This is a genomic window from Streptomyces sp. WMMB 714 (genome assembly GCF_900090125.1).
GTDB classification, from domain to species: domain Bacteria; phylum Actinomycetota; class Actinomycetes; order Streptomycetales; family Streptomycetaceae; genus Streptomyces; species Streptomyces daqingensis.
In genome coordinates, this window is sequence record NZ_FMHJ01000013.1 from 182665 (window position 1) to 225056 (window position 42392).

The window sequence follows — 42392 nt, forward strand, 5'->3', positions numbered from 1 at the left end:
CATGGCTGTTCCCCCCGAGTCCCGCACGGCGTCCCCCGCCGCCTCGGCCTCCCCCACCGCCTGGGAACGCTGGCGCCTGCGGTGGCACTTCGAGCAGCACCGGCGCCGCCCCGACGGGTTCCTGCTGCACGGTCACCACCACCACAACTACGTCGTGGAGCTGCGCGAACCGCTCGCCTCGATAGTGCAGGAGGCACCCGGCCGGCTCGGGAAGTTCCGCACCCGCCTGGAGACCGTGCAGGTCCTGCCCCGGGTGTGGCACGAGGGCGACGTGCTCCGCGCCCTGCGCCCCGTGCTGCCGGGGGTGCCCCGCGTACTGCTCACGATCGGCCGGCGCGCGCTCCACTCGTACGTCGAAGGCTGCGCCCTCTCCGAGACGGCACCGCCCGGAACGCCGCTCGGGGACGAGACGCTGCGCCGCATCGCCTCGCTCTTCGGCGCCCTCGCGGAGGTCCCGGCGCGGAGCCTGCCGCCGCTGCCCGCGGAATGGAGCGGCGACGGGGACAGCACGCGTTTCCTGCAGAACCTCGCGGACTTCGCCCAGCACGAGGTCCACCTGCGCAACCGCCCCCGCTTCGGCACCCTCTTCCGCGCACTCGGCATCCCGGACGACGCGATGGAACGGTTCCACCGCGACGCGAAACGGCTGCACGAGCGTCCGTACTCGCTGCTGCACGCCGACGTCCACCGCGCCAACCTGCTGCGCCGCAAGGACGGCGGTCTGACCCTCGTGGACTGGGAGTGCGCGCTGTTCGGCGACCCCCTGCACGACCTGGCGACGCATCTCGTGCGGATGGAGTACACCCCTGAGGAGCGGCGCCGCATGACGGGACTGTGGCGGCGGGAGATGCGCAGGCGGGGGCTGGCGGACCGGCTCGCGGGCATGGAGTCCGACCTGCGTCTCTACCTCGACTTCGAGTACGCGCAGTCCGTCTTCCCCGACACGATCCGCGCGGCCGGGGCGCTGCCGCCCGACGCGGCCGAGAGCGACTTCGACGTGGCCGCCGCGTCCGTGCGCAGGGCGCTGCTGCGGGCGGAGGCGGCCCTGGAGCTGAGGGACGTCCCCGACCACGCGCACGTGAAGGCCGCGCTGCGCTCCTGGCACCGCGGCAGGCGGCCGCTGCCCCGCGGCCTACCCGCTGTACGCCGTGGGCCGCGCGGGAGATAGTTGAACGACCACCCGCGACGGACCTGGTAAGAGGAGCGGAATGCGCGATCTCATCGGTGCCGCGAAGAGCGTGCTCTTCGACTTCGACGGACCCGTCTGCCATCTCTTCCGGGACCGTCCCACGCCCGCCATCGCCGCACGGCTGCGTGAGGCCGTGCTGACCGACGAGTTCGCCGGGGACACCGGGAGCCGGCTCCCGGAGACCGACGACCCGCTGGAGATACTGCGCGCCTCCTTCGAGCAGCCCGAGCTCGTGGACCGCGGGCTCGCCCGCGACATCGAGCGGGCGCTGACGAAGGAGGAGGTGCAGGCGGCGCCGGGGGCCTTCCCCACGGCGTACGCCGACACCCTCGTGCGCACGCTCTCCGCGACGGGGCGCCATTTGGCGATCACCACCAACAACTCCCAGCAGGCGGTGGAGCGTTACCTCCAGACGCGGAAGACGGGCGAGCTGTTCGCGGACCGCATCCACGGGCGCAGCGCCGAGGGGCCGCCGCGGCTGAAGCCCGATCCGCACTGCCTGCTGCAGGCTCTGGAGTCGACGGGTACGTCCCCGCAGGACGCGCTGATGATCGGGGACGCCGTCCGCGATCTGGAGGCGGCGCGCGCGGCGGGGGTAGCCTTCCTCGGGTACGCACCCGGCGAACGCAAGGCGGAGCAGCTGCGGGCAGCCGGCGCCGAGCACATCGTCGACTCGCTGCGCGAGGTGGTGCTGGCGGTCGATCCGGGCGCACACGTCTGAACCGCCCCCGGGCGAGGGGGCGTTGACGATGTGACGCCCCCTCGCGGGGTGCGGGGTGCGCGGTGCGGGCAGGGCGGCACACGCCCCATCCGCCTCGCGGAGGCCGCACACACCGCGCACCCCCGTAGCACGCGGGCCCGCCCGTCAGCCGTGCTCGATACGCACTCTCGGCAGCGCCTTCCTCAGCCACCCGGGCAGCCACCAGGCCGCCCTGCCCAGCAGCCGCATGACCGCGGGCACGACCAGGCAGCGGATGACGACCGCGTCGAGCATGATCGCCACCGCCAGTCCCAGGCCGAACTGCTGCAGCATGCGGTCCGGGCTGAGCATGAAGGCGGCGAAGACCACGATCATGATGGCGCCCGCGGCCGTGATCACCTTGCCGGTGTGGGCCAGTCCCTCGCGCACCGCCAGGGACGGGTCCCGGGTGCGCTCCCATTCCTCGTGGATGCGGGAGAGCAGGAAGACCTCGTAGTCCATCGAGAGTCCGAAGACGATCGCGAAGATCATCACGGGGATGAACGCCTCCACGGGCCCCGGCTGCACCCCGAACCAGCCGTGCTGGAAGACGAGGGTGACCACGCCGAGCGACGCCCCGATGCTCAGCAGGTTCAGCAGCGCCGCCTTCAGCGGGATCAGCACGGAGCGGAAGACCACGGTGAGCAGCAGGGCCGAGAGCCCGACGACGACGCCGACGAAGAGCGGCATGCGGTCGGCGACCGTGGCGGCGAAGTCCTCGGAGGCCGCGGTCGCGCCGCCGACGAGGAACCGGGCCCCGGTGCGCTGCTCCAACGGCGGCAGCACGTCCGCACGCAGCTTCGCCACGAGACGGGACGTCGCCTCGTCCTGGGGTGCGGAGCCGGGGTGGGCGAAGACGGTGGCGGCCGAGGGGTCGGAGGTGGGGACGGGGGGCGAGGTCCCGGCGATCCCCGGGACTCCCGAAAGCTCGCGGCGCAGCTCGCCCGCGGCCTCGGCCACGCTCTCCCCGCCCCGGCTCTCGGCCACGACGATCAGCGGGCCGTTGAAGCCCGGCCCGAAGCCGTCCGCGAGCAGGTCGTACGCCGCGCGGCTGGACTTGGTGCGCGGGTCGTTCCCCGCGTCGGCGAAGCCCAGCCGCAGGCCGGCCGCCGGGGCCGCGAGCGCGCCGAGCGCGATCACCGACACCAGCAGCGCGGCCCACGGCCTGCGCTGGACGGCCGCGCCCCAGCGTCGCCACCCCGCTCCCTCGGGACGGCTCCCGCCGGGGCCGCCGTCGCTGCCGGCGCCGCCCTGCCCGCCGTCGCGCCGCTTCGCGGCCCGGCGCGCCACGTTGCGTTCGATGCGGCCGCCGGCGACGGCGAGGAGCGCGGGCAGCAGCGTCAGCGAGGCGAGCATGGTGACCAGCACGGTCAGCGCGACGGCCAGCGCCACTCCCTGGAGCGATCCGAGGCCGAGGACGACCAGCCCGAGCAGCGCGATGATCACGGTGCAGCCGGCGAAGAAGACGGTGCGGCCCGCGGCGTCCATGGCGCGGCGGGCGGCGCTCTCCCGGTCCTGGCCTTGCAGCAGTTCGCCCCGGTACCGGGTGAAGATCAGCAGCGCGTAGTCGATCCCCACGCCCAGGCCGACGAGCATCATCACGTAGGGCGTGAAGTCGGCGACGGTGAAGACGTGGGAGGCGAGCACGATCAGCCCGAGGGCCGTCCCCACCGCGAAGACGGCCGTCACCACGGGGACGCCGGCAGCGATCAGCGACCCGAAGAGGAAGACGAGGACGACCAGCGCGCCCAGGATGCCCGCGCCTTCGGCCCCGCCTCCCCCGGACTCCTCCGCGGCACGGGCTGCTTCCCCGCCCAACTCCACGCGCAGGCCGTCCCCTTGGATGCCGCGGGCGGTGGTGAGGACGCGTTCCGCGCGCTCCGGGGGGACCTGCTCGGCCCTGCCGTCGAGGGTGACGGCTGCGTAGGCGGTCGTCCCGTCCCGGGAGACCGCGGAGCCGTCCTTGTACGGGCTGCGCACCTGGGCGACGCCGGGCAGTCCGCCGACCTCCTCCAGCATGGGTTCGACGCGCTTCCGCACGGCCGTGGCGCGCACCCCGCCCTCGCCCTCGTCGTGCAGCACGATCTGGACGCTGTCCCCGGCCTGCACGGAACCGTGCTCCCGCATCACGTCCAGGGCCCGCTGCGAGTCGGTGCCGGGGAGGGAGAAGTCGTTGCGGTAGGCGTCACCGGCACCGGAGGCGAGCACGTGGGTGCCCGCCAGCAGTACCACCCACAGCAGCAGCGCCCACCAGCGGTGCCTCGCGGAGAGCGCGGCGACGCGTTCGAAGACGCTTCCCCTCGGCGGGCCGGTGTCCGTCGCGTTCCCCGGGGCCCTTCCCCGTCCCGTCCGGGCCCCGGGGTCCTGCTGGGCTTCGATGCCTGAGCGGCCCATCACGAGTCACCTTCCTTGCGGTTCTGCCGGAGTACGAGAGTCGAGTCGTCGGAGGGCGTCGGGCCGGCGGCGGACGAAGGGGGCGCGGGCCGCCAGGGGCGGCGGGTGAAGCTCCGCCACATCCACAGCTGGGCGGCGAGCAGCAGCGGCAGCACGGCCAGGAGCGCCGGTACGAGCAGGCCCAGCACCGGTTCCGTCACGGCCGACTCCGCCAGCGGCAGCCGGGCCCCGGCGGCCGTCGGGAGCACCGCCATCGCCAGGCCGGTGACGGCCAGAGCACGGCGGGGCCGCCGCCCCCGTACGGTCAGCCGGCGTGCCCGCTCGCGGGGGCCGCCCGTCAGGCGGAGCGCACCGAACGCGAGGCCGTGCGCGGCGAAGAGGGCGGCGACGGCGAGCGCCGTCAGGGCCGCGGGGAACCCGCCCGCGACGTGGCCGGGCGTGCCCGCGAACAGTCCGGCGAGCAGCAGGCCCCATGACAGGGCCACGGCCCAACTGCCGCATGTGACAAGCCAGTCGGCCAGCGTCCGTCCCCCGCGACGGCCGCCGCGGGGCTGCCCGTTCACGTGCCACCACAGGCCGGTGTCGCGGAGCATCCAGCCCGCCAGGAGCGGGATCAGCACCACGGCCTGGCCCTGGAACAGCTCTCCTTCCAGGACCGTGAAGCAGCCCGTGAAGACACCGGCCGCGGCGACGAGCCACACCTCGCTGCCGAGGAAGAACGGCACGACGGCCGCGACGGCCAGGCGCCTCTCGTGCGGCTCGCGGGCCAGGTACGGCAGCACCATGCCCAGCCCGAGATCGGCGCCCGCCAGCACGGACCAGCCGGCGGTGAAGAACCCGAGCAGCCCGGCGGCGAGCGTCTCCAGCACGGTCTGCGGCATCACAGGCTCCACACCGGGAGCTGCCCGCCGGTCCCGGTGCCGCTCGCGGCTCCCCCTCCGTGAAGGTCTCCAGGGCCGTGCGCGTGGCCGTGGCCGCCTCCGGGCCCGCCGTCCGGCTCACGTTCGTCGCGGCCCAGCAGCGGGTCGCCGGGGCCCCGTGCCGCCGTCCTCAGCAGCAGCCACCAGTTGACGACGAGGAGCAGGGCGAAGAGCGTCCCGAACACGGCCAGCGAGGTCCGCATCTGCCCGGCGGAGAGCTGCGAGACGGCGTCCTCCGTCTTCAACAGCCCCTGGATCACCCAGGGTTGGCGTCCCGCTTCGCGGAAGACCCAGCCGGCCGTCATCGCGACGTACGGCAGCGGCACCAGCGCCATCAGCACCACGTGCCACGCGCGGAACCGGTGGACCGCCTTGCTGAAGGCGGCCAGTACCGCTCCGGGCAGGCAGACGTGGAGCAGCAGGGCGAAGGCGAGGAGCATCACGACGGCTCCGCCGCGCGTCAGCGCCGTGGACGGCACGTAGTCGCCCGCTCCGAACTGAGCCGCCAACTCCTCCTGCAAGCGCGCGAATTCACCCTCCTGCCCCTGGAAGACGGCGAGTTTCACGGGCTGGACGCCTGCCAGGGAGGACAGCTGGACGCCGCCCATCGCCGCCGTGAGGAAGAGCGCCGGCACCGCGAGGAAGACGCCGACGCGCAGCGACTTGCGGAACAGCTCGTGCGCCGGGCTGCGTTTGAAGAGGTGGTACGCGCTCACACCCGCCATGAAGACGGCGGCGGTGAGCAGCGCCCCGCCGAAGATGTGGAAGAAGGCGAGCAGCGTGCTGGGGTTGGTGAGCACCGCCCATGTGCTGTCCAGCTCGATCCCGCCGCCGCGCCCGCCGCCCTCGGGTGAACTCCGGTAGCCCACGGGGTTGTTGAGGAACCCGTTGGTGACCAGGATCCAGTACGCCGACACGTAGGCGGTGAAGGTGACCACCCACAGCAGCCCCAGGTGGACCCACTTGCCGAACCGGTTCCAGCCGAAGATCCACAAGCCGAGGAAGGTCGACTCGACGAAGAAGGCCACCACCGTCTCCATCGCGAGGGAGGCGCCGAACAGCCCTCCCGCGTAGTGCCCCAGCCCGCTCCAGGCCATGCCGAACTGGAACTCCATCACGATGCCGGTGACGATCCCCACGGCGTAGTTGACGACGTAGAGCTGCCCCCAGAAGCGCACCATCCGGCCGTGCACCTCGGCTCCGGAGAACACCGCCCACGTCTGGACACAGGTGAGGACCGGAGCCAGGCCGAGGGTGAGGGAGACGAAGAGGAAGTGGCCGGCTGCCGTCAGGGCGAACTGCCATCGCGCGAGGTCGAGAGTCTGGGGGTCCACGTCCGCCAGCGTGCGCGTACGGCTGCCGTCGGGGCGTCACCCCTCAGCTGTGATGCGCGGCCCCGGCCGTACCCCCTCGGTTGCGGCCGCCCCCTACGAGCCCCTGACGGCGAACCCCGAGGCCGACCCGGGCCGGGCCTTCGGGGCGCGGGACGCGGGTCGGAGCGGCGGGCGGCGGTGTGCGCTACGCCAGCCAGCCCGGGGTGACCATGCCCGTCTCGTAGGCGAGGACGACCAGCTGCGCCCTGTCCCGCACAGCGAGCTTGGTCATCAGCCTGCTCACGTGGGTCTTCGCCGTCGCAGGGCTGAGGACGAGCCGCTGCGCGATCTCGTCGTTGGACAGTCCGGCCCCCACCAGCGTCATGACCTCGCGCTCGCGCTCCGTCAGCGCGTTCAGCCGGGGACTGGGACCGGGCCGCTGCGCGCGTCCCGCGAACTCCGAGATCAGCCGCCGTGTGACGGCGGGAGCGATGAGCGCGTCGCCACGGGCCACGACCCGCACGGCGTGCAGCAGTTCGGCCGGTTCGGTGTCCTTCACGAGGAACCCGGAGGCGCCGGCGCGCAGCGCTCCGTAGACATAGTCGTCGACGTCGAACGTGGTCAGGATGACGACCCTGACCCCGTCGAGACGGCTGTCTCCGGCGATGTCCCGGGTCGCCTCCAGCCCGTCGCGCTCCGGCATGCGGATGTCCATCAGCACGACGTCCGGCTTCGACTCCCTCGCCAGCCGCACCGCCTCACGGCCGTCCGACGCCTCGCCCACGACCTCGATGTCGTCCTCGTCCACGAGGATCGACTTGAAGCCCGCGCGGACGAGCGTCTGGTCGTCGGCCAGCAGCACCCGGATCACCGCGTCCCCTCCCCGCGCAGCGGCAGCCGCGCCTCCACCACGTAACCCGTGCCCTCACCCGGGACCTCGCCGGTGCCTTCGCCCGCAGGCCCGCCACCGTCCGTACGGCCGCCCGCCCCGGCCCGGGCCGCGTTGCCCGCCGTCAGCAGACCGCCGAGCGCCCGCGCCCGCTCCTCCATACCGCTGATTCCGCTGCCCCTGGCTCCGCGCGGGGCGCCCCGCCCGTCGTCCTCGACCCGCACCCGCAGCACCGCCGCTCCTCCTCCGCCCTCGCCGGCGCCCTCGTCGGCGCCACCCCCGTGAGCGGCACCCCCGTGAGCGGCACCCTCGCCGGCACCGTCATCAGCCTCGTCCCGCACCTGCACCTGCACCAGCGCCGTCCGCGCGTGCGCGTGCCGTACGACGTTCGTCAGGGACTCCTGCACGATGCGGTACGCGGCGAGGTCCACCTGCGGAGGCAGCTCGGCCCGCACGTCCACCTCGACGCGCACGTCGACGCCCGCGCGCCGGGCGCGCTCCCCGAGCGCCTCGATCCCGACGATGCCGACGATGCCGACGGCCGCGGGCGTGGTCGGCGCCGGCTCGTCCACGTGCCGCAACACCCCCAGTGTGGCGCGCAGTTCACGCAACGCCTCCCGGCTCTCGTCCCGCACCGACTCCATGGCCCGCAGCAGCTCCCCCGTACGGGAGGAGTCCTTCGCGTGCCGGTGCAGTGCCGCCCCGGCCTGCACGTTGATCAGGGAGATGCTGTGGCCCAGCACGTCGTGCAGCTCGCGGGCGATGCGCAGCCGCTCCTCCGCCGCGGACCGCAGGGCCCGCACGTCCTTCTCCCGCTCCGCGGCCAGCGCCCGCTGCTCGGCCTCCCGCAGATACGCCTGGCGGGTGCGCTGCGCGTACCCGGCGGCGACCAGGCCGACGAACCACCCGGCGAGCAGGAACAGCGCCGCGTCGTCGACGTGCCGCTCGCCCTCCGACAGGACGAGCTCCCCGTACGCCACGGCCGCCAGCGTCACCAGGGCGATCGTCGCCGCCGCGGCCAGACGCCCGTCCGCGGCGACCGTGTACAGGGCCACGGCGAAGGCCAGCATGAGCAGCGGCACGTCCCTGCCGCTGACCGGGAAGTAGACGCCGCTGCACAGCAGCACGAACACGGCGACGGCGACCGGCATGCGGTGCCGCCAGTACAGCGCGCCGCAGCCCGCCGCCGTCAGGAGCCACCCGGACGCCTCTCGCAGCGGCGAGGAGGCCCCGCCGCCCTGTTTCACGAACAGGACCCACAGCACCGTCAGAACCGCCGCGGCCAGGACCGCCACGACGGTGAGGGTGCGGGGCTTGTAGGCGGGCATGCGACGAAGCGTACGTAAGGTGGGCAGGCGAAGCACCGTGCCGTCCCTCCCCGGGCTCCGGCCCGGGGAGTGCCCGACGGAGGTGCGACGGGCCCGCCCCGGCGCAGCAGGACGAGGAGAACGCGATGACCGACGCCCCCACACCCGAGAGCAACGAACCCGCGCACGACCCCGAGGTCCTCGAACTCGCCCAGAAGATCTTCCAGCTGGCCCGGCAGGGCGACACCGACACGATCGCCGCATACGTCGACGCCGGCGTCCCGGCCGACCTCACCAACGACAAGGGCGACTCCCTCGTCATGCTGGCGGCCTACCACGGCCACGCCCAGGCCGTGCGGGTCCTCCTCGACCGCGGTGCGGATCCCGGCAAGCCCAACGACAAGGGCCAGACGCCCATCGCGGGCGCCGTCTTCAAGGGCGAGGACGACGTGGTGCGCATGCTCCTCGACCACGGCGCCGACCCCCGGGCGGGAGAGCCCTCGGCGGTGGAGACGGCCCGGATGTTCGAGAAGACGGAGCTGCTGCGCCTCTTCGGCGAGAGCGCCTGACCGGCCCCGCCGTCGGGGCCGGTCACGCCGCCCCGCCGTCGGGCCGCCCGGAGGGGAGGGACGCGCCGCGCCCCTCCCCGGACGGGGTCACGCCGCCCGCACGTCCGCCACGACGCAGCTGACGTTGTCGGGTCCGCCCGACTGCCGTGCCATGCGGACCAGTTCGCGCACGGTCTCCTCCGGCGCGGCCCCTCCCGCGACCGTCTCGCGGACCCTCTCCGAGGGCACGACGGAGGTCAGCCCGTCGGAGCACTGCAGGTAGCGGTCGCCCGGCCGGGCGTCCTGCAGCCGCACGTCGGGCCGGGTCTTCCCGGCCGCGCCGAGTGCCCGTATCAGCAGCGCGCGCTGCGGATGGGAGGCCGCCTCCTCGGCGGTGATGCGTCCTTCGTCGACCATCTGCTGCACGAGCGTGTGGTCGTGGGTGATCTGGAAGAACCCGCCGTCGCGCAGCAGATACGCGCGGGAGTCGCCGATGTGGACGAGGGCGAGCCGGGAGCCCGCCCACAGCATCGCGGTGAGCGTCGTACCGGCCTCGTCGCCGGGTCCGTCGCCGGGTCCGTCACCGGGTCCGCCGTCCTGTCCCTCGCCCGGTCGGTCCGGCGCCTCGCCCGGTCCGGCGCGGGTCCCGGCGCCGTTCTCCGTGGCCGGTTCCCCGGCTCCCCCCGTCCCCGCCTCCGGCGCCGTCGCGGCGCTCACCGCGCGCCCGGCCTGGGTGACGCGCTCCTCCAGCACGTTGAGCAGGTCCGCGGCGGAGAGCGTGTCCGTGAGCGCGCCGTCCGTCTCGAGCCTCCGCAGCGTCTCGACCGCCGCCGCGCTGGCGGGGGCGCCGCCGCGGCCGAAGCCGTCGGCGACGGCGAGCAGCCGCGAACCGGCGTACGCGGCGTCCCGGTTGGTCTTCCGTACGAGGCCCGTGTCGGACAGTGCGGCGTAGCTGATGGCCAGTGGCCGGTCGTGGTTCGGCATGTGCGCTTCCCTCCGTGACAGGTGGTCGACGAGGAAGGCGGCCATGCCGCGCCGTGCGGCGACGTCGCTCTCGACCTCCGCCCAGAACGCCTCCACCTCGCGCGCGGCGGCCGGCCCGTCCATGGCCGTCACGTCGCGGATGCGGGCGAGAGGCATGCCGAGCCGCCTCAGCCACGCCACGAGCCGGGCCTGTTCGAGCTGCCCGGGGGCGTAGAGGCGGTAGCCGGTCACCGGATCGACGCGGGCGGGCGGGAGCAGTCCGAGCTCGCCGTAGAGGCGCAGCGCCTTCGGCGAGAGCCGGGACGCCTTCGCGAACGCCCCGATCGTCAGCAGCCCCATGTCCGCTCCTCCTCACGCCGGGCTGCCCGCCCGGCCCCGCCGATGCTGCGGCCTGCCCCAAGGGCAAGGTCAAGGACGGACCGGAGCAGGCCGCCGACTGGGACGTACGCAGGTCCGTTGCCGTTTCCCCGGGCCGTGCCGCTCCCGGGAACCGCCACGGACGGGGACGTACGCCCGGGCTCACCCTCGGGGACGTACTTCCGGGCCCGTGCCGTTCCCGGGAACCCGTGCCGTCAGGACGGAGACGTCCACATGCTCCGTGAAGCTCTCCGAGGCCCCCAGCGCCTCGCCGGCGCGGGCGGTGAAGCCGGCGCGGGCGCCGGGGGCCGGCAGCAGGTCCTCGGGGAGGGCGGAGAAGACGCCGCCCACGACCTCGTCCAGCGAAAGCTCCACGTCGTAGGAGACGTGCCTGGTGGTGACGTCCTCGAACCCGGCCGCCTCCAGGGCCCGCGCGTACCGCAGCCGGTCCCGCTCCGCCGTGCCGCACGTGTCCCGCAGCTGCGTGTCGAAGTGCTCCTCGAGGAAGTTCCGCAGGGCCCGCGACCAGGCGCTGTCCTGGAGCCACGCGGGCGCGCCGTTGGCCACGACGGCGACCCCTCCGCCGGGACGGAGCAGCGGCAGCAGCTCGCCGAAGAGCGTGGCGTGCCGCATCCAGTGGAGCGCCTGCCCGATCACCGCCGCCGCGAGGGCCCGTCCGCCCAGCAGCCTCCCGAGGGCGGACACGTCGGTGTCCGCGCCGAGGACCCACGTGACGTTGCCGGCGTCCTGCCCTGCGGCTGCCTCACGCGCATGCAGGAGCATGTCGGGTTCGGGGTCCATGCCGATCACCGAACCGACCCGCCCGGCGAGGGGGAGCGTGAGCTGCCCGGTGCCGCAGCCCAGATCGAGCACGGTGTCCGAGGGGCCCAACTCGAAGGAACGGGTGAGGACTTCGAGGACCTCCAGCGGGTAGCCCCGCCGGAACCTGGCGTAGTAGCGGGCGACGTCGCCGCTGAATCCGAGTGCCATGCCCGTCATGCTGCCCCGGCGCGGACGTGCGGCGGCCGGATGTCGCCGAGAGCAGAGCCGCGGTTCGCGCGGCGGACGGGGCCGTGCCGCTCCGGCGGCTCCCCGGGGCAGCGGATCAGCGCGTGACCACGGAGATGTTGAAGGCGTGGGTGCCGAGCGCTCCGGCGATGCCGAGGAAGAGCAGCGCGTAGTGCTCCTGGCCCCTCGCTGTGGCGATGCCGCCGAGGTCCAGCTGCGCCTCGTCGGGCCAGCCCAGGTCGTTGAGCAGGCGGCCGGCGGTGGTCTTGGCCCCCGCGTCGTCGCCGGAGAGGAAGACGCTGCCGGGGCTGCGCAGCCCACCCGGGTCCGCCATGACCGAGGCCGTCATGGTGGCCAGCGTCTTGACGACGTACGTCGCCGGGAACGCCTCCTGGATCTCCTCGCCGAGGGAGGCGGCGGGATGGGTGAGCGCCATGTCCGCGGTGAAGCCGATCCCGACGTCGATCAGCACCTTCCCCTCCAGGGTGGGCGCCCCGACCCGGCGCAGCAGGTCCAGCGAGGCGTCACCGGGCGTGGCGTTGACGAGCACCTCTCCGTGCCGGGCCGCCTCCGCGAGCCCGGTGACGGTACGGCCCGGCTTCGCCCGCTCCTCAGGGTGGCGCGACCCGAGCACGACGTCGTGCCCCGCGGCGGCCCAGCGCCCCGCCAGTGCCTCGGCGACGTTTCCCGTTCCGAAGAATCCGATACGCATGACGGCACGTTAGGCGCGGGTCCCGCGTGCGGGGATCGGTCCCGGGACGGCACGCGCCTCGGTCCGGCGGACCGGGACGCAGGTCTCGTACCCGACGTCCGCAGAGCCCGGACCGATCGGCCGCGGGTCCCGGCCCGGCGGGCCGCCCGACGCCCTTGCGCCCTGGCGCCGCCCTGCCTCTGACGTGCGGCCTGTCCGCTTCTGACGGGCCGTCCGCGTCCGCGGGGCCAGGGGCGGGGCCGCCGTACGGCATGTGCCGTCCCCCCGCCCGTCCTGCTGGCAACCCCTGGCCGGAACCGGGGGTTTGCCTCATGGCAGCGCCGTGACCGGTGCCATAACCTCATCGGGCACAGACCACCGAAGACGCCCCGTTCCGGGTGTCTTCCGACTGAACGGGGAGAAATCATGCGCAGGCAGCTCCGCCTTCTGGGGGCGTTCGTCGCGGCCGGAGCCTGCGCGTCCGCGCTGTCCGCGTGCGGGCTCGTACCCGATGAGACCTTCGAGGACGACGTCACCCTTTCGGAGAAGGTCACGTCCGTGCGCCTGGACATCCGCACGGGCGGGGTGAAGCTCCGGAGCAAGCAGACCGTCACCGACGTCGCCGTGCACCGCCGGATCGAGTTCAGCGGCGACAAGCCGGCGGCCACCCACCGCGTGGAGGACGGCGTGCTGGTGCTCCGCGGGTGCGGCGAGGACTGCGAGGTGAGTTACACCGTCGACCTGCCGCCCAGGGTTCCCGTCAGCGGCCGCACCACCACCGGCGGCGTCAGTCTCTCCGGCGTGGGCAAGGTGGACGTGCGCACGGACACCGGCGCCGTCGACCTGGACGACGTGGACGGCACCGTCGACGTGCACACCACCAACGGCCGTATCAACGGCCGCGGCCTCAAGGGCGACCGCCTGCGGGCCGAGACCTCCAACGGCGCGATCGACGTCAAGCTGGCCACACCGCAGGACGTGCGGGCCAGGACGTCCAACGGCGCGATCTCCGTCACCGCGCCGGACGGCCGCTACAAGGTCTCGGCGGAGACGAAGAACGGCAGGAAGAACATCGGTGTGCGCGACGACCCGTCCGGCGACCACCGCCTCGACCTCTCGACGAGCAACGGTGGCATCACCGTCAAGAAGCCCTGACGGTCCGACGTCTGACGTCCTGACCGTCTGACGTCCTGCCGGGGGCGGTGGCCGGGGAGCGGCCGGGCGGCCGGACGCACGGCGGTCCAGGGCCGCCGGCGCCGCCACCGCCGCGGCATCAGGCGGACGGCCCCTTCGCGGGGCGCGCGGTTCAGCTCCGCGCGCCGTCCTCCGCCGCCTCGTCGAGGTGCCCGTCCAGCACCTCCGCCGCCCGGTCGGCGTCGGCCTCCGTGTTGTAGAGGTGGAACGCGAGACGCAGCCTGCCCGCCCGCACGCTGCCGACGACGCCGGCCCTCTTCAGCAGCCCGTGCGTGCTGTCGTCCACCGCCACGCTGACGATCGCCGAGTCCCCCGCAGGCAGCCCCACCGACGTGCGGAACCGGTTCGCCAGCCCGAGGTTGTGCTCGTGGAGTGCCTGTGTACCGATCCCCTCGATCAGTTCGAGCGCGGGCTCCTGGCCGACCCAGGCGTGCCACACGGGTGAGAGGTCGAAGCGGCGGGCGTCGGAGGCGAGCCGCAGCGGGCCGCCGTAGAGGCTGTCCCAGCGCTCGCCGCCCGCGTACCAGCACGCGCCGTGCGGGATGATCCCGTCCGCGAGAGCGGGCTGGACGGTGGAGTAGGCGGTGCCGCGCGCTCCCAGCAGCCACTTGTATCCGCCGCACGTGGTGTACGCGAAGCGGGAGGCGTCGACGGGCAGCCAGCCGACCGCCTGCGTCACGTCCAGCAGGACGCGCGTCCCCGTCGCCTCGCACGCGGAGGTGAGGGCGTCGAGGTCGGCCACGCGTCCGTCAGCGGACTGCACCGCCGCCACGGCCACGAGCGCGGTACGGGACGTCACCTCCTCGGCGAGCCGCTCCAGCGGGACCTCACGCACCTCGACACCGCGCCGCGCCTGCGCGTGGAACGGAAAGACCACGCTGGTGAACTCGCCCTCCGCGGTGAGCACTTGGCTCCCGTCGGGCAGATTCGCGGCGATGAGCCCGGTGAACGCGCTGACCTGGCTGCCGACCGTCACCCAGGAGGGGTCGACGCCGACCAGTCGCGCGTACGAGGCCCGTGACGCCGCGAGCGGCGCATCGTAGGCGGGCGGTGCGGCCCTGCCGGTGCGCCAATCCTCCAGCGCGGCGTTCAGCGCTTCGAGCGAGCGGCGGGGCGGCAGGCCCAGCGAGGCGGTGTCGAGGTAGACGACCTCGGGGTCGAACTCGGCCTGCGCGAGGGCGAGCGGGGAGAGGCCGCCGGGGTGCTCCGCCTCACCGGCGGTGGCTGTGTCGTTCTGCATGGCATCAGCCTGCGGCCACATCGCCGCGGGCGGAAGTCCGGCTCCCGGCCGAGCGTCCCGATGGCCGCCCAGGCCGGTCCCCGCCACCCGCGGAGGAGGCACCCGCAGGGCCGCGCCCCGGTCAGGGCGCCGGTGCGGATACGTTGGCACGAGGGCGCCCCGCGCCGGCGCCCGCCAGGGGGCCCGGAGACCGGAAGGACACGGCCATGGCCAGCACGCAGTCCCGCGTACGCGACATCGACGTAGCCGTCTACGGAGCCACCGGCTTCGTGGGCGGCCTGGTGGCCCGCCACCTGGCCCGGGCGGCACCCGAGGGAGCCCGGATCGCGCTCGCCGGGCGCAGCGAGGACAAGCTCCGCGCCGTGCGGGACGAACTCGGCCCGCGTGCACGCGAGTGGCCCCTGGTCGTCGCCGACGCCGGGGACCGTGCGGCGCTGGAGGAGCTGGCCGGTTCGGCGCACGCGGTCGCCACCACCGTCGGCCCGTACACGCGGTACGGACGCGAACTCGTCGGCGCCTGCGCGCGAGCGGGCACCGACTACGCCGACCTGTGCGGAGAGGCGCTCTTCATCCGGGAGAGCATCGACACCCACCACGCGACGGCCGCGTCCACCGGCGCCCGCATCGTGCACGCCTGCGGCTTCGACTCCGTACCCTCCGACCTCAACGTGCATCTGCTCCACGAGGCGGTCCGCGCGGACGGCGCCGGCGAACTGACGGACACCACCGCCGTCCTGACCGCGCTGAGCGGCGGCGTCAGCGGCGGCACCATCGACTCGGTACGGCAGCAGATCGACACGATGCGGCACGACCGCGAGGCCCGCCGCCTCGCCGCGGACCCCTACACCCTCAGCCCCGACCGGGCGCGCGAACCCGAACTCGGCCGTCAGGAAGACCTGCTGACGGGCCGTGCGTCCAAGGCGGGCGTCCCGCTGCGCGGCGTTCTCGCCCCCTTCCCGATGGCGCCCTTCAACACGCGGATCGTCCGGCGCAGCGCCGCCCTGCGCGACCACGCCTACGGGGCGCGCTTCCGCTACCGCGAAGCCATGCGGCTGGGGCCGCCCGTGCTCACGCCGCTGGTGGCGGCCGGGACGGCGGGGCTCGTCGGCGCCCTCTTCGCCGGCCTGGCGCTGCGCCCCACCCGGCCGCTGCTGGACCGTGCCCTGCCCTCTCCGGGCGAGGGTCCGGGCCCGCGTACGCGCGAGAAGGGCCACTTCACGCTGGACACGTTCGCCGGGACCACGAGCGGGGCCCGCTACACGGCCCGGTTCAAGGCCCACGGAGACCCCGGCTACAAGGCGACCGCCGTCATGCTGGGCGAAGCGGCCCTCGCCCTCGTCCTGGACCGTGCCGCTCTGCCGGACGGCGGCGGCGGAGTGCTCACACCGGCCACCGGTCTCGGGGACGCCCTCGTCGGCCGGCTGCGCTCGGCGGGCATGTTCATCGCGACCCGCGCCTACTGAGCGGGACGGCCGGGGAGGGGGCGCGGGGCTCGGGAGGCGGCGCGGGCGCAGGGTTCGACACGCCCGCGCCGGACGCGGGCGCGCCCCCACGAGCTCAGCCCAGGATGAACGGCACCCTCGCCGCGAGACCGCCCAGCGCCGCCTCCTCCGCGGCGTCCGGTGCGCGGCGGCCGGTGCCGATCAGCAGCGCGTCCCCGTCGGAGAGGGAAGCGGGGAACGGGGACCCGGCGATCCTCTCCAGCGACGTGCGGGCCACCGCGAGAGTCGCCGAGGGCGGTCCGGCGGCCGAGGGCAGGTGCGCGACCAGGTCGAGATGGTGCAGCGTCGCTTCGAGCACGTACGCCGCCAGGTAGTCGCCGGCGGTCAGCACCTCGCCGCGCGTACCGACGCGTCCGGTCCGGGCGGCGAGCCGGGCGGCGCGGCCCGCGGCGGAACCGACGTCGTCGAGGTGGAACTTCAGCAGTCCTGGTTCGCCGTAGGCGGCGGCCAGCCGCGGGATGAGCGCGTCGAGGGGGTCCTCACCGGTCGGGGGTCCGACGAGCCGCCAGTAGGTGACGTCGTCCGCTGTCGGTTCGGCGTCCGCGGGCGTGGCCAGGGTGATGAGGACGTCCTGGGCGTCGATGACGAGGTGGCAGACCAGGTCCCGGACGAGCCAGCCCCTGCATCCCGACGGCCGCTGGAAGTCCTCGTCCGGAACCTCGGCGACCGCGCTGAGCAGCGCCGTCCAGGCGCTCGAGAAGTGATCCACCGCGGCACGGTAATCGCGCGCCGCAGCGGCGGACAACCGGATTCCGGCGGCCGCGCCCGTACGGGCCCCGCGCACGCGCCCCGGGGACAGGGCCGACGCGGCGCGACCAGGCGGCAGGGCCCGGGGACGCCAGACGGTCGATCTCCGTATGCGGCGACGACGCACCTCGGATAGTTCTCGAACTGCCGGCCCCTCAGAAACCCAGGACCTCTCAGAAGCGAGGAACGCCCCGGTACTTCCGCGCGCCCGCGCACGCCCGGCGCCACCTATCGCGTCCCTCCCACAGCGAAGGAAGCCACATGACCGACACGTTCAGACGCGCGGCCCTGACCGCCGCCACCGGCCTCGGCCTGTGCCTCACCCTCCTGCCCGCCGGGCAGGCCCAGGCCCAGGCACCCACCCGCGTACCGTGCAACGACATCGCAGCGCTGAAGACGGCCATCGACAACGCGAACGCCCGAGGGGGCAGCATCGTTCTGGCCCCCCACTGCATCTACTCCCTCCCGCAGGCCGACAACGAGGACGACGGCCTGCCGGAGATCACCGGCAAGGTGCGGATCTCCGGGAACCGCACGACGATCCAGCGGCCCGTGGGCGCCTCCGGCGCCTTCCGCATCTTCCACGTGCGGCAGACCGGCCACCTCACCCTGAACTCGCTCACCGTCCGCGGCGGCGAGGCCCCTGCGACCCCGTACTACGCGAGCAACGGAGGAGCCCTCTACAACGAGCGCGGAACGGTCGCCCTGAACGACGTGACCGTCAGGAACAACGTCTCCCACTGGCTGGGCGGAGGCGTCTGGAGCAGCCTGGGCACGCTCACCATGAAGAACTCGACGGTCCGTGACAACTCCAGCTTCGTCGGCGGCGGAGTGGCCACCAACGGGACGATGAGGACGGACGGCGGTGCCATCCGCGACAACTCCGCCGACTCCTGGGGAGGCGGCCTCGCGAACGGAGGCGAAACCAGGCTGAACCGCACGCCGGTCGACGGCAATCAGGTCGGAACCTCGGGCGGCGGCCTCGGCGGCGGCATCATGACCCTGCTCATCGACAACGAGATCGGGCCGCTGCGTCTGAACTCCACCAAGGTCAGGGACAACATCTCGCAGACACTCGGCGGCGGACTCTTCATCGGGGAGAGCGAGCCGACGACCCTGTACCGGAGCACCGTCACCCGCAACGCCGCGAACGGAGGCCCCGGCAGCGGCGGCGGCATCCACAACGACGGGCGCCGCTTCGGTATCTACACGAGGCCCGTCCCCGGCCCGGAGCGGACCATCGCCAAGGCGCCCGCCAAGCAGGCCCTGCCCAAGGTGAACCTCAACCAGAGCCGCGTCTTCAAGAACACGCCCGACGACTGCGCGCCGCCCAACAGCGTTCCCCGCTGCGACGCGGTGGGTTCGGCCCCCGCGAAGAACACGGCGAAGCCGGGCAGGAGTTGACGTCCACGGCGCTGCGGGGCAGCGGCCTCTGACGCGACGGCATCACGACCGCAGCGCGACGGCAGCCGGCGGGAGATCCTTGGGCGCGGTAGCCAGACCGTCTCCGGAGACCTCCCGCCGCCCGTGCGCACTCCCCTGAGCCGCGCCGGCCTCGGGGATGCCGCACCGGATTCCCACCGGATGTCACACCGGGGGCCGCTGCCCCGTCATGAGAAGCGGAAGGGTCCCCCTGGTAACCCCGGTCATAGGAGCGGAAGATGAATGTCGCGCTGTGGGTCGCCGCATGGCTGCTGGCCGCGGTAGCGCTGCTCGGCGGCGTCACCAAGGCCTTCGTGCCCAAGGAGAGGCTGGCCGCGGCGGAGGGCGGAGGATGGACCGCGGACGCCGGCACCGGCTTCGTGAAGACCCTCGGCGTCCTCGAACTGCTCGCGGCGGCCGGTCTGTTGCTGCCGGCCGCACTGGGCATCGCGCCTGTGCTGGTGCCCGTGACCGCCGTCTGCTGGGTGCTGCTGATGATCGGCGCGATGATCACGCACGGACGGCGCGGCGAACACCGGTTCATGGCGCTGAACCTGGTCTACCTCGCGCTCGCGGCCTTCATCGCATGGGGCCGCTTCGGTCCGGAGCCCTTCACCGGCTGACGTCCCGCCGTCCGGCCTCCCGCCCACGTACGCACCCGGCCCGCACCGCGCGCCTTGGGTCACCCTCACGTACCCGGCGTCGGTGAGGACGGGCTTCAGTGGCTTGCTCTTGATTTCCTCCCCGCTCCTGGAGGCGGGGGCTTGGAACGGGAGTCACGGCCCGGAACGAGAGCCACGGCCCGGGAACGAAAGTCGCCGCCCGGAAACGAGAGCCGCGGCTAGAAGCGGTCGAGGCGGCACCCCGCCAGCACCGGCTCGGCGACGCCGTCGGCCAGCTCCCGCGCGACCAGGCGCCCCACGGCCGGGCCGAGCGTGACCGCGGCGTGCAGCACGGCCACGTACAGGCCGGGAACCGCGGCGGCCGGGCCGACGATCGGTTCGCCGTCCGCCGGCATGGGACGTGCGCCGGTCCGGGCGCTGAGCAGCTCGACGTCGGCGGCACCCCGGAAGGTGGACCGGACGGCGGCGAGGGTGTGTTCGGGCGAGTCCGCGGCGGCGATCAGCCGGTCCGCGGACACCTGCCGGAGATCGAAGTCCCGGTTGCTGACCACGGTGCGGACCAGACCGGCCGGAGCGCGGAACCGGAAAAGCGTCGCAGGCGACGGACCGACCGGCACACGCACCCCGAGCGGCGCGCCCAGCGCGGCCGTCGCCGCCCCTGCCGCGAGCACCACGTGCGCGGCGGGAAGAGGCCCCTCGGCCGTCTCCACCCCGACGGCCCGGCCCGCGGCGTCCCGGCGGACCGCGGTCACCGGAGTGTCCGGGAGGAACCGGGCCCCGTGGGCGCGGGCCCCCTCGACCAGCCGCTCGGTCACGCCCACCGGGTCGACGGCTCCGTCACCCGGCGCCCAGACGGCCCACTCCGGGGGCCGCCGCAGCGCGGGCTCCAGCGCCGCGACGGTGGCACCGTCGACGATCTCCTGCCCGGGCCCCGCCTCCGGCGGTCCGTCCGCCGCGCCCCAGGAAAGGGAGCCCGACCAGGTCACCGGCAGCCCCGGCAGTTCGGCCTCGAGCCGCCGGTACTCCGCCGTCGCGGTCGCCCGCAGCGCGGCTGCCGGACCGGTGCGTACGCCGGACGCTCCGATCCAGGCGAACGAGTGCGCCGTCACTCCGGCACCCGGACGCCCGGCGTCGACGAGGGTCACGGCCGCACCCGCCCGGGCGGCGTGGTAGGCCACCGAGGCACCGACGATGCCGGCGCCGGCGACCACCAGGTCGCTGCTCATCGCCGGCTCGTCCCGCAGGAGTTCAGTTCGCCGTACGCGTGGGCGCGGGGTCCGAGGAGCGCGGGATCGCTGAGTCCGGTCACGGCGGAGGAGTCAACCATGCCGGACGGCCGGCCGCCTCACGAAAACCGGCCGTACCGCAACTCCGCCGACGCACGGCTCAGTTGACCTCTCGCTCAAGCGCCACGGAACGCCCTACCGCGGCCCCCGTGCCTCTCCGGCGGCCGCCGCCGCCCAACTGGACGCGCCCGCGGTAGCGTTGGTGGCTTCTGGTCGATGAAGCGTCCCCGAGCCCCGCCCCGCCCGCCTCCCCGGCAGGCCGGGAGGTTGTGAGCGCAGGCTGACGCCCTCCGCATCGACACCCAGCCCGGAACCCGTCGCAACACACGTGCCCTGCTGCGCAGTTGCACGCCGACGGTTCCACTCGGGCCCACCGCTTCCTCGATCGACGACAGCTGACCGAAGGGGACAGGAATGCAGCCTGGACACGCGAGCCGCTCGGCGATGGGCAGTGCCCTGCTCAGGGCGGAACACGCCCGCGAGGACCCCGTGCGCGTTCTGGACGACACGCTGGCCGGACAGCTCGTCCCGGCCGCGGAACGGCCGCGCCTGGAGGAGACGATCGCCGGCTGGCCTCCTCTAGTGCGCCAGTCCCTGCGCCTGCGTCACGCCCTCCGTGCTCGCGTCGCGGAGGACGAGGCAGCGGCGGGCCTGTCCGTGGGCCGGTCCGACTACGTGCTGCTCGGGGCCGGTCTGGACACGTTCGCCTGGCGGCATCCGCAGGCCGGTCTCTTCCGCGTCTGGGAGGTGGATCATCCGGACACCCAGGAGTGGAAGCGGGCGGCGCTCGCGCAAGCGGGGGTGGCGGAAGCGGCGAACGTCCGGTTCGTATCCGCCGACCTGGTCACGACGGAGCTTCAGGAGACCGGTCTGCCGGGGCTGGCGACATGGAACTGGCTGGGAGTGACGATGTACCTTCCGCGAGCAGCGACCCGGACCACCCTGCGCGCCATCGCCTCCCGGCAGGAAGGAACGACGCTGATCGCCGACTTCGTCCGCGCGGACGAGGAGCTCGACGACCTCGGACAGGCCGTCAGATCGTCGGCCGACGCGGCAGTCGCCGCCGACGGCGAGCCCGTCCTCGCCGACTACACCGTCGCCGAAGTGGAATCCCTCCTCGTCGAGGCGGGATTCCGCACCGTCACCCTGCTGGACGCGGACACCCTCCGCGCGCGCTACCTGCCCACGCGGCCTGACCTGTGCCTTTCGAGCTCCACCGTGCTCGCCGTGGCAGCCGTGTGACCGCAGCGGACCTGACCAGTCTCGCTGAAGATGAGGCATGCTCAGGCCCTGACCTGGGGTGCCTCTGGTTGAGCGAGATGGCTCAGGTCGTCTGTCTCAGTCGAGGTGAGCATTTCGGCGACGCGCGCACCAAGCCGCCAAGCCCTGGCGTAGCCAGGGCTTCGTGAGGACGCGCGGGGTCGCGGTCCGGTGTGCTGGATGCGACTGCGCCGGCCACACGTTCGTCGGCGTGGAACCGTCCCACCACTCCGTGACATCGCCACCCGTGTGCCCAGGCAGTACACCGGCATCGCGGTCGAGGTCACCAACTGCCGGGTCGGGGTGTCGCTGCACCTGGCGTCCGCTAACGCGTCGGCCGCGGTGAACCGGCGTCCGTTCCTGCCCAAAGCGGGGATCCCACCTCGTCGAAGGCCGACGCCCGCCCGCGCTCACAGCAGTCCGGGCCGCTGCCACTCGTCACCAAGGACGTGGTGGTCGAGGAAGTTCAGGAACGCCTCGTACCAGACCTGGATGTGGCCGGGGGAGAGAATCCAGTGGTTCTCGTCCGGGAAGTACAGGTACTTCGCAGGCACCTCGAACCGCTGCAGATCCTGGAAGAGCGCGGCGCCCTGGCCGACCGGCACGCGGTAGTCCTTCGCGCCGTGGATGACCAGCATCGGCGTACGGATCTTCGCGGCGTCCAGGTACGGGGAGTGCGCCTCGTACCGCTCGGGCCGGGTCACCGGGTCCCCGAAGATGCACTGGAAGTACCAGGGCGCGTCGGTGTCGCCCTGGAAGGACCGCAGGTCCCACAGGCCCGCGTGGCTCACGATCGCCTTGAACCGATCGGTGCTCGTGGCGACTCGGTTGGCCATGTAGCCGCCGTACGAGCCGCCCCCGAGCGCGGTGCGCGCGGCATCGATGTCGTCACGGGCCTCGGTTGCGTCGGTCAGCGCCATCACGTCCGTGTACGGGACCCCACCCCACTGCCCCCAGCCGCGCCTGTGGCCCTGCTGACCGTAGCCGGTCGACAGGGCCGGGTCGGGCAGCAGCACCGCGTAGCCGCGGGCCGCGAACGGCCACGGGTTCCACCGCCAGGTCCAGCCGTTCCAGCTGCCCTGCGGCCCGCCGTGCACGGCGACGAGCAGCGGCGCGGGGTTCTCGGCCGACGCGCCCTCAGGCAGCACGAGCCAGCCGCGCAGCCGGTACCCGTCCGCCGCGTTGGCGTGCACCTCGGTGAGGGTGCCCGGCAACGCGCCGAACGCACCGGGGGCGGGCAGCTCGACCGGCGTCTGGTCGGCGACGTCGGCCTCGAACCTGACCGGCCGCGGCGGCGAGTCGATCGCGTTGCGCAGCGCATACAGCGTCCGCCCGTCGGGGGCCACGCAGAGCGAGCCGTACGCGCCCGAGGCGGTGAGCCGGGTCACGGTACCGTCCGCGTCCCGCCGGAAGACGGGCGCGTGACCCTCCACATCGGCCACGAAGAAGAGGGCGTCGTCGACCGTCGAACAGACGGCGCCGACAGGCCAGTTGTCGAACCCGGGCAGCAGATCGACGGCCTCGCCGCCGTCCACGCCGACCCGGACGAGCGTCATGTCCATCGACTCGTCGTAAGTCGGCCACGTCATCCGCGAGCACACGACCGCCGAGCCGTCGTGCGTGAACACCGGCGCCTCGTAGAGGTGCTCCACATCGCCCAGGACGAAGACCTCCTCGCCGGTGGCCGCGTGTGCCACCACCACGGCAGTGCGGTTCTCGGCAGGCACCCGGCCGGGTACGAACCGGGTGTAGGCCACTCGCGTCCCGTCGGGCGACAGCGCCACGTCCCCGGGGTGCTCAAGGCCGACGCCCTGCCCGCCGGCGTCGACCACGGCGCCCTCGGCCCCCGCGTGCACGAAGGTGTGCTGCGCCTCGGGGCCGAGATCGCGGTCCCAGGCGCGGGTCGGCCCGGCCTCGTACAGGATCGCGGTGACCTTCGCGTCCCTGCGCGCCGTGCGCATCTTGCCGTGCGCGGCGGCGTCGGCGGCCCCGGGTAGCAGACCGGCGGTGTGGGCCAGCGCGCCGGACTCCCGGGCGACGGTGAACGCGGTGATCCCACCCGGGTGACGGGCCACGACGGCGGCCTCACCACGCCCGGGCAGCGCCCACAGCGCGGCACCCTCGTGCTCGTCCTCCTCACTGTCGTCTTCGCGTTCCGACAGGAAGTACAGCACCCCGTCCGGGCCGAACGCGGGCCCGGACTCGCCCTTCCCCGACCGGGTCAGGCGCAGCGCCTCGCGCTCCCCGGCCGGATCGATCTCCCACAGCCCGGACACGAACCTGGTCCGGTCCTCCGACAGCGTCTGCACGGTGGCGACGAGACGGCCACCGTCGGCGGACAGCGCAAGGGAGTTGACGCGAGGCTGGGCGAGGAACGCGGGCAGGTCGTGGAAGGCGGTCGTGCCACCGGGGATCGCAGCCATGTGGACGATTCTTGCTCGCGAAGGAGGCGGTGAACAGCGGATTACGGGCGCCGCCCGCCAGGGGTGCCTGCCGCCCGTCCGGCGAAACGCAGAGATCCCGCCCGATCGAAGTGATCGGACGGGATCCCGTCAACCGCCTACGAGCTGACTCGTGAACGGCGCCTCCGATCACAGCAACTCGTTCAGACCGCTGCCGCACCCGACGCTCACGAACTCCCCGTTCCAGGGTCGCGGCCCGACTCCCAATCCCCTAGCAAGCCCTCGCCCGTTCGGTGATGAGCGTGTGTTGAGCGGCGATGTCTAGCTCGGTCCACAGCCGTAACCTCAGCCGAGGTGTTTCAAGTTGGTGCGGCATCGGTGAACACTGCGCGACGACACTCCCTGCTGTCTGCTCGACCAACCGAGCCCACGCGTCTCACTCAATGCAGTCCATGCAGGTCAACAGCATGCGACCGACTAACTTCATTGAGACAGGACAAGACCCCTGAGAACGGGCACGGTGACAGATGCGCCACACCTGCAAGCGATTTGCTTGCAATAGTTAGCACGCGGGGGCATGGTGGGAGGCATGGCTTCCCTGAACGTCGGCAATGTGGGCGAGTTCCTGCGCGAGCAGCGGCGCAACGCCAAGCTCTCGCTGCGGCAGCTCGCCGACGCCGCCGGGGTGTCCAACCCGTACCTCAGCCAGATCGAGCGCGGCCTGCGCAAGCCGAGCGCCGACATCCTGCAGCAGCTCGCCAAGGCGCTGCGGATCTCGGCCGAGACGCTGTACGTACAGGCCGGGATCCTGGACGAACGGGAGCGGGAGGACCTTCTGCAGGTCCCGGCCGCCATCCTCGCTGACTCCTCGATCAACGAAGGGCAGAAGCAGGCGCTGCTCCAGATCTACGAGTCGTTCCGCAAGGAGAACGGGCATACGGCGTCCAAGGGGCCCGGGCAGGACGCGGGAACCGGGCCCGCCCGGAAGCGCGGAACGACCGCGGACACCCGCACGAACGAAGCCGAGGCCCCCGAGGCCGACGCCCGATAGCACTACATCAGCAGGGAGAGACCTTCCATGCCCAACGGCAACGACCTCCGCAGGACGCTCACCGACCCCAAGCCCCTCTACTTCGCCGCCGGCGTGCTCGACAAGATCCGCGAGGAGGCCCCGGATCGGATCGCCGCGGTACGCGCGACCGACCCCAAGGAGGTCCAGGCGCGCGTCAGCAAGCAGGCGAAGGAGACCCAGGCCAAGGTCAGCCAGACCCTGGGGAACATCGACACCGACATCAAGAAGCTGCGCGAGCAGGCGCAGCACCTCGCGCTGCAGAGCCTCGGCGTGGCCGCCGAGTACGCCGTGAAGGCACGCGAGACCTACGACGAGCTGGCCGACCGCGGCCGCGGCGCCGTGAAGAACTGGCGCGGCGAGAGCGACGTCCCCGAGGTCACGGTCGAGCGCGAGCCGGTCAAGGTCGCCGAGCCGCCGGTCGAGCCGCGCCGCGGCACCGCCAAGCCGGCCGGGGCCGCGAAGGCAGCGGACGACGCCTCGCCGGCGGCCGGAACGGCGGGCACCCGCAGCACCACGACGGCGAAGACCACCCCTGCCAAGACCACCCCTGCCAAGAGCGCCGCGGGCAAGTCCGCCACGGACGAGTCCGCCGCGGGCAGGAAGGGGACGGCCGGCGACGCCGCGAAGCCCGGCGGCGCGAAGTCCGCCGCCCAGAAGAACGGCAACGGCAAGGCCGGCAGCACCCGCACGAGCACCGCCAAGTCCAACGGCGGCCGCAAGTCCGCGCCGAAGTCCGACGACTCCTGACTTCGGGGGCACCGGCCGCGCGGCGGCCGCACGGACACCCGGCCCGCTCGCCGGACCGGCCCGGGCAGAGCCCGGATGACCGGTCCGGCGAGCGGGTACGGTGGCAGGACGAGCCGCTCACGGGGCGGCGGGCGACCGCCGTACAGGCCGGTACGCTCAGCGGCTCACCGACTCAGGACACTTACGAACGCGCAGGGATGTGGACGTGATGATGGAGGGGTTCTTCGGAGTGCTGGGGATTATCTCCATGGTGCTCCTGGCCATGGCGGTGTTCGCCTTCATCGACAGCGCGATGCGCCCGACCGGCGCCTATCCCGCCGCGAGCAAGCAGACCAAGATCTTCTGGCTGATCATTCTCGGTCTGACCATCGCGGCGAACATGTTCAACATCCTCTTCCTGCAGGTGGCGGGCCTGATCGCGACGATCGTCTACATCGTCGACGTCCGCCCCGCCCTCAAGCAGGTCACCGGGAACGGCCCGCGCAAGGGCGGCAGCAGCAGCGACGGGCCGTACGGGCCGTTCAACGGCCGCTGAGCCGAGGAACCGCCTCGCGCCGCTCGCGGTTGCCCCGCGCCTTCAGCGGTTCGCCTTCCGCGGTTCGCTCGCGCCCTTCGCGGTGGACTCCCGCGAACTGCCGCGAACTCCCGCCTGTCCGGCGCGCTCCCGCCGTCCGCGGTTCATCCGCGGTCGAGGAGCAGCACCGCGACGTCGTCGGTGAGTTCGCCGCCGTTCAGGCCCCGCACGTCCTCCATCGTCGCGTCGAGCAGCTGCTCGCCGTGGGCCCCCTGCGCCATGCGCGCGGTGACGATCTCCAGCATCCCCTCCTGCCCGAGACGCTGGCGCCCCTCGCCGACGCGGCCCTCGATGAGGCCGTCGGTGTACATCAGCAGGCTCCAGGTCCGTCCCAGTTCGACCTGCCGCCGCGGCCAGCGGGCCCGCGGCACCACTCCCAGTGCGGGGCCGCTGTCGTCGTACGGCAGCAGCCTCGGGGCCGTGCCTCCCGCGCCGGCGACGAGCGGTGAGGGGTGCCCGGCGAGGCAGACCCCCGCCCGGTGCCCGTCGGGGGAGATGTCGACCGTGCAGAGGGTCGCGAAGACCTCGTCGCTCGGACGCTCGTTCTCCAGCACCTTCTGCAGCGTCCCCAGCAGCTGGTCCCCGCACAGTCCGGCGAACGTCAACGCCCGCCAGGCGATGCGCAGTTCGACGCCGAGTGCGGCCTCGTCGGGGCCGTGGCCGCACACGTCGCCGATCATCGCGTGGACCGTGCCGTCGGCGGTGCGCACGGTGTCGTAGAAGTCGCCGCCGAGCAGGGCGCGGGAGCGTCCGGGGCGGTAGCGGGCGGCGAAGCGCAGTTCACTGCCGGCGAGGAGCGGTGTCGGGAGCAGCCCGCGCTCCAGCCGTGCGTTCTCCTGGGCGCGCAGCCGGGACTCGGTGAGCTGCCGCTGGGCCAGGTCGGAGCGCTTGCGCTCGACGGCGTACCGGATGGCGCGGTTCAGGAGCCGCCCGTCCAGCTCGTCGCGGAAGAGGTAGTCCTGGGCGCCGACCCGCACGGCTTCGGCGGCGCGTTCCGCGTCGGCGCCGTCCGTCAGTACGAGCACGGCGTGGCGCGGGGCGAGACGCAGCACCTGCCGCAGCGTCTCCAGCTCGTCGGCCTGTTCTCCGTCCTGCTCGCCGGGCCGGTCCGCGTCGTGGGCCCCGGCCGCCGCGCCGGCTCCCCGGCCGGCCTCCTCCGCAACCGGCTCGTGGACGGCGGCTCCGCCCTGGGCGCCGGTGAGGGCGAGGTCGAGCAGGATGCACTGCACATCGTCGGTCAGGAGCCGTTCGGCTTCGGTGAGGTTGCGCGCCGTCCGTACCCTGATGCGCTCGCCCGAGGCGTCGGAGAGCCGGTCTCCCGGGAGGTATCCGCCTGCTGCGTCAAGCATCTCGGGGACGCTGCGCCCTCCGGCGCGGCTGTCCTCGATGACCAGCAGCGACAGCCCGCTCTTCGCGGGCGACGCGGCCCGGCCGGGCCTGCCGGCCTGACGCGGTACAGACGCGCGCGGCGACGCGGAGACCGCGTCCTCGCGTGGCACGCCTACGGGCATGTGTGCTTCCTTCCCTCCCCCCGAGGGTGCGGCCGCGTGCCAGCCGGCACGCCACCAGGCCCGGCACCGGCGCTGCTCCACCGCGCCTGCGCCGTCCGGGCTGTCAGGGGACCCTAGCGCCCCCGCACGTATGTACGGAATGGATGTCGGCAAACGTCACATGGCATATGCCTGCACGCCGGGGCCGGCTCGTCCTCATTTGTCCGGACGCACGACACCCTTGATCAGCAGCGAGCCCGCGCCCGCGACGGTGATCTGGCGCCCCGTGCGCGGCGCGTGGACCATCTCGCCCCCGCCCACGTACATGCCGACGTGGCTCGCGTCACGCTTGTAGATGATGAGGTCGCCGGGGCGCATCTCCCGCAGCGGCACCCTCGGCAGCTGCTTCCACTGCTCCTGCGACGTCCGCGGTATCTCCTCGCCCGCCGCCTGCCAGGCACGCAGGGTCAGCCCCGAGCAGTCGAAGGTACGGGGGCCCTCGGCGCCCCACTCGTAGTCCTTGCCGATCTGGTTCGTGGCGTAGGCGATCGCGCGCTTGCCCGCCTTCGAGGCCTTGCCGCTGATGTCGTCCAGCACGCCGGACTTCAGCCACTTCGACTGCCGCGCCCAGGCCGCCTCGTCCTCCAGCTGCCTCAGCCGCTTCAACTCGTCCTTCGCCAGGCGGGATTCGAGCTGCTCGGCCCGCTCCAGCTCCCTCTCGACCTTCTTCTTGGCCGATGCCTTCCGCTTGCGGTTCGCCTCCAGCGCCTTCAGCTTGGCCGCGGCCTCGTCGGCGTACTTCTCCAGCTTGAACTCGCTGCGCGCGAGCGTGGTGATCACGCCCATCGCCGCACGCTGGCCCTTCCGCATGATGAAGGCGTCCCGCATGAACGCCTCCGGGGACTCGCGGAGGATCAGCCGGGCCTCGTCCGGCATCCCGCCGCTGCGGTACTGGGCGCGGGCGAGCGCGCCGGCCGTGTTCTTGTACTGGCGCTGCTTCACGCGGAGCGCCGACGCCTTCTCCTTCAGGCTCTTCACGGCCTTCGCCTGGCCCTTCGCGCGCTCCTCGGCGCCGTTGTAGGCCTCGGCCGCCGCCTCGGCCCGGTCGTGGAGCCTGTCGATCTGCTTCTGGACGTCCTCGAGGCTCGGGCCGCTGGCACCGGACGCGCCCTCTCCGCCGTCCCGGCCGCCCCTGTCGCCCGGATCCGCGTGGGCCGTCCCCGCCGCGGGCACCGCCAGCATCCCGAGCACGCAGGCCGCCACAACCGCCCGGTGTTTCGCCGTACCGCCCACCCTTGCCCCCTCGTGGTCACGTCCGCCGCAGGCACTGCCGCACGTGCCGCGCCTGCCGGGTTCGCGGGCGGCGGACGGCCCGTCAGAACCCGTCAACTTCCGCCCACTCAGCGGATGGTGCCACGCGTCCACCGAGAACAACAGGCCCGCGGACGCCGCCCCGGGCCCCTGAAGCAGTCCCTCCGGGGCGCCCCGCGCCTGGTCACGCCGGGGAAGACCTACCCGCGGGTACTTCCCGAAAACAGGCCCCTCCGCGGCCTCGCACAGCGCCATCGAGCTGACCGCCGAGGTTCACCGCACGTTCATCCACTTCCGTGGGCCGCTTCACCTGATCTGTCTAATTTCAGCCTTACGGAGCGCGGACTGCCCGCCTCCCGACCGGCTGCCGGGCAGCGCGCCCAGGGGCCGCCAGAACCCACAGACGTCTCGCGCGCCGCCCCGCCGGCGGGCTCCAGGAAGGAACTGAACGAAAGTGAAGCTTCAGCGCACGAACCGGCTTCGCGCCCTCGCCCTCGGCGCCGTCGCGGTCTCCGGCGCCCTGGTACTCACCGGCTGCGGCTCGGACGACAACACCTCGAAGACCACCGAGAAGGCCGCCGCCGACATCGAGTGCGACGGCAAGGGCAAGCTGCTGGCCTCCGGCTCCACGGCGCAGAAGAACGCGGTGGACGCCTGGGTGAAGAACTACCAGGCGGCCTGCGGAAACACCCAGATCAACTACAAGGACATCGGCTCCGGCGGCGGCATCCAGGAGTGGCTGCAGGGCACCACCGCCTTCGCCGGCTCCGACTCCGCCCTGAAGCCCGACGAGGTCGCGGCGTCGAAGAAGGTCTGCAAGGGCGGCCAGGGCCTCAACCTGCCGATGGTCGGCGGCCCCATCGCCGTCTCGTACAACCTCTCCGGCGTCGAGGACCTCGCGCTGGACGCGCCCACCCTCGCCAAGATCTTCGACTCGAAGATCAAGAAGTGGAACGACCCGGCGATCAAGAAGCTCAACCCGGGCAAGAAGCTCCCCGCCACCGACATCCAGGCCTTCCACCGCTCCGACGAGTCGGGCACCACGCAGAACCTCGGCAAGTACCTGGGCACCGCCGCCAAGGACGACTGGAAGTACGAGGACGAGAAGTCCTGGCCCGCCAAGGGCGGCCAGTCCGCGTCGGGTTCGGCGGGCATCGCCCAGCAGGTCAAGCAGACCGACGGCGCCATCGGCTACTTCGAGCTGTCCTACGCCACCGCCAACAACCTCGACAGCGTCAAGATCGACACGGGTGCGGGCGAGCCGGTGGCGGCCACGTCCGAGAACGCCTCCAAGGCCATCGCCGACGCGAAGGTCGTCGGCAAGGGCAAGGACCTCGCGCTGGAGCTGAACTACGCCACCAAGGCCGAGAACGCCTACCCGATCGTCCTCGTCACCTACGAGATCGCCTGCGACAAGGGCAACAAGAAGAGCACCCTCGACGCCGTCAAGTCCTTCCTGTCCTACACCGCCGGCGAGGACGGCCAGAGCACGCTGACGAAGCTGGGTTACGCGCCGCTCCCCGAGGAGATCGCGAAGAAGGTCCGCAGCACCATCCCGGAGCTGTCCTGACGGGCCGTACCCGGCCGGGACCGTGGCTGCTTCCCCGCCACGGCGCGTGACGTGGCCGGCCCGGCAGCGGGCCGGCCACCGGCGTCCGCCCCCTCCACGGGCCACCGCCGCCCCCAGCCGGCCCGGCGTACCCGCCGGCCGCCCGTCCGGTGCACCGCCGCCAGGGGAGACCCCCCGACCCCAGACCGGAGACACCATGGACCTCTCACACACCTCGCCGCCCCCGACGGCCCCGCCCCCGACGCCGCCGGACAGCGCTCCGGCCGCCGTCAAGGGCAGGGCGGTCCACCCCGGCGACAAGATCTTCCGCGGTCTGTCCCGCGGTTCCGGCATCACGCTTCTGGTGATCATGGCGGCCATCGCCGCGTTCCTCACCTACCGCGCGTCGATCGCCCTCTCCGCCAACTCGGTCGACTTCCTGACCGCCTTCGAGTGGAACCCCCAGGGCGATCCGCCCGCGTTCGGCATCGGCATCCTCGCCTTCGGGACGGTCGTCAGCTCAGTGATCGCGATGGTGATCGCCGTGCCCGTCGCCGTGGGCATCGCGCTGTTCATCTCGCACTACGCCCCCCGCAGGATCGCGGCACCCCTCGCCTACGTCATCGACCTGCTGGCCGCGGTGCCCTCCATCATCTACGGCCTGTGGGGCGCGCTCTTCCTCGTCCCCTACCTGGACGGGCTCACGCGCTGGCTGGACCAGTTCCTCGGCTGGACGACGCTCTTCGAGATGTCCAACCCGGGCAGCCCGGCACGCTCGATCTTCACCGTCGGCATCCTGCTGGCGATCATGATCCTGCCGATCATCACGAACGTCTGCCGCGAAGTCTTCCTGCAGGCACCGAAGATGTACGAGGAAGCGGCACTGGCGCTGGGCGCCACCCGCTGGGAGGTCATCCGCATGTCGGTGCTCCCCTTCGGACGGTCCGGCATCATCTCCGCCTCGATGCTCGGCCTGGGACGCGCGCTGGGCGAGACCATGGCCGTCGCGACGGTCCTCTCCCCCGGCTTCGTCTTCACCTGGCACCTTCTCGACCCCGGCAGCGGCACGTTCGCGCAGAACATCGCCGCGAAGTTCAACGAGGCCGACGAGTTCGGACGTGACGCGCTGATCGCCTCCGGCCTCGTCCTCTTCGTCATCACCCTGCTCGTCAACGGCGCCGCCCGCTACATCATCGCCCGCCGCAAGGAGTACTCGGGGGCCGACGCATGAGGCACGGAAGGGCACTTCGCCGAGCAGGCACCACCCGGGAGCGAGGGCACGCATGAGCGACAACGCACTGATGGACAGGCCGCAGGTCACCGACCCGTCCCCCGCCGGCCCCTCCCTCGCCCGCCGGCGCCTGCCGCGCTGGACCCCGGCGCTGGTCGCCCTGGTCTCGGTGGGCCTGGGCGTCGGCGCGGGCAGCCTCGCCGGCTGGGAGAGCCGCGTCCAACAGGGGCTCATAGCCGCCCTGTTGTTCGTGATTTTCACCTACGCGCTCACGAGCCTCGTCGAGGACGCCCGCCAGGCCAAGGACAAGGTCGCGACCAGCGCCGTGTGGGTCTGCTTCGCCGCCGCCGTGGTCCCCCTGGTCTCCCTCGCCTGGACGACCGTCAGCCGCGGCGCGGAGCTCCTCGACGGCTACTTCCTCTCCCACTCGATGGGCGGCATGACCAACCTCGAGGAAGGCGGCGGCGTCTACCACGCGCTTCTCGGCACCCTCGAACAGGTCGGTCTGGCAACGCTGATGGCCGCCCCCGTCGGGCTGCTCACGGCCGTCTACCTCGTCGAGTACGGGCGCGGCCGGCTCGCGCAGGCGGTCACCTTCTTCGTCGACGTCATGACGGGCATCCCGTCCATCGTCGCCGGGCTGTTCGTCCTCGCCTTCTGGAACCTCGGACTCGGCTTCGGCCCCTCGGGATTCGCCGGCTCCATGGCGCTGGCGATCCTGATGATGCCCGTCGTGGTGCGCTCCACCGAGGAGATGCTCAAGCTCGTACCGAACGAACTGCGGGAGGCGTCACTGGCGTTGGGCGTGCCGAAGTGGCGCACCGTCCTCAAGGTCGTGCTGCCCACGTCCATGGGCGGCATCGCCACCGGCGTGATGCTCGCCGTCGCCCGCATCACAGGCGAGACGGCACCCGTGATGCTGCTCGTCTTCGGCAACCCGCTGATCAACCCCAACCCGTTCTCAGGCGCGCAGGAATCGCTCCCGCTCTACGTCTGGAACCAGTACAAGCTCGGCAACGCGGCCAGCATCGACCGCGCCTGGGCCGGAGCGCTCACGCTGATCGCGTTCGTGATGCTCCTGAATCTGCTGGCGCGCGGTATCGCCCGCTGGAAGGCGCCCAAGGGGGCGGGCCGTTGACCCCCGGCCCGGCCGCCCCCACGCCCCGGCCGCACGCGCACGCGCCCTCCCGCACGCACCCCCGAGAAAGCGACTGACACCATGGCCAAGCGAATCGACGTCAGCGGCCTCACCGCCTTCTACGGCGGTCACCGGGCCATCGACGACATCTCCATGAGCGTCGAACCCCGCTCCGTCACGGCCTTCATCGGACCGTCCGGCTGCGGCAAGTCGACCCTCCTGCGCACCCTCAACCGCATGCACGAGGTCACCCCCGGCGGCCGGGTGGAGGGCAAGGTGATGCTGGACCACGAGGACCTGTACGGGACGAACGTGGACCCCGTCGCCGTGCGCCGCACGATCGGCATGGTCTTCCAGCGGCCCAACCCCTTCCCGACGATGTCGATCTACGACAACGTCGCGGCCGGGCTCCGCCTGAACGGCGACTACAAGAAGAAGGAACTCGACGGCATCGTCGAGAAGTCCCTCAAGGGCGCCAACCTGTGGAACGAGGTCAAGGACCGCCTCGGCAAGCCCGGTTCGGGTCTCTCCGGAGGCCAGCAGCAGCGGCTGTGCATCGCCCGCGCCATCGCCGTGCAGCCGCAGGTGCTGCTGATGGACGAGCCGTGCTCGGCCCTCGACCCGATCTCCACGCTGGCGATCGAGGACCTGATCGGCGAGCTGAAGTCCCACTTCACGATCGTCATCGTCACGCACAACATGCAGCAGGCGGCGCGGGTTTCGGACCGTACGGCCTTCTTCAACCTCTCCGCGGTCGGGCAGCCCGGCAAGCTCATCGAGATCGACGACACCGAGCGGATCTTCTCCAACCCGTCGGTGCAGGCCACCGAGGACTACATCTCCGGGCGCTTCGGCTGATCCGCGGACGAGCGGACCGTGGCCGCGGGCCTCGCGGTGCCGCACGGCGGCGCCACCGGCAGGGCCCGCCCCCTCGGTCAGCGGGGGCGGGCCCGTCGTGCCGTGCGGGCCGCGCGGCGCGGCCCGGGTGCGTCAGCCGAAGAGGAAGAGGATCGACCAGTAGCTCAGAGCCGCCACGGTCGCCGCGGCGGGCATCGTGATGAACCATCCCGCGACGATGTTCCCCGCGACTCCCCAGCGCACTGCGGAGAAACGCTTCGTCGAACCGACACCCATGATCGCCGAGGTGATGACGTGCGTCGTGGAGATCGGCGCGTGGAACATGAACGACGCGGCGTACATCACCGACGCCGCCGTCGTCTCCGCCGCGAAGCCCTGCGGGGGGTCGAGCTCGATGATGCGCCGCCCGAGCGTCCGCATGATCCGCCACCCGCCGGCGTACGTCCCGAGTGAGAGCATCCCCGCGCAGGCGACCTTCACCCACAGCGGGATCCCCTTGTCGTCCTGCACGTCCGCGATCGTCAGGGCCATCACGACGATGCCCATCGTCTTCTGCGCGTCCTGCAGACCGTGTCCCAGGGCCATCCCCGCCGCGGAAACCGTCTGCGCTATGCGGAAACCCCTCTTGGCGCGGTGCGGGTTGGACTTCCGGAAGAGCCAGAGAATGGCGCACATCACCGCGTAGCCGAGCACGAGCCCGACGATCGGCGAGAGGAACATCGGCAGGACGATCTTCTCGATCACACCGGACCACAGCACGACGGTCCCGCCGGCCAGAGCCGCGCCCACCATGCCGCCGAACAGCGCGTGCGAGGACGACGACGGCAGGCCGAAGTACCAGGTGATCAGGTTCCAGACGATCGCACCGGCCAGCGCGGAGAAGAGGATCGCCATCCCGCTCTGCCCGGTCGGCGTCTCGATGAGGCCCTTGCTCACGGTGTCCGCGACGCCGCTGCCGAGGAAGGCGCCGGCGAGGTTCATCACGGCCGCCATGGCCAGCGCGGCGCGCGGCGTCAGCGCACGCGTCGAGACCGAGGTGGCGATCGCGTTGGCCGAGTCGTGGAAGCCGTTCGTATACGTGAAGAAGAGCGCGACCCCGACGGTCACGATGAGAGCGAACGTGTCCACGAGTGGTCAGGACTCCTTGACCGCGATGGTCTCGACCGTGTTGGCCACGTGCTCGAAGGCGTCCGCCGCCTCCTCCAGCACGTCCACGACCTGCTTCAGCTTCATGACGTCCATCGCGTCGTACTTGCCGTTGAAGAGGTGGGCGAGCAGCTTGCGGTGGATCTGGTCCGCCTGGTTCTCAAGGCGGTTGACCTCGATCCAGTACTCGGTGAGGTTCTCCATGGTGCGCAGGTGCGGCATGGCCTCGGCCGTCAGCTCGGCCGCACGCGCCAGCACCTCGATCTGCTGCTCGACACCCTTGGGCAGGTCCTCGATCTCGTAGAGCACGACGAGATCGACGGCCTCCTCCATGAAGTCCATGATGTCGTCGAGCGAGGAGGCCAGCTTGTAGATGTCCTCCCGGTCGAAGGGCGTGATGAAGGAGGAGTTGAGCTGGTGGAAGATCGCGTGCGTCGCGTCGTCCCCCGCGTGCTCCGCCGCACGCATACGCTCGGCGATCTCGGCGCGTGCGGAGGATTCCGCCCCGAGCAGTTCCATCAGGAGTCTCGAGCCCGTGACGATGTTGTCCGCGGAGGCCGCGAACATGTCGTAGAAGCTCGTCTCCCTTGGGGTCAGACGAAAGCGCACTGGAGATCCTCGGGGTCCATCGGTGACGGTCTCGTTGATGCTAAGCGCATCATCCGGCCACGGCGAGGCGGCCTCAGACAGTGTCGCCCATAGCTCACTCTGCCCTGAACCGCCCTCCCCGAATCCGTTACGCTATACCCACGAGGGGTATCTTTTCGGGCCTTCGGGACAGCACGCACCACCGCGCATTTCCGGCCATTTCAGGCCCTTCCACGTATGCGACCGCGCACCGCCCCGCGCCCACTGACCACGGGAGGCACCATGACGACGGCCGGAGCCGACGGCGGGCGGAGCACCACCGCCGGCGAGGACCCCTGCGCCGCCCACGCCGCCACCGGCGAGCACGGCTACACCAAGGAGAAGGACGCCCACCTCAAGCGCCTCCGCCGCATCGAGGGCCAGGTGCGGGGCCTGCAGCGCATGGTCGAGGAGGACGTGTACTGCATCGACGTCCTCACCCAGGTCTCGGCGTCCACGAAGGCGCTGCAGTCCTTCGCGCTCCAGCTCCTGCAGGAGCACCTGCGGCACTGCGTGGCACACGCCGCGAAAGAGGGCGGCAAGGAGATGGACGAGAAGGTCGAGGAGGCGACGGCGGCCGTCGCGCGCCTGCTGCGCACCTGAGCCGCGAGCAGCCGATCGGGACGTAACGCACGGAACGCCCGGACCGGAACCCGGCGGAAGTGGCGGATCCCACACGAGCACGAATGCCGCGTACGGCACTCAGCGGGACGATCCACCCGCCCCGCCCGCACCTCGGGGCTCGTCAGGGACGCCGGTGCGGCGACGCGGCCGTCCGGCCGCCGGAAGCCTGGCCCTTGGCCTGCGCGGAGCGCGGCACCGGACGCTGAACCGACTGCCAGGCCGTCTCGTCGACGTCGCCCGGGACCGTGCCGAGCACCTCGTCGATGCGCGCCACGCTCAGCCTCTCCTCGCCGGCCGCCTCCGCCGCCGAGGCGGCGATCATCAGCTCGCCGCACAGCTCGATCTCGGCGAGGGCCACGTGGTCCTGGACGACAGAACCCCGCGAACCACGACCGGGCACACCGGGAACGCTGCCAGGCACACGCACCACCTCCTCGTGTATCCCCACGGTAGGGACGGGCCCACCCTCCGCGCATGGCAAATCCGGACCATTTCGAACCCGCAACCGCGACCGAGGCGTCCGATGCGGAGCCATGGGCCCGCAACTCCTCAGAACGGCGCGATCTTTCCCGCGTAGATATCGGATGATTCGGGCATCTCGACCGTCACCGGTGCGCCGAAGCCGTGGAACCACGTCGTCGACGACACGGCGACGCCCTCGCCGCCGTTCCCGCCGGACTCCGCCCCACCCGGCTCTTCCCGCGCATCACCCGCGAAAGTGAACTCGTGCCTGACCTTCCGCAGGCGCCCCTGCCCATCGACGTACGCGTCAAACGGAACCGCCCGCTCGGAGAACCCTTTCGCCGCCGCGGCCAACTGATCACGCCAGTGCGGGGCGGCGTTCCGCGCCGCCGCCCGCAGGTCGACCGTGCCCCTGTAGCGGCGCACGCTCTCCCCGTCCAGCTCCCGCCGTCCCGCGTACGTCACCCCCCGCGCGCCGCGCAGCAGTTCGGCCGCGCTGACGGCGTCCGTCGCACCCGCCGTGACCAGGTTGCCGTCGGGCAGGGCGGTGGTGTCGAGACGGACCCACTTGTCCTCGGGGACGCCCGCACCGCGGTTCTTCATGAACAGCGCCTGCGGCACCACGATCTCCTTCACGAGACGCCGCTCGCCGGGCCGCGCGCCCGAAGTCCCCTCGGGCAGCCGCACCGTGAGGTGGCCCAGCCGCTTCCGGTAGTCGAAACCGCCCTCGCCGTCGACGGAGATGCGGGTCCCGCCGCTGGCCATCGTCATGGAGGTGCGGGAGCGCGAAGTCCCGTACCGGGTCAGCACGTCGGGAGCGGCTCGTACGACCTCGGCGGGAGTGGGGTGCGGCCTGTCGCTCGCGGCCGCCGTGCCGTTGTCCGTGCAGCCGGTGGCGAGGAGGAGCGAGGAGACGGCGGCGGAGAAGGTGCCGGCAGCAGCTCGCGCATGACCGCGCCCGAGCCCCTGCGCCACCATCTCCGCCACCCCCAACGAGCACTCCGTACCTGGGATCTTCCTGGGATCCGATCCCTTAACGAGACGCCGGGGCCTGCCGTCACGGGGACGGTTACGGTTGTCGCGTGCGCGAGCGAACGGGCGGAGGCCCCGGCCCTGAGCGGCCCGAACAGGGCGGACGGCGCCGCGAGGACACGGACGGGGACACGTACACGGACGGGGACGAGGGCGAGGGCGAGGGCGAAGGCGTGGAAGAGGACGGGCCCCACAACACCTCGACCGTCGAACGCGGTTCGTTCACCTACGCCCGCTGCTCGTGCGGCTGGGCCGGTCCGGCGCGCCGCGCGAGGGGGACGTCCCGGGCGGACGCGGCGGCACACGAGGCCCACGGGGCGCGGGGAGCGTGACGGCGGAGGGGCGGTGGTCGCGGGCGCCGCACGGCGGGGGCGCGAGGCGGCCGACTCGCACGGCGGAAGGACGGACAGGTCAGCGCACGGCGTCCGGCAGTTCGGGTTACGCCGCCAGGTCGCGGTCGTCGCGCGGGCTGCGGCGCCCCGGCTGCCGTCCGGCACCTGGGGAGTCACGGCCCTCTGCTCCGGCGCCACGGCCCTCGGACACGCGCTCCGCGTCCGCACCCGAGGCGCGGCGGGCCGAGGCCGCCCACACCAGACCGCCCAGCCGCGGAGCGTCGGCGACCGCCCGCACGACGGGCGTCAGCAGCCACATCGCGGCCGGCGCCAGCAGCAGCGAGACGGCCGTACCGAGCGCGAGACCGCCGATCACGTCCGTCGGGTAGTGCACGCCCATGTAGACGCGACTGAGGCCCGCGGCCACCGCGAGCAGTATGCCCACCAGCCCGTAACGGCGGTGGACCATGAAGATCCCGACAGCCAGCGCCATCGCAAGGGTCGAGTGGTCACTCACGAACGAGTAGTCGTCCTTGCCCTCGATGAGGACTTCCAGCCCCTTGTGGTCCACGAACGGACGGGGCCGCTCGACGAAGTTCCTGATGGGGATGTTCACCAGCAGCGCGAGAGCGGCGGCAAGCGGCGTCCAGACGAGCCCCGCGAAACCGGCGACGGCCTCGTCGCCGGAGGGCGCACGGCGCGTGACGCGCCACCAGGCGGCGAAACCCAGCAGCACGAGCGCGAAGACGATGCCGTACTCGCCGACGTACTCCATGGTCCGGTCAGCCCAGGTCGGGGCGGACTCTGCCAGGCCGTTGATCTCGTAGAGCAGATCGACGTCCGGGTCGTCCCAAACTGCCATCGCTTCGCTGACCTCTCACTCTGCACTGCTCGACGCTCGTCCGCCGCGCTTCGACCCCCCGTGGCCGTGGATGCGGAAGTGCTCTTCCGCCGTAAAGAGAACGCCGCTCGACGCTCCGGGCGTTCCGGTCTTACCGAACGATCACCCGGACGTTATCGAAGGGTGATCCGTATCCGCAGCTCAGGGGCTACGTCTCACCCAGCGTTCCGCAATGATTACACGTTCCTGCACGCCCTCCTCACCGTCCCGCCATCTTCCGCGGCCCGTACATGCGATCCAGTCGTCCTTCCCCGCCGCGGCCGGCCGTCACACCGCCACAGCGTAGTGAATAGCCTTTATAAGACGGACAGTTGACGCTTAGAGCGATTTCGGCCCCGCCTGGTTCCCGGCCGGCTCCGGCCGGCTCCGGCCGGCTCCGGCCACCCCGGGTGACCGTCGGAGGTCGCGCGTCAGCCGTCAACTGTCAGCTGTCAGCCGTCGGGCGTGTGGCCCCGAAGTAGTTCGGCGTATCGATGGGATCGAAGCGGATCTTGGCGCCCGTGTAGGGCGCGTTGATCATCTGGCCGCCACCGACGTAGATGCCCACGTGGTCGATCGAGCGCGAGTTGTTCAGGTCGCTGCCGAAGAACACCAGGTCGCCCGGGAGGAGTTCGTCCCTCTTCGGGTGGGGCCCGCTGTTCCACTGGTCGTTCGCGACCCGCGGCAGCGTCACACCCACGCTCCTGTACGCGGCCAGGGTCAGCCCGGAGCAGTCGAACCGGCCGTCCTGCTCGGGTGTGCCGTTGCCGCCCCACAGATAGGGCGTGCCGAGCTTCTTCTGCGCGTAATAGATCGCGCCGGCGGCGCGCCTGGAGGGATCGACGCGTCCCTTGGTGGAGGCGAAGCTCTTCTCCATCTTCCGGATCGTCGACACGTAGTTCTTCGTCTCGCGGTACGGCGGGACTCCCCCGTACTTGATGACGGCGTAGGCCCCCGCGTTGTAGGCGGCCAGCATGTTATCCGTCCGGTCGCCGGGGGCGTCCTTCACGTAAGAGGCCAGCTTGCAGTCGTAGTTGGCGGCGGAGGGGATGGCGTCCTTCGGGTCCCACACGTCGCGGTCGCCGTCCCCGTCCCCGTCGAGGCCGTGGGCCGACCACGTGCCGGGGATGAACTGTGCGATGCCCTGGGCCTGCGCGCTGCTCTTCGCGTCCGGACGCCAGCCGCTCTCCTGGTAGAGCTGCGCCGCCAGCAGTGCCGGGTTCAGCGCGGGACACAGCGATCCCCACTTCTGCACCAGCGCCTGGTACTGGGAAGGCACGGCGCCCTTGGCCAGTCCCACGACGCGGCCGCCCGCACCCGCGAGACCGGCCGCCGTGACGTACGTGCCGACCACGAGCAGAGCCACGAAAGCGGCCAGCAGCCCTAACCCGCCGCCGACGCCCAGCCAGACCTTGCTACGTCCCGCTCCACGCATCCGCACCACTCAACCATCCCTCATACGAGCGTGGTTCACTGCCCATCCCGTCCGACTCATGACAGAATCCGAGGAGGCGTGCCCCTGGCGGGCACAGCGTCCAGCTTCATCCTTCCTTCCCGATCAGCGTGTTCGATGCATCATCAATCTCCGATATGGGGCGGTGAGTTCACCATGTTTCTGGCGGCCGACAAGGGCGACATCACCACCATCATCGGCGGAATCGCGCCCGACTGGGGCCCGTTCGGTTCGCTCGGCAACGAGGCCCGGATCATGATCGAGGTCGTGATGGCCGTCGCCATCCTCCTCTGCCTCGGCATCGCCATCTGGGGTGCCGCGAAGCAGCGCATCGGCGCCACGGCGCTGCGCGACACCTTCAGCGCCGAGCAGGGCAAGGGCCTGATCGTGGCAGGGCTGACCGGCGTGTTCATCATCGGTTCGCTCGGCACGCTCTTCACAATCGTCTACGGCATGGCGGTGTAGGGGCGGCCTCCGGCTGCGCGACCGGGCGGTTCCGGGGCGGCGCGGCGGGCGCGACCGCGTCGGCGGTGCGTACCGGGCCGGGCCCGTACCGGACCGGGCCTCCCGCCCGTCCTTCGGCACGGTGGCGGGATGCGTTCGAACGTACCGCCCGCATCCGGCCGTCCCCGGTGTGCTCCGGCGCGCACCGGGCACATCGAACCTGAACTGCCCGGCCTTACGGAGGACTTGAACGCGCATGCACATCGTGAACCCGGCACTCGACGACTACCTGCTGGCCCACGCGACACCCGCCGACGACGTCCTGCGCGACCTCGTCGAGGAGACCCACGGACTGGAGCCGGGGACGACGATGCAGGTGTCGCACGACGAGGGCGAGTTCCTCACGATGCTCACCCGCCTCACCCGCGCCGAATTCGCCGTGGAGATCGGCGTGTTCACCGGCTACTCCTCCATCTGCATCGCCCGCGGCCTCGCCGAGGGCGGCACGCTGCTGGCATGCGACGTGTCCGAGGAGTGGACGTCCGTCGCCCGCCGCTACTGGGAGCGCGCGGGGCTGAGCGAACGCATCGACCTGCGCATCGCCCCGGCCCTGGACACCATCCGCGGCCTCCGGCCCGGCGCCCGCATCGACTTGGCCTTCATCGACGCCGACAAGACGGGCTACCCGGCGTACTACGAGGAACTCGTCCCGCGTATGCGTCCCGGCGGGCTGATCGTCCTGGACAACGTGCTGCGCGGGGGCCGGGTCGTGGAGCCGGAGGCGCAGGACGACGCGGACAGGGCCATCCGGCAGGTCAACGACACCATCACGGCGGACAGCCGCGTCCAGTCGGTCATGCTGCCGCTGAGGGACGGCGTGACCCTCGCCCGGAAGCTCTGACCGGGAAGCTCTGAGGCCGCGGCGGATGCGGGCGCCGCGCAGCGCTCGGGGGCAGCGGGGCGCAGGCACCCGGGAGCGGCTTCTACGGCGGAGTTCCGCGTTCCGCGGAGACCGGGTCCGGCGGGGTTCGTCCCGGTCGCAACTCGGTCGGGGTTGTCAGTGGTGCGCCCTAGTTGTACTGACCCGTGAGGTTAGGAACGCGGCTGGCGGGTGGTAGGCCGCCGAGCGCGGTGTGCGCGCGGTGGTGATTGTAGGTGTGCAGCCAGTTGGGGAACGCTTCGCGTCGTTGGCTTTCTGAGTGGTAAGGGCGGGCGTATGCCCACTCTTCCAGCAGGGTGCGGTTGAGGCGTTCGACCTTCCCGTTGGTTTGCGGCCGGTAGGCGCGGGTGCGTTTGTGCGAGATGCCGGCCGCGGCCAGCGTGTTGCGCCAGGCGTAGGACTTGTAGCAAGCGCCGTTGTCGGTGAGGACGCGCTCGACAGTGATCCCGCACTCGGCGAAGAAGGTC

At 72.3% G+C, this 42392-nt stretch carries 40 protein-coding genes and 1 pseudogene; 20 read left to right on the plus strand and 21 right to left on the minus strand.

The annotated features are described in order from the left end of the window. Window position 1: 1 nt before the first annotated feature. Together H181DRAFT_RS22660 and H181DRAFT_RS22665 are read left to right on the plus strand one after the other, a co-directional pair. Window positions 2–1168: a phosphotransferase gene (locus tag H181DRAFT_RS22660; RefSeq protein WP_052708368.1), complete on the plus strand. Its 1167-nt coding sequence runs from the start codon at window positions 2–4 to the stop codon at window positions 1166–1168. Between the two features lie 40 nt (window positions 1169–1208). Next, window positions 1209–1910: an HAD family hydrolase gene (locus tag H181DRAFT_RS22665; RefSeq protein ID WP_045862004.1), complete on the plus strand. Its 702-nt coding sequence runs from the start codon at window positions 1209–1211 to the stop codon at window positions 1908–1910. 144 nt (window positions 1911–2054) lie between these two features. On the opposite strand, the gene H181DRAFT_RS22670 is transcribed toward H181DRAFT_RS22665, so the two are convergent. The 5 genes from H181DRAFT_RS22670 to H181DRAFT_RS22690 form a co-directional block, all read right to left on the minus strand. Next, window positions 2055–4322: an MMPL family transporter gene (locus H181DRAFT_RS22670; protein WP_052708369.1), complete on the minus strand. Its 2268-nt coding sequence runs from the start codon at window positions 4320–4322 to the stop codon at window positions 2055–2057. Then, window positions 4322–5203 carry a cytochrome d ubiquinol oxidase subunit II gene (locus H181DRAFT_RS22675; RefSeq protein WP_074468002.1) on the minus strand — a complete coding sequence of 294 codons (882 nt, stop codon included), beginning with the start codon at window positions 5201–5203 and terminating at the stop codon, window positions 4322–4324. The genes H181DRAFT_RS22670 and H181DRAFT_RS22675 overlap by 1 nt, the downstream gene beginning before the upstream one ends. Then, window positions 5203–6576 carry a cytochrome ubiquinol oxidase subunit I gene (locus H181DRAFT_RS22680; protein WP_074468003.1) on the minus strand — a complete coding sequence of 458 codons (1374 nt, stop codon included), beginning with the start codon at window positions 6574–6576 and terminating at the stop codon, window positions 5203–5205. The genes H181DRAFT_RS22675 and H181DRAFT_RS22680 overlap by 1 nt, the downstream gene beginning before the upstream one ends. A 184-nt stretch (window positions 6577–6760) precedes the next feature. Beyond that, window positions 6761–7426 (minus strand): response regulator, encoded by a 666-nt coding sequence (locus H181DRAFT_RS22685; RefSeq protein WP_045862005.1) that lies wholly within the window; start codon window positions 7424–7426, stop codon window positions 6761–6763. Next, on the minus strand, window positions 7423–8772 hold the full coding sequence (locus tag H181DRAFT_RS22690) for a sensor histidine kinase (protein ID WP_052708370.1): 1350 nt from the start codon (window positions 8770–8772) through the stop codon (window positions 7423–7425). The genes H181DRAFT_RS22685 and H181DRAFT_RS22690 overlap by 4 nt, the downstream gene beginning before the upstream one ends. Before the next feature lie 125 nt (window positions 8773–8897). On the opposite strand from H181DRAFT_RS22690, the gene H181DRAFT_RS22695 reads away from it, so the two are divergent. Further along, on the plus strand, window positions 8898–9320 hold the full coding sequence (locus tag H181DRAFT_RS22695) for an ankyrin repeat domain-containing protein (RefSeq protein ID WP_045862006.1): 423 nt from the start codon (window positions 8898–8900) through the stop codon (window positions 9318–9320). Window positions 9321–9407: 87 nt separating this feature from the next. On the opposite strand, the gene H181DRAFT_RS22700 is transcribed toward H181DRAFT_RS22695, so the two are convergent. The 3 genes from H181DRAFT_RS22700 to H181DRAFT_RS22710 all read right to left on the minus strand — a co-directional run bounded on the left by H181DRAFT_RS22700 (window position 9408) and on the right by H181DRAFT_RS22710 (window position 12360). Beyond that, entirely contained in the window at window positions 9408–10622 is a 1215-nt protein-coding gene (locus H181DRAFT_RS22700; protein ID WP_045862007.1) for a MerR family transcriptional regulator, read from the minus strand. A gap of 180 nt (window positions 10623–10802) precedes the next feature. Continuing rightward, window positions 10803–11630, minus strand: a complete 828-nt coding sequence (locus H181DRAFT_RS22705) for a class I SAM-dependent methyltransferase (RefSeq protein ID WP_045862008.1) — start codon at window positions 11628–11630, stop codon at window positions 10803–10805. 115 nt (window positions 11631–11745) lie between these two features. Then, complete coding sequence (locus H181DRAFT_RS22710; RefSeq protein WP_045862009.1) at window positions 11746–12360, minus strand: NADPH-dependent F420 reductase; 615 nt, start codon at window positions 12358–12360, stop codon at window positions 11746–11748. Window positions 12361–12765: 405 nt separating this feature from the next. On the opposite strand from H181DRAFT_RS22710, the gene H181DRAFT_RS22715 reads away from it, so the two are divergent. Continuing rightward, window positions 12766–13494, plus strand: a complete 729-nt coding sequence (locus H181DRAFT_RS22715; protein WP_045862010.1) for a DUF4097 family beta strand repeat-containing protein — start codon at window positions 12766–12768, stop codon at window positions 13492–13494. Window positions 13495–13645: 151 nt separating this feature from the next. Here H181DRAFT_RS22715 and H181DRAFT_RS22720 read toward each other — a convergent pair whose 3' ends face one another. After that, window positions 13646–14773: an aminotransferase class V-fold PLP-dependent enzyme gene (locus tag H181DRAFT_RS22720; protein ID WP_045862063.1), complete on the minus strand. Its 1128-nt coding sequence runs from the start codon at window positions 14771–14773 to the stop codon at window positions 13646–13648. A 206-nt stretch (window positions 14774–14979) separates the two neighbouring features. Between H181DRAFT_RS22720 and H181DRAFT_RS22725 the strand changes: the two genes are divergently transcribed. After that, entirely contained in the window at window positions 14980–16236 is a 1257-nt protein-coding gene (locus H181DRAFT_RS22725; protein ID WP_045862011.1) for a saccharopine dehydrogenase family protein, read from the plus strand. Between the two features lie 94 nt (window positions 16237–16330). Here the strand turns inward: H181DRAFT_RS22725 and H181DRAFT_RS22730 are convergent, their stop codons facing one another. Next, window positions 16331–16984 carry a maleylpyruvate isomerase N-terminal domain-containing protein gene (locus H181DRAFT_RS22730; RefSeq protein ID WP_045862064.1) on the minus strand — a complete coding sequence of 218 codons (654 nt, stop codon included), beginning with the start codon at window positions 16982–16984 and terminating at the stop codon, window positions 16331–16333. A gap of 299 nt (window positions 16985–17283) precedes the next feature. Between H181DRAFT_RS22730 and H181DRAFT_RS29550 the strand changes: the two genes are divergently transcribed. Together H181DRAFT_RS29550 and H181DRAFT_RS22740 are read left to right on the plus strand one after the other, a co-directional pair. Continuing rightward, window positions 17284–18426 carry a hypothetical protein gene (locus tag H181DRAFT_RS29550; RefSeq protein WP_045862012.1) on the plus strand — a complete coding sequence of 381 codons (1143 nt, stop codon included), beginning with the start codon at window positions 17284–17286 and terminating at the stop codon, window positions 18424–18426. A gap of 257 nt (window positions 18427–18683) precedes the next feature. Beyond that, window positions 18684–19067, plus strand: coding sequence for a DoxX family protein (locus H181DRAFT_RS22740; protein ID WP_045862013.1), 384 nt, complete (start codon window positions 18684–18686; stop codon window positions 19065–19067). A gap of 218 nt (window positions 19068–19285) precedes the next feature. Here the strand turns inward: H181DRAFT_RS22740 and H181DRAFT_RS22745 are convergent, their stop codons facing one another. Further along, window positions 19286–20293: an NAD(P)/FAD-dependent oxidoreductase gene (locus H181DRAFT_RS22745; protein ID WP_045862014.1), complete on the minus strand. Its 1008-nt coding sequence runs from the start codon at window positions 20291–20293 to the stop codon at window positions 19286–19288. 474 nt (window positions 20294–20767) lie between these two features. Between H181DRAFT_RS22745 and H181DRAFT_RS22750 the strand changes: the two genes are divergently transcribed. Together H181DRAFT_RS22750 and H181DRAFT_RS30050 are read left to right on the plus strand one after the other, a co-directional pair. Further along, the gene (locus tag H181DRAFT_RS22750) at window positions 20768–21595 is read left to right on the plus strand and encodes a class I SAM-dependent methyltransferase (RefSeq protein ID WP_078895372.1); all 828 of its coding nucleotides are present in this window, start codon (window positions 20768–20770) and stop codon (window positions 21593–21595) included. A 198-nt stretch (window positions 21596–21793) separates the two neighbouring features. Then, window positions 21794–21937 (plus strand): annotated as a pseudogene (locus H181DRAFT_RS30050) (hypothetical protein); the annotation flags it as partial. Window positions 21938–22023: 86 nt separating this feature from the next. Here H181DRAFT_RS30050 and H181DRAFT_RS22760 read toward each other — a convergent pair. Beyond that, window positions 22024–24036 carry a prolyl oligopeptidase family serine peptidase gene (locus H181DRAFT_RS22760; protein WP_045862016.1) on the minus strand — a complete coding sequence of 671 codons (2013 nt, stop codon included), beginning with the start codon at window positions 24034–24036 and terminating at the stop codon, window positions 22024–22026. Window positions 24037–24604: 568 nt separating this feature from the next. Here H181DRAFT_RS22760 and H181DRAFT_RS22765 point away from each other — a divergent pair. From H181DRAFT_RS22765 to H181DRAFT_RS22775, 3 genes are all read left to right on the plus strand, one after another. Further along, complete coding sequence (locus tag H181DRAFT_RS22765; RefSeq protein WP_045862017.1) at window positions 24605–25066, plus strand: helix-turn-helix domain-containing protein; 462 nt, start codon at window positions 24605–24607, stop codon at window positions 25064–25066. A 27-nt stretch (window positions 25067–25093) separates the two neighbouring features. Beyond that, window positions 25094–25834, plus strand: a complete 741-nt coding sequence (locus H181DRAFT_RS22770) for a hypothetical protein (protein WP_045862018.1) — start codon at window positions 25094–25096, stop codon at window positions 25832–25834. A 205-nt stretch (window positions 25835–26039) separates the two neighbouring features. Further along, complete coding sequence (locus H181DRAFT_RS22775) at window positions 26040–26369, plus strand: DUF2516 family protein (protein ID WP_045862065.1); 330 nt, start codon at window positions 26040–26042, stop codon at window positions 26367–26369. A 143-nt stretch (window positions 26370–26512) separates the two neighbouring features. Here H181DRAFT_RS22775 and H181DRAFT_RS22780 read toward each other — a convergent pair whose 3' ends face one another. Beyond that, window positions 26513–27757 carry a PP2C family protein-serine/threonine phosphatase gene (locus tag H181DRAFT_RS22780; protein WP_052708372.1) on the minus strand — a complete coding sequence of 415 codons (1245 nt, stop codon included), beginning with the start codon at window positions 27755–27757 and terminating at the stop codon, window positions 26513–26515. A 357-nt stretch (window positions 27758–28114) separates the two neighbouring features. Continuing rightward, complete coding sequence (locus H181DRAFT_RS22785; RefSeq protein WP_045862066.1) at window positions 28115–29140, minus strand: C40 family peptidase; 1026 nt, start codon at window positions 29138–29140, stop codon at window positions 28115–28117. Between the two features lie 523 nt (window positions 29141–29663). On the opposite strand from H181DRAFT_RS22785, the gene pstS reads away from it, so the two are divergent. The 4 genes from pstS to pstB all read left to right on the plus strand — a co-directional run bounded on the left by pstS (window position 29664) and on the right by pstB (window position 33985). After that, complete coding sequence (pstS, locus tag H181DRAFT_RS22790) at window positions 29664–30779, plus strand: phosphate ABC transporter substrate-binding protein PstS (protein ID WP_045862020.1); 1116 nt, start codon at window positions 29664–29666, stop codon at window positions 30777–30779. Between the two features lie 196 nt (window positions 30780–30975). Continuing rightward, window positions 30976–31989, plus strand: a complete 1014-nt coding sequence (gene pstC / locus H181DRAFT_RS22795) for a phosphate ABC transporter permease subunit PstC (RefSeq protein ID WP_045862021.1) — start codon at window positions 30976–30978, stop codon at window positions 31987–31989. 52 nt (window positions 31990–32041) lie between these two features. Further along, a complete protein-coding gene (pstA, locus tag H181DRAFT_RS22800; RefSeq protein ID WP_045862022.1) occupies window positions 32042–33127 on the plus strand; it encodes a phosphate ABC transporter permease PstA in 1086 nt (361 codons plus the stop codon). 81 nt (window positions 33128–33208) lie between these two features. After that, entirely contained in the window at window positions 33209–33985 is a 777-nt protein-coding gene (gene pstB / locus H181DRAFT_RS22805) for a phosphate ABC transporter ATP-binding protein PstB (RefSeq protein WP_045862023.1), read from the plus strand. Between the two features lie 132 nt (window positions 33986–34117). Here pstB and H181DRAFT_RS22810 read toward each other — a convergent pair whose 3' ends face one another. Further along, a complete protein-coding gene (locus H181DRAFT_RS22810; protein ID WP_045862024.1) occupies window positions 34118–35113 on the minus strand; it encodes an inorganic phosphate transporter in 996 nt (331 codons plus the stop codon). Between the two features lie 6 nt (window positions 35114–35119). Beyond that, complete coding sequence (locus H181DRAFT_RS22815) at window positions 35120–35740, minus strand: DUF47 domain-containing protein (RefSeq protein WP_045862025.1); 621 nt, start codon at window positions 35738–35740, stop codon at window positions 35120–35122. 261 nt (window positions 35741–36001) lie between these two features. Between H181DRAFT_RS22815 and H181DRAFT_RS22820 the strand changes: the two genes are divergently transcribed. Next, complete coding sequence (locus tag H181DRAFT_RS22820; RefSeq protein ID WP_045862026.1) at window positions 36002–36361, plus strand: metal-sensitive transcriptional regulator; 360 nt, start codon at window positions 36002–36004, stop codon at window positions 36359–36361. A gap of 142 nt (window positions 36362–36503) precedes the next feature. On the opposite strand, the gene H181DRAFT_RS22825 is transcribed toward H181DRAFT_RS22820, so the two are convergent. Both H181DRAFT_RS22825 and H181DRAFT_RS22830 read right to left on the minus strand, forming a co-directional pair. After that, on the minus strand, window positions 36504–36803 hold the full coding sequence (locus H181DRAFT_RS22825; RefSeq protein ID WP_139131746.1) for a hypothetical protein: 300 nt from the start codon (window positions 36801–36803) through the stop codon (window positions 36504–36506). 128 nt (window positions 36804–36931) lie between these two features. Continuing rightward, window positions 36932–37822 (minus strand): SCO4651 family lipoprotein, encoded by an 891-nt coding sequence (locus tag H181DRAFT_RS22830; RefSeq protein ID WP_045862067.1) that lies wholly within the window; start codon window positions 37820–37822, stop codon window positions 36932–36934. 104 nt (window positions 37823–37926) lie between these two features. Here H181DRAFT_RS22830 and H181DRAFT_RS22835 point away from each other — a divergent pair, with 104 nt between their 5' ends. Next, complete coding sequence (locus tag H181DRAFT_RS22835; RefSeq protein ID WP_045862028.1) at window positions 37927–38208, plus strand: hypothetical protein; 282 nt, start codon at window positions 37927–37929, stop codon at window positions 38206–38208. Between the two features lie 106 nt (window positions 38209–38314). On the opposite strand, the gene H181DRAFT_RS22840 is transcribed toward H181DRAFT_RS22835, so the two are convergent. Next, window positions 38315–39070, minus strand: a complete 756-nt coding sequence (locus tag H181DRAFT_RS22840; protein WP_045862029.1) for a phosphatase PAP2 family protein — start codon at window positions 39068–39070, stop codon at window positions 38315–38317. A 463-nt stretch (window positions 39071–39533) separates the two neighbouring features. Continuing rightward, window positions 39534–40523, minus strand: a complete 990-nt coding sequence (locus H181DRAFT_RS22845) for a C40 family peptidase (RefSeq protein WP_045862068.1) — start codon at window positions 40521–40523, stop codon at window positions 39534–39536. A 174-nt stretch (window positions 40524–40697) separates the two neighbouring features. Here H181DRAFT_RS22845 and H181DRAFT_RS22850 point away from each other — a divergent pair, with 174 nt between their 5' ends. Further along, window positions 40698–41006 (plus strand): hypothetical protein, encoded by a 309-nt coding sequence (locus H181DRAFT_RS22850; protein ID WP_045862030.1) that lies wholly within the window; start codon window positions 40698–40700, stop codon window positions 41004–41006. Window positions 41007–41241: 235 nt separating this feature from the next. Next, window positions 41242–41886, plus strand: coding sequence for an O-methyltransferase (locus H181DRAFT_RS22855; RefSeq protein ID WP_045862031.1), 645 nt, complete (start codon window positions 41242–41244; stop codon window positions 41884–41886). Between the two features lie 169 nt (window positions 41887–42055). Here the strand turns inward: H181DRAFT_RS22855 and H181DRAFT_RS22860 are convergent. Next, window positions 42056–42392: integrase core domain-containing protein (locus H181DRAFT_RS22860; protein ID WP_045862032.1), on the minus strand; the 337-nt coding region annotated here is incomplete at its 5' end.

What these genes read in the sequence shown, in the direction of transcription:
- H181DRAFT_RS22660 (WP_052708368.1), top strand. Translation starts at nt 2, where the DNA reads ATGGCTGTTCCCCCCGAGTCCCGCACGGCGTCCCCCGCCGCCTCGGCC.
- H181DRAFT_RS22665 (WP_045862004.1), top strand. Translation starts at nt 1,209, where the DNA reads ATGCGCGATCTCATCGGTGCCGCGAAGAGCGTGCTCTTCGACTTCGAC.
- H181DRAFT_RS22670 (WP_052708369.1), bottom strand. Translation starts at nt 4,322, where the DNA reads ATGGGCCGCTCAGGCATCGAAGCCCAGCAGGACCCCGGGGCCCGGACG.
- H181DRAFT_RS22675 (WP_074468002.1), bottom strand. Translation starts at nt 5,203, where the DNA reads ATGCCGCAGACCGTGCTGGAGACGCTCGCCGCCGGGCTGCTCGGGTTC.
- H181DRAFT_RS22690 (WP_052708370.1), bottom strand. Translation starts at nt 8,772, where the DNA reads ATGCCCGCCTACAAGCCCCGCACCCTCACCGTCGTGGCGGTCCTGGCC.
- H181DRAFT_RS22695 (WP_045862006.1), top strand. Translation starts at nt 8,898, where the DNA reads ATGACCGACGCCCCCACACCCGAGAGCAACGAACCCGCGCACGACCCC.
- H181DRAFT_RS22700 (WP_045862007.1), bottom strand. Translation starts at nt 10,622, where the DNA reads ATGGGGCTGCTGACGATCGGGGCGTTCGCGAAGGCGTCCCGGCTCTCG.
- H181DRAFT_RS22705 (WP_045862008.1), bottom strand. Translation starts at nt 11,630, where the DNA reads ATGGCACTCGGATTCAGCGGCGACGTCGCCCGCTACTACGCCAGGTTC.
- H181DRAFT_RS22710 (WP_045862009.1), bottom strand. Translation starts at nt 12,360, where the DNA reads ATGCGTATCGGATTCTTCGGAACGGGAAACGTCGCCGAGGCACTGGCG.
- H181DRAFT_RS22715 (WP_045862010.1), top strand. Translation starts at nt 12,766, where the DNA reads ATGCGCAGGCAGCTCCGCCTTCTGGGGGCGTTCGTCGCGGCCGGAGCC.
- H181DRAFT_RS22720 (WP_045862063.1), bottom strand. Translation starts at nt 14,773, where the DNA reads ATGCAGAACGACACAGCCACCGCCGGTGAGGCGGAGCACCCCGGCGGC.
- H181DRAFT_RS22725 (WP_045862011.1), top strand. Translation starts at nt 14,980, where the DNA reads ATGGCCAGCACGCAGTCCCGCGTACGCGACATCGACGTAGCCGTCTAC.
- H181DRAFT_RS29550 (WP_045862012.1), top strand. Translation starts at nt 17,284, where the DNA reads ATGACCGACACGTTCAGACGCGCGGCCCTGACCGCCGCCACCGGCCTC.
- H181DRAFT_RS22740 (WP_045862013.1), top strand. Translation starts at nt 18,684, where the DNA reads ATGAATGTCGCGCTGTGGGTCGCCGCATGGCTGCTGGCCGCGGTAGCG.
- H181DRAFT_RS22745 (WP_045862014.1), bottom strand. Translation starts at nt 20,293, where the DNA reads ATGAGCAGCGACCTGGTGGTCGCCGGCGCCGGCATCGTCGGTGCCTCG.
- H181DRAFT_RS22750 (WP_078895372.1), top strand. Translation starts at nt 20,768, where the DNA reads ATGCAGCCTGGACACGCGAGCCGCTCGGCGATGGGCAGTGCCCTGCTC.
- H181DRAFT_RS22760 (WP_045862016.1), bottom strand. Translation starts at nt 24,036, where the DNA reads ATGGCTGCGATCCCCGGTGGCACGACCGCCTTCCACGACCTGCCCGCG.
- H181DRAFT_RS22765 (WP_045862017.1), top strand. Translation starts at nt 24,605, where the DNA reads ATGGCTTCCCTGAACGTCGGCAATGTGGGCGAGTTCCTGCGCGAGCAG.
- H181DRAFT_RS22770 (WP_045862018.1), top strand. Translation starts at nt 25,094, where the DNA reads ATGCCCAACGGCAACGACCTCCGCAGGACGCTCACCGACCCCAAGCCC.
- H181DRAFT_RS22780 (WP_052708372.1), bottom strand. Translation starts at nt 27,757, where the DNA reads ATGCTTGACGCAGCAGGCGGATACCTCCCGGGAGACCGGCTCTCCGAC.
- H181DRAFT_RS22785 (WP_045862066.1), bottom strand. Translation starts at nt 29,140, where the DNA reads ATGCTGGCGGTGCCCGCGGCGGGGACGGCCCACGCGGATCCGGGCGAC.
- pstC (WP_045862021.1), top strand. Translation starts at nt 30,976, where the DNA reads ATGGACCTCTCACACACCTCGCCGCCCCCGACGGCCCCGCCCCCGACG.
- pstA (WP_045862022.1), top strand. Translation starts at nt 32,042, where the DNA reads ATGAGCGACAACGCACTGATGGACAGGCCGCAGGTCACCGACCCGTCC.
- pstB (WP_045862023.1), top strand. Translation starts at nt 33,209, where the DNA reads ATGGCCAAGCGAATCGACGTCAGCGGCCTCACCGCCTTCTACGGCGGT.
- H181DRAFT_RS22820 (WP_045862026.1), top strand. Translation starts at nt 36,002, where the DNA reads ATGACGACGGCCGGAGCCGACGGCGGGCGGAGCACCACCGCCGGCGAG.
- H181DRAFT_RS22830 (WP_045862067.1), bottom strand. Translation starts at nt 37,822, where the DNA reads ATGGTGGCGCAGGGGCTCGGGCGCGGTCATGCGCGAGCTGCTGCCGGC.
- H181DRAFT_RS22840 (WP_045862029.1), bottom strand. Translation starts at nt 39,070, where the DNA reads ATGGCAGTTTGGGACGACCCGGACGTCGATCTGCTCTACGAGATCAAC.
- H181DRAFT_RS22845 (WP_045862068.1), bottom strand. Translation starts at nt 40,523, where the DNA reads ATGCGTGGAGCGGGACGTAGCAAGGTCTGGCTGGGCGTCGGCGGCGGG.
- H181DRAFT_RS22850 (WP_045862030.1), top strand. Translation starts at nt 40,698, where the DNA reads ATGTTTCTGGCGGCCGACAAGGGCGACATCACCACCATCATCGGCGGA.
- H181DRAFT_RS22855 (WP_045862031.1), top strand. Translation starts at nt 41,242, where the DNA reads ATGCACATCGTGAACCCGGCACTCGACGACTACCTGCTGGCCCACGCG.